Source organism: Streptomyces sp. NPDC056883, assembly GCF_042788835.1.
Lineage (GTDB): Bacteria > Actinomycetota > Actinomycetes > Streptomycetales > Streptomycetaceae > Streptomyces > Streptomyces stoeckheimensis.
Genome location: NZ_JBHUBS010000032.1, coordinates 1 through 55404, shown reverse-complemented (window position 1 = coordinate 55404; position 55404 = coordinate 1). Strand labels below are relative to the sequence as shown.

The 55404-nt window shown below is 71.7% G+C and carries 53 protein-coding genes and 1 pseudogene (1 of these 54 only partly in view); 29 read left to right on the top strand and 25 right to left on the bottom strand.

Annotated features, from left to right (window positions below; translation table 11 throughout):
- From ACFRU2_RS40405 to ACFRU2_RS40390, 4 genes are all read left to right on the top strand, one after another.
- Positions 1–986 carry the 3' portion of a branched-chain amino acid ABC transporter permease gene (locus ACFRU2_RS40405; RefSeq protein ID WP_382981318.1) on the top strand. It extends 151 nt beyond the left edge of the window, so the window shows 986 of its 1137 coding nt (coding positions 152–1137); its start codon lies beyond the left edge, outside the window; it ends in the stop codon at positions 984–986.
- On the top strand, positions 983–2248 hold the full coding sequence (locus ACFRU2_RS40400) for an ABC transporter substrate-binding protein (protein WP_382981317.1): 1266 nt from the start codon (positions 983–985) through the stop codon (positions 2246–2248). Before ACFRU2_RS40405 ends, ACFRU2_RS40400 begins: the two co-directional genes overlap by 4 nt.
- A 183-nt stretch (positions 2249–2431) precedes the next feature.
- The gene (locus tag ACFRU2_RS40395; protein WP_382981316.1) at positions 2432–3004 is read left to right on the top strand and encodes an RNA polymerase sigma factor; all 573 of its coding nucleotides are present in this window, start codon (positions 2432–2434) and stop codon (positions 3002–3004) included.
- On the top strand, positions 3001–3654 hold the full coding sequence (locus ACFRU2_RS40390) for a hypothetical protein (protein WP_382981315.1): 654 nt from the start codon (positions 3001–3003) through the stop codon (positions 3652–3654). Before ACFRU2_RS40395 ends, ACFRU2_RS40390 begins: the two co-directional genes overlap by 4 nt.
- 99 nt (positions 3655–3753) lie before the next feature.
- Here the strand turns inward: ACFRU2_RS40390 and ACFRU2_RS40385 are convergent, their stop codons facing one another.
- Both ACFRU2_RS40385 and ACFRU2_RS40380 read right to left on the bottom strand, forming a co-directional pair.
- Positions 3754–4542 carry a GNAT family N-acetyltransferase gene (locus ACFRU2_RS40385; RefSeq protein WP_382981314.1) on the bottom strand — a complete coding sequence of 263 codons (789 nt, stop codon included), beginning with the start codon at positions 4540–4542 and terminating at the stop codon, positions 3754–3756.
- A gap of 117 nt (positions 4543–4659) precedes the next feature.
- Positions 4660–4863 carry a cold-shock protein gene (locus ACFRU2_RS40380; protein ID WP_243336897.1) on the bottom strand — a complete coding sequence of 68 codons (204 nt, stop codon included), beginning with the start codon at positions 4861–4863 and terminating at the stop codon, positions 4660–4662.
- A 272-nt stretch (positions 4864–5135) separates the two neighbouring features.
- Between ACFRU2_RS40380 and ACFRU2_RS40375 the strand changes: the two genes are divergently transcribed.
- Both ACFRU2_RS40375 and ACFRU2_RS40370 read left to right on the top strand, forming a co-directional pair.
- The gene (locus ACFRU2_RS40375) at positions 5136–5528 is read left to right on the top strand and encodes a molybdopterin-binding protein (protein WP_382981313.1); all 393 of its coding nucleotides are present in this window, start codon (positions 5136–5138) and stop codon (positions 5526–5528) included.
- A 6-nt stretch (positions 5529–5534) separates the two neighbouring features.
- Entirely contained in the window at positions 5535–6323 is a 789-nt protein-coding gene (locus ACFRU2_RS40370) for a sulfite exporter TauE/SafE family protein (protein WP_382981312.1), read from the top strand.
- A 17-nt stretch (positions 6324–6340) separates the two neighbouring features.
- Here ACFRU2_RS40370 and ACFRU2_RS40365 read toward each other — a convergent pair whose 3' ends face one another.
- The gene (locus ACFRU2_RS40365) at positions 6341–6940 is read right to left on the bottom strand and encodes an HAAS signaling domain-containing protein (RefSeq protein ID WP_382981311.1); all 600 of its coding nucleotides are present in this window, start codon (positions 6938–6940) and stop codon (positions 6341–6343) included.
- A complete protein-coding gene (locus ACFRU2_RS40360) occupies positions 6937–7311 on the bottom strand; it encodes a PadR family transcriptional regulator (RefSeq protein WP_250747775.1) in 375 nt (124 codons plus the stop codon). The genes ACFRU2_RS40365 and ACFRU2_RS40360 overlap by 4 nt, the downstream gene beginning before the upstream one ends.
- Before the next feature lie 185 nt (positions 7312–7496).
- On the opposite strand from ACFRU2_RS40360, the gene ACFRU2_RS40355 reads away from it, so the two are divergent.
- The 6 genes from ACFRU2_RS40355 to ACFRU2_RS40330 all read left to right on the top strand — a co-directional run bounded on the left by ACFRU2_RS40355 (position 7497) and on the right by ACFRU2_RS40330 (position 14536).
- Positions 7497–8459: a helix-turn-helix domain-containing protein gene (locus tag ACFRU2_RS40355; protein WP_382981324.1), complete on the top strand. Its 963-nt coding sequence runs from the start codon at positions 7497–7499 to the stop codon at positions 8457–8459.
- A 19-nt stretch (positions 8460–8478) separates the two neighbouring features.
- A complete protein-coding gene (locus tag ACFRU2_RS40350; RefSeq protein ID WP_382981310.1) occupies positions 8479–9111 on the top strand; it encodes a class I SAM-dependent methyltransferase in 633 nt (210 codons plus the stop codon).
- A 298-nt stretch (positions 9112–9409) separates the two neighbouring features.
- A complete protein-coding gene (locus ACFRU2_RS40345) occupies positions 9410–11536 on the top strand; it encodes a glucose PTS transporter subunit IIA (protein WP_382981309.1) in 2127 nt (708 codons plus the stop codon).
- Between the two features lie 53 nt (positions 11537–11589).
- On the top strand, positions 11590–12441 hold the full coding sequence (locus tag ACFRU2_RS40340) for a PRD domain-containing protein (RefSeq protein ID WP_382981308.1): 852 nt from the start codon (positions 11590–11592) through the stop codon (positions 12439–12441).
- Between the two features lie 200 nt (positions 12442–12641).
- The gene (locus ACFRU2_RS40335) at positions 12642–12797 is read left to right on the top strand and encodes a hypothetical protein (protein WP_382981307.1); all 156 of its coding nucleotides are present in this window, start codon (positions 12642–12644) and stop codon (positions 12795–12797) included.
- 242 nt (positions 12798–13039) lie between these two features.
- On the top strand, positions 13040–14536 hold the full coding sequence (locus tag ACFRU2_RS40330) for a UDP-N-acetylmuramoyl-L-alanyl-D-glutamate--2,6-diaminopimelate ligase (RefSeq protein WP_382981323.1): 1497 nt from the start codon (positions 13040–13042) through the stop codon (positions 14534–14536).
- Positions 14537–14568: 32 nt separating this feature from the next.
- Here ACFRU2_RS40330 and ACFRU2_RS40325 read toward each other — a convergent pair whose 3' ends face one another.
- The gene (locus ACFRU2_RS40325; RefSeq protein WP_382981306.1) at positions 14569–15066 is read right to left on the bottom strand and encodes a hypothetical protein; all 498 of its coding nucleotides are present in this window, start codon (positions 15064–15066) and stop codon (positions 14569–14571) included.
- A 188-nt stretch (positions 15067–15254) separates the two neighbouring features.
- Here ACFRU2_RS40325 and ACFRU2_RS40320 point away from each other — a divergent pair.
- Both ACFRU2_RS40320 and ACFRU2_RS40315 read left to right on the top strand, forming a co-directional pair.
- Positions 15255–15806: pseudogene (locus ACFRU2_RS40320) on the top strand (carbohydrate binding domain-containing protein); the annotation flags it as partial.
- Positions 15807–15890: 84 nt separating this feature from the next.
- On the top strand, positions 15891–16964 hold the full coding sequence (locus tag ACFRU2_RS40315; protein WP_382981322.1) for a chitinase: 1074 nt from the start codon (positions 15891–15893) through the stop codon (positions 16962–16964).
- Positions 16965–17058: 94 nt separating this feature from the next.
- Here the strand turns inward: ACFRU2_RS40315 and ACFRU2_RS40310 are convergent, their stop codons facing one another.
- The 3 genes from ACFRU2_RS40310 to ACFRU2_RS40300 all read right to left on the bottom strand — a co-directional run bounded on the left by ACFRU2_RS40310 (position 17059) and on the right by ACFRU2_RS40300 (position 20420).
- Complete coding sequence (locus tag ACFRU2_RS40310; RefSeq protein WP_382981321.1) at positions 17059–18300, bottom strand: amidohydrolase family protein; 1242 nt, start codon at positions 18298–18300, stop codon at positions 17059–17061.
- 418 nt (positions 18301–18718) lie between these two features.
- Positions 18719–19120, bottom strand: a complete 402-nt coding sequence (locus ACFRU2_RS40305) for a hypothetical protein (protein ID WP_382981305.1) — start codon at positions 19118–19120, stop codon at positions 18719–18721.
- A gap of 37 nt (positions 19121–19157) precedes the next feature.
- Entirely contained in the window at positions 19158–20420 is a 1263-nt protein-coding gene (locus tag ACFRU2_RS40300) for an FAD-dependent oxidoreductase (protein ID WP_382981304.1), read from the bottom strand.
- A 253-nt stretch (positions 20421–20673) separates the two neighbouring features.
- On the opposite strand from ACFRU2_RS40300, the gene ACFRU2_RS40295 reads away from it, so the two are divergent.
- Complete coding sequence (locus ACFRU2_RS40295; RefSeq protein WP_382981303.1) at positions 20674–21000, top strand: hypothetical protein; 327 nt, start codon at positions 20674–20676, stop codon at positions 20998–21000.
- Positions 21001–21016: 16 nt separating this feature from the next.
- Here ACFRU2_RS40295 and ACFRU2_RS40290 read toward each other — a convergent pair whose 3' ends face one another.
- Positions 21017–21502 carry a hypothetical protein gene (locus ACFRU2_RS40290; RefSeq protein WP_382981302.1) on the bottom strand — a complete coding sequence of 162 codons (486 nt, stop codon included), beginning with the start codon at positions 21500–21502 and terminating at the stop codon, positions 21017–21019.
- A complete protein-coding gene (locus tag ACFRU2_RS40285) occupies positions 21499–21933 on the bottom strand; it encodes a MarR family winged helix-turn-helix transcriptional regulator (protein WP_382981301.1) in 435 nt (144 codons plus the stop codon). Before ACFRU2_RS40285 ends, ACFRU2_RS40290 begins: the two co-directional genes overlap by 4 nt.
- Positions 21934–22043: 110 nt before the next feature.
- Here ACFRU2_RS40285 and ACFRU2_RS40280 point away from each other — a divergent pair, with 110 nt between their 5' ends.
- The 3 genes from ACFRU2_RS40280 (at position 22044) to ACFRU2_RS40270 (ending at position 25061) form a co-directional block, all read left to right on the top strand.
- The gene (locus ACFRU2_RS40280; RefSeq protein WP_382981300.1) at positions 22044–22583 is read left to right on the top strand and encodes an ArsR/SmtB family transcription factor; all 540 of its coding nucleotides are present in this window, start codon (positions 22044–22046) and stop codon (positions 22581–22583) included.
- Positions 22580–23878 (top strand): MFS transporter, encoded by a 1299-nt coding sequence (locus ACFRU2_RS40275; protein WP_382981299.1) that lies wholly within the window; start codon positions 22580–22582, stop codon positions 23876–23878. The genes ACFRU2_RS40280 and ACFRU2_RS40275 overlap by 4 nt, the downstream gene beginning before the upstream one ends.
- A 115-nt stretch (positions 23879–23993) precedes the next feature.
- A complete protein-coding gene (locus tag ACFRU2_RS40270; protein WP_382981298.1) occupies positions 23994–25061 on the top strand; it encodes a hypothetical protein in 1068 nt (355 codons plus the stop codon).
- Here the strand turns inward: ACFRU2_RS40270 and ACFRU2_RS40265 are convergent.
- The gene (locus tag ACFRU2_RS40265) at positions 25030–26319 is read right to left on the bottom strand and encodes an MFS transporter (protein WP_382981297.1); all 1290 of its coding nucleotides are present in this window, start codon (positions 26317–26319) and stop codon (positions 25030–25032) included. The genes ACFRU2_RS40270 and ACFRU2_RS40265 overlap by 32 nt on opposite strands.
- Positions 26320–26389: 70 nt before the next feature.
- Between ACFRU2_RS40265 and ACFRU2_RS40260 the strand changes: the two genes are divergently transcribed.
- A complete protein-coding gene (locus ACFRU2_RS40260; protein ID WP_382981296.1) occupies positions 26390–27391 on the top strand; it encodes a GlxA family transcriptional regulator in 1002 nt (333 codons plus the stop codon).
- Here ACFRU2_RS40260 and ACFRU2_RS40255 read toward each other — a convergent pair.
- Entirely contained in the window at positions 27388–28077 is a 690-nt protein-coding gene (locus ACFRU2_RS40255; RefSeq protein ID WP_382981295.1) for a MarR family winged helix-turn-helix transcriptional regulator, read from the bottom strand. The two genes, ACFRU2_RS40260 and ACFRU2_RS40255, sit on opposite strands and share 4 nt — an antisense overlap.
- A gap of 132 nt (positions 28078–28209) precedes the next feature.
- Between ACFRU2_RS40255 and ACFRU2_RS40250 the strand changes: the two genes are divergently transcribed.
- The 4 genes from ACFRU2_RS40250 to ACFRU2_RS40235 all read left to right on the top strand — a co-directional run bounded on the left by ACFRU2_RS40250 (position 28210) and on the right by ACFRU2_RS40235 (position 30885).
- Positions 28210–28758, top strand: coding sequence for a carboxymuconolactone decarboxylase family protein (locus ACFRU2_RS40250; RefSeq protein ID WP_382981294.1), 549 nt, complete (start codon positions 28210–28212; stop codon positions 28756–28758).
- A 97-nt stretch (positions 28759–28855) separates the two neighbouring features.
- Positions 28856–29392, top strand: coding sequence for a TIGR00730 family Rossman fold protein (locus ACFRU2_RS40245; RefSeq protein ID WP_382981293.1), 537 nt, complete (start codon positions 28856–28858; stop codon positions 29390–29392).
- 98 nt (positions 29393–29490) lie between these two features.
- Positions 29491–29847: a MerR family transcriptional regulator gene (locus ACFRU2_RS40240; protein WP_382981292.1), complete on the top strand. Its 357-nt coding sequence runs from the start codon at positions 29491–29493 to the stop codon at positions 29845–29847.
- 36 nt (positions 29848–29883) lie between these two features.
- Entirely contained in the window at positions 29884–30885 is a 1002-nt protein-coding gene (locus ACFRU2_RS40235; RefSeq protein ID WP_382981291.1) for a zinc-binding dehydrogenase, read from the top strand.
- 25 nt (positions 30886–30910) lie between these two features.
- Here ACFRU2_RS40235 and ACFRU2_RS40230 read toward each other — a convergent pair whose 3' ends face one another.
- The 6 genes from ACFRU2_RS40230 to ACFRU2_RS40205 all read right to left on the bottom strand — a co-directional run bounded on the left by ACFRU2_RS40230 (position 30911) and on the right by ACFRU2_RS40205 (position 36770).
- Entirely contained in the window at positions 30911–31342 is a 432-nt protein-coding gene (locus ACFRU2_RS40230) for a VOC family protein (protein WP_382981290.1), read from the bottom strand.
- A 106-nt stretch (positions 31343–31448) separates the two neighbouring features.
- On the bottom strand, positions 31449–31775 hold the full coding sequence (locus tag ACFRU2_RS40225; protein WP_382981289.1) for a hypothetical protein: 327 nt from the start codon (positions 31773–31775) through the stop codon (positions 31449–31451).
- Between the two features lie 103 nt (positions 31776–31878).
- Positions 31879–33306: a GH1 family beta-glucosidase gene (locus tag ACFRU2_RS40220; RefSeq protein ID WP_382981288.1), complete on the bottom strand. Its 1428-nt coding sequence runs from the start codon at positions 33304–33306 to the stop codon at positions 31879–31881.
- A 90-nt stretch (positions 33307–33396) separates the two neighbouring features.
- Positions 33397–34317 carry a carbohydrate ABC transporter permease gene (locus ACFRU2_RS40215; protein WP_382981287.1) on the bottom strand — a complete coding sequence of 307 codons (921 nt, stop codon included), beginning with the start codon at positions 34315–34317 and terminating at the stop codon, positions 33397–33399.
- Positions 34314–35321 (bottom strand): carbohydrate ABC transporter permease, encoded by a 1008-nt coding sequence (locus ACFRU2_RS40210; RefSeq protein ID WP_382981286.1) that lies wholly within the window; start codon positions 35319–35321, stop codon positions 34314–34316. Before ACFRU2_RS40210 ends, ACFRU2_RS40215 begins: the two co-directional genes overlap by 4 nt.
- 144 nt (positions 35322–35465) lie before the next feature.
- Positions 35466–36770 (bottom strand): ABC transporter substrate-binding protein, encoded by a 1305-nt coding sequence (locus ACFRU2_RS40205; protein ID WP_382981285.1) that lies wholly within the window; start codon positions 36768–36770, stop codon positions 35466–35468.
- 243 nt (positions 36771–37013) lie between these two features.
- Between ACFRU2_RS40205 and ACFRU2_RS40200 the strand changes: the two genes are divergently transcribed.
- On the top strand, positions 37014–39800 hold the full coding sequence (locus ACFRU2_RS40200) for a glycosyl hydrolase (RefSeq protein WP_382981284.1): 2787 nt from the start codon (positions 37014–37016) through the stop codon (positions 39798–39800).
- 87 nt (positions 39801–39887) lie between these two features.
- On the opposite strand, the gene ACFRU2_RS40195 is transcribed toward ACFRU2_RS40200, so the two are convergent.
- Together ACFRU2_RS40195 and ACFRU2_RS40190 are read right to left on the bottom strand one after the other, a co-directional pair.
- On the bottom strand, positions 39888–40925 hold the full coding sequence (locus ACFRU2_RS40195) for a LacI family DNA-binding transcriptional regulator (protein ID WP_382981283.1): 1038 nt from the start codon (positions 40923–40925) through the stop codon (positions 39888–39890).
- Positions 40926–41049: 124 nt separating this feature from the next.
- Entirely contained in the window at positions 41050–41211 is a 162-nt protein-coding gene (locus ACFRU2_RS40190; protein ID WP_382981282.1) for a carbohydrate-binding protein, read from the bottom strand.
- Between the two features lie 221 nt (positions 41212–41432).
- Between ACFRU2_RS40190 and ACFRU2_RS40185 the strand changes: the two genes are divergently transcribed.
- Together ACFRU2_RS40185 and ACFRU2_RS40180 are read left to right on the top strand one after the other, a co-directional pair.
- On the top strand, positions 41433–42380 hold the full coding sequence (locus ACFRU2_RS40185) for a LysR family transcriptional regulator (protein WP_382981281.1): 948 nt from the start codon (positions 41433–41435) through the stop codon (positions 42378–42380).
- A 90-nt stretch (positions 42381–42470) separates the two neighbouring features.
- Positions 42471–43841: a carbohydrate-binding protein gene (locus tag ACFRU2_RS40180; protein ID WP_382981280.1), complete on the top strand. Its 1371-nt coding sequence runs from the start codon at positions 42471–42473 to the stop codon at positions 43839–43841.
- Between the two features lie 101 nt (positions 43842–43942).
- On the opposite strand, the gene ACFRU2_RS40175 is transcribed toward ACFRU2_RS40180, so the two are convergent.
- The gene (locus ACFRU2_RS40175; protein WP_382981279.1) at positions 43943–46339 is read right to left on the bottom strand and encodes a bifunctional serine/threonine-protein kinase/ABC transporter substrate-binding protein; all 2397 of its coding nucleotides are present in this window, start codon (positions 46337–46339) and stop codon (positions 43943–43945) included.
- A 249-nt stretch (positions 46340–46588) separates the two neighbouring features.
- On the opposite strand from ACFRU2_RS40175, the gene ACFRU2_RS40170 reads away from it, so the two are divergent.
- Entirely contained in the window at positions 46589–49231 is a 2643-nt protein-coding gene (locus ACFRU2_RS40170) for a SpoIIE family protein phosphatase (protein WP_382981278.1), read from the top strand.
- Positions 49232–49255: 24 nt separating this feature from the next.
- On the opposite strand, the gene ACFRU2_RS40165 is transcribed toward ACFRU2_RS40170, so the two are convergent.
- From ACFRU2_RS40165 to ACFRU2_RS40155, 3 genes are all read right to left on the bottom strand, one after another.
- Positions 49256–50095 (bottom strand): DUF1206 domain-containing protein, encoded by an 840-nt coding sequence (locus ACFRU2_RS40165; protein WP_382981277.1) that lies wholly within the window; start codon positions 50093–50095, stop codon positions 49256–49258.
- Positions 50096–50100: 5 nt separating this feature from the next.
- Positions 50101–50550, bottom strand: a complete 450-nt coding sequence (locus ACFRU2_RS40160) for an SRPBCC family protein (protein ID WP_382981276.1) — start codon at positions 50548–50550, stop codon at positions 50101–50103.
- Positions 50551–50680: 130 nt separating this feature from the next.
- Entirely contained in the window at positions 50681–52183 is a 1503-nt protein-coding gene (locus tag ACFRU2_RS40155) for an alpha/beta hydrolase family protein (RefSeq protein ID WP_382981275.1), read from the bottom strand.
- A 259-nt stretch (positions 52184–52442) separates the two neighbouring features.
- Here ACFRU2_RS40155 and ACFRU2_RS40150 point away from each other — a divergent pair, with 259 nt between their 5' ends.
- The gene (locus tag ACFRU2_RS40150; protein WP_382981274.1) at positions 52443–53597 is read left to right on the top strand and encodes a sensor histidine kinase; all 1155 of its coding nucleotides are present in this window, start codon (positions 52443–52445) and stop codon (positions 53595–53597) included.
- The gene (locus ACFRU2_RS40145; RefSeq protein ID WP_382981273.1) at positions 53594–54256 is read left to right on the top strand and encodes a response regulator; all 663 of its coding nucleotides are present in this window, start codon (positions 53594–53596) and stop codon (positions 54254–54256) included. The genes ACFRU2_RS40150 and ACFRU2_RS40145 overlap by 4 nt, the downstream gene beginning before the upstream one ends.
- A gap of 15 nt (positions 54257–54271) precedes the next feature.
- On the opposite strand, the gene ACFRU2_RS40140 is transcribed toward ACFRU2_RS40145, so the two are convergent.
- Entirely contained in the window at positions 54272–54928 is a 657-nt protein-coding gene (locus ACFRU2_RS40140) for a GNAT family N-acetyltransferase (protein ID WP_382981272.1), read from the bottom strand.
- Positions 54929–55404 lie beyond the last annotated feature (476 nt).

The window sequence follows — 55404 nt, the reverse complement described above, 5'->3', positions numbered from 1 at the left end:
TGCAGGCCGGGCTGTTCGCCATCGCCGCCGCCATCGGGGCCATCGGGCTCAACCTGCTCACCGGAGCCACCGGCCAGCTGTCGATGGGCCACGCCTTCTTCCTCGCCGTGGGCGCCTACGGGTACTGCGCGCTGGCCGGGGACGGAAGTACGGCGGGCAGCCACGAGCTGGTCGGACTCGGGCTGCCCAGCTGGCTCGCCGCGGTCCTGGCCGTCGCCCTCGCCGGGGCGGCGGGGGGCCTGTTCAGCCCCATCGCCGGCCGCCTGCGCGGCGCGTACCTCGGCATCGCCACGCTCGCGCTGATCTTCATCGGCCAGCACGTGCTGTTCAACGCCACCAGCGTCACCGGCGGGTTCAACGGGCGGGAGGTGGAGCCCCTGTCCCTCTTCGGCTTCACCTTCGACGACACCGAGACCGTCATCGCCGCCGTCCCCTTCCAGTCCGCCGAGAAGCTCTGGTACGTCGCCCTCGCTCTCCTCCTCGGCGGCGCCCTGTTCGCCCGCGGCGTCCTGCGGGGCCGGCCCGGCCGGGCCATGAACGCCCTGCGCGACCACAGCATCGCCGCCGGGGTGATGGGCGTGCCGGTCGCCCGGTACCGGGCCGCCGTCTTCGTCCTGTCGTCCATGTACGCGGGGCTCGCCGGTGTCCTGCTGGCCCTGGTCTTCCAGCGCACCGTGCCCGACTACTTCGGCATGGTGCTGTCCCTGGAGTACCTCGCCATGATCGTGATCGGCGGCCTCGGCACCGTCGCGGGAGCCGTCGTGGGCGCCGTCTTCGTCTCCCTCCTGCCCCAACTCCTCACCCGTTACAGCGACGCCCTGCCGCTGGTCTCCGCCCCCGGAACGGGCGGGGTCTCGCCGGGCGAGGCCTCCCGCTACCTGTACGGAGCGGCCGTCGTCGTGGCCGTCCTGTTCCTGCCCGGCGGTCTCACCGGCATCACCCGGATCGTCCGCACCCGCACCACACCCCCGAAGGAGCGAACGTGAACAGAAGAAGGCACGCCGCCGCGGCCCTGGCGGCCGCACTCGTCCTGACCGGAGCCGCCGGGTGCAGTGGCAAGGCCAAGCCCGCCGAGGGCGACAAGCCCGCCGCCTCGGGCGGGGTCAAAGCCGGAGACGGGGTGAGCGACAAGACGATCAAGCTCGGCGCGCTCACCGACATGACCGGCGTCTACGCCTCGCTCGGCAAGAGCGTCACCCAGGCCCAGCAGTTGTGGGTGAAGCAGACCAACGCGGCGGGCGGCATCTGCGGCCGCACCATCGAGCTGACGGTCCGCGACCACGGCTACGACCCGCAGAAGGCCCTCGCCGCCTACACCGAACTGGAGCCCTCGGTGCTGGGCTTCGCCCAGTTCATCGGCTCCCCGTTCGTCTCCGCCGTCAAGCAGCGGATCGACGGCCAGGACAAGGGGCTGGTCATCCCGCAGGCCTGGTCCGCCTCCCTGCTCGGCAGCCCCTACATCCGCACGGTGGGCGCGACCTACGACATCGAGACCATCAACGCGGTCGGCTACCTCCTCGACCAGAAGCGGATCGCCTCGGGCGACAAGATCGGGCACGTCTACTTCGAGGGCGACTACGGCGAGAACGCCCTGACCGGAGCCAAGGCCATCGCAGCGGAGGCCGGGCTGACCGTCGTCGAACAGAAGATCAAGCCGACCGACAACGACATGACGGCCCAGGTCGCCGCCCTCAAGCAGGCCGGGGTCAAGGCCGTGGTCATCAGCGCCGGCCCCCGTCAGGCGGCCTCGCTCGTCGGAGTCGCCGCGGCCGGCGGCTGGAACGTCCCGATCGTCGGCAACAACTCGGCCTTCTCCCCGCAGCTCCTCGCCACTCCGGCGGGCGCGGCCCTGCAGAAGGACTACTACGTCGCCTCCTCGGCCCTGCCGATCGGCTCGACCGAGGCGGGCCCGGCCGCGCTGGCCGCCGCGTACAAGGCGGAGTACCCGGACTCGGGCCTGGACAACGGGGTGGTGGCCGGGTTCACCGCCGGCACCCTGTTCGGGGAGGTGCTGAAGAAGGCCTGCGCCGACAAGGACCTGACCCGCGAGGGCATCCGGGCGGCCCTGCTGAGCCTGAAGTCCTACGACAACGGCTTCGGCATCACCCACGACTTCTCGGACCCGAAGGCCCCCTCCACCCGACAGAGCGTGATCATGAAGCCCGATGCGACGGTCCCGGGCGGCATGAAGGTGGTCAAGGAGGCCACCGCGGCACCCGCCGCGACGAAGTTCACGCCCGCTTCCTGAGCGGAGCGCAGGAACGGACGCCGCCGCCCCGACCCGCGTCGGGGCGGCGGCGTCCGTCTGCGTGGGTCCGGTCATCCGGTACCCCCGGCGGGCTCGACCACTCCCGATGAAACGCTTGAGGCGCCTTCGGCCAAGTACTGGATGAGGGAGCCATCCGGGATCCCTGCGCAAGGGAGGCACCGGGTGCTCAGCCCACGACACGAGACCGGACCGCCGGGTCTCACCACGCCCGAGGGATTCGGTGCGTTCTACGAGGAACACATCGACGCCGTCCTCGGATTCGTCACGCGCCGGGTCGCCGACCCGCACCTGGCGGCCGACCTGGCCGCGGACATCTTCCTCGCCGCCATGGGAGCCGCTGCCGGCTACCGGCCCGGCAGGAGGGCTCCGATCGTCTGGCTGTTCGCGATAGCCCGCACCATCCCGCCGGGCGCCCGCGGCCAGGCCCGCGACGGCGGAGCACCGGCGCGACTCAGCGGCCGGGGCCTCCTCGACGGCGAGGACCTTGCCGCGCTGGAGGAACGCATCGAATCCCAGCGGGCCTTCAGACAGCGGGCCGAGCGCCATGCCGTCCTGCCCGAGCCGCTGCGCGCGGCCCTCGATCTCGTGGTGGTCGACGAACTCACCCCGGCCGAGGCCGCGCAGGTCCTCGGCGTCACCCGGGCGACGTTCCGCGTCCGCCTGCACCGTGCCCGGCGCGCTCTGGGCGCCGTCCAGGGCTCTGTCACCGAAGCCCAGTTGGAGGTATCCCGATGAGCGACAGGCCCAGTGGTTTCGAGGAGCGCCTCAAGGCGGCGCTCATGGCACGTCTCCCGGACGTGCCGCCCGCACCCCCCACCCGATCCCGCGCCCGGCAGTACGGCATCCCGTTCGCCGTGGGCGCCGCGACGGCAGCGGTCGTCGCCGTGATGGCCCTGCCCGGCAGTACCCACGACGGCTCCCGGCCCGCCCAGGGTCCCGTCGGCTCGCCGAGCCCCTCGGCCACGGACGAGCCGGAGATCAAGCGGGACCCGGACGGCTCGCTCCGGTTCAACCTGCCCGAGAACCACCAGGTCCACGCGCTCGTGGAGCGGCTGAAGGCACTGGGAGTCGCAGTCGCTGTGGTCCAGTCGAAGCCACGGTCGCAGTGCTCCGAGGTGGGAGGCGGGTACCGCGGTCCTCAGGCCGATCCCGAGGCCGAGGTCATGCCGAGGGGCGGTGGCGGCGGCATGGACCTGAAGGTCAACGCGAAGACGGTCCCGCCGGGCTACACGCTCACGTTCGGGTGGTCGGACTACTACCCGCTGGGTCAGGGGGGGAGCAGCTTCGGCGTGATCGAGACGTCCAAGGTCCCGTCCTGCACGATCGACTTCTCCGAGGGACTGGAGGAACTACTGGCATCCCGCGCTGCCAGTCCGACCCCGTAACCCGCATCCACCGGCCAGGACCCCCCAGCACCGCATGCGGCCGCCCCCGGCCCCTCACAGGGCCGGGGCGGGCCTGTCCACCGTTCCCTACGGACTTCCCTACGGACGTGCGGTGAAGAGCGCTTCGGTGAACTCCGTGACCTCGCTGAAGCCGAGCCGGCGGTAGAGGCGGACGGCGGTGGCGTTGTCCGCACGGACGTTCAGGCCGATGTGGTCCACGGTCTCTCCCAGCCGTCGGCACAGCGCGGCGACACAGGCGCCGCCGGCGCCCTGGCCGCGCACCCGGGGATGCGTGGTGACGTTCCCGATCGCGGCGACCCGGTAGGCGGCCGAGTGCACGTGTACGCCCGCCACGGCGACCAGTTGTCCGGCCTGTCGGGCGCCGAGGTACTGGCCGGTGTCGAGCATGCGGTCGTCGAACCAGTTGCCCGGGTAGGCCTGTTCGAAGAGTTCAAGGAGTTCCGGGAGGTCGGCCCGGCTCAGTGGGGCGGGCTGCCAGGGTCCGGCGGGGTACCGCTCGGCCACGTCGGGCTCGGTCAGCGCCATGCGGAGCAGGGTGGAGTGAGACTGGGCGACGTACCCGGATTCCAGAACCTTCGCGGCGTTTCCGGTCAGATGGCCGAGAAAGCGCCGGGGCAGTACGGGGAGCAGCGCCTCGGCGAGCTCCTCCAGGGCGGCCGCTTGCCCGGGGCGGGTGAAGCCCAGCAGCGTCGGTACGTCGCCGACCGCGTAGAGCAGTGCCACCGGCCCGTCCGGCGAAGCGGTGTACCAGCTGGTGTGGGGCCAGGGCAGGTCGTCGAGGTCGCCGAGTTCCATCAGGTTCATGGCGGCATCGCGTACGAAGCGGGCGGCCAGGTCCGATCGGTCGTGAAGGCTGTGCAGGATCACCCGGACAGAGTACGGCGGTGCTCGGCCCGGTTCGACGGCGAGGTGGGGCGGGGCCGCCGGAGGCGGACGCAGCGACGCCCCGCACCGATACGGTGCGGGGCGTCGGGCTGCTACGGCTCAGAGGGGACGGATGTCCTCGGCCTGCGGGCCCTTCTGGCCCTGGGTGACCTGGAACTCGACCTTCTGGCCCTCCTGGAGCTCACGGAAGCCCTGGGCGTTGATGTTGGAGTAGTGGGCGAAGACGTCGGGGCCGCCGCCGTCCTGCTCGATGAAGCCGAAGCCCTTTTCCGAGTTGAACCACTTCACAGTTCCGGTGGCCATCTTCATGCTCCCTGTCGGGGACGAGGGTCCTCGCTGCTGAGGACCCTTGGGTGTGGGGTGCTTGCCCTGGTCCTCCGACGCTTGGTGAAGCGGTACTTCGGACACACGACTGCCGATCACGAGGCATGATCTACCCACTTGCACGAGGAGGGCAAACCGATGATCGTTTTGCCCTGGCATGGGCACATCGCCTCCGGCCGATCGAGCCCGCCGCCGTGCGGGTCCGAGGGTCGTCAACGGGCCCGCGATCTCATGCCCGTAGGGTGGTGCTCATGGAGTCGTACACGATGGGACAGGCCGCCGACCTGCTGGGTGTGAGCGTCGACACGGTGCGGCGGTGGGCCGACGCCGGCCGCTTCCCGACCCACCGGCAGGGCAGCCGGCGCATCGTGGAGGGTCCCGCCCTCGCCGGGTTCTGCGTGGAGGTCGCCCAAGAGGGCGCCGATGACGGGGACACCCCGTACACCTCGGCGCGCAACGCGTTCCCGGGGATCGTGACGGCCATCAAACTGGGTGACGTCTCCGCGCAGGTGGAGGTCCAGGCGGGCCCGCACCGGGTGGTGTCGCTGCTGACCCGGGAGGCCGTCGAGGATCTCAGTCTGGCGCCGGGCGTCACGGTCACCGCCCGGGTGAAGTCGACCAGCGTGCACATCGAACGCGGCTGAGCTCCCTTGGAATGGGGGACGGGCCTGGCCGGCCTGGCCACCGGTCTGCTGATCGCGGTGATCACCGCACCGGTCGGGGTGTCCGGCGCGGTGTTCCTGCTGCCGGTACAGCTGAGCGTGTTCGCGGTCCCGAGCCCGGCGGTCACGCCGACCAACCTGCTCTACAACGTCGTTGCCGGCCCCGGCGCGCTCCTGCGCCACCACCGCACCGGCACCCTGCACGGGCCGTTGGTGCGCCGGATGGTTCTCGGAACCCTGCCCGGCGTCGTCCTCGGAGCCGTCATCCGGGTGTTCGCGATCCCGGGACCGGCCGTCTTCAAGGCCTTGGTGGCCGGGTTCCTGCTCCCGCTCGGACTGTGGCTGACCGCCCGCACGCTCCTGCCGTCCCGGTGGCCCGGCCGGGCCCGCGAGGCGCTGTCGCCGCGGGCGGTGACCGCCCTGGCCCTGACCGTCGGCGTGGTCGGCGGGATCTACGGCATCGGCGGTGGCTCCCTCCTGGGCCCCGTCCTGGTCGGCCGCGGCATGCCCGTCGCCCAGGTCGCCCCGGCGGCCCTGGCCTCGACCTTCGCCACCTCCGTGGTCGGCGCCGCCACTTACACCCTGCTGGCCCTCTCCGGGCCCGGCAGCATCGCGCCGGACTGGTTCCTCGGCCTGGCCTGCGGCGTCGGCGGCCTGATCGGCGGGTACCTCGGCGCCCGCCTCCAGCCGCACCTCCCCGAGAAGGCCCTCAGGCTCCTCCTGGGCACCCTGGCCACTGCCGTAGGCGCCCTCTACGCCGCCCAGTCCCTCACCTGAGTCCCTCAGCGGACGGCTCAGGCGCGGCGGCCCCTCCAGAGCCATGCAGCCGTGCCGGCCAGCAGGGCGAGCGTCGCCAGGTTGGCCAGGTTGGCCGGGGTGTCGCCCGAGGGGACGGCGCTGGACCAGATCCAGACGCTGATGGCGAGGGTCGGCAGGACGGCGGTGAGCAGAACGCCGGTCGTCTTCTGGACCGTGCTCCAGTGCACTGACGTACAGAGGAGCACCGCGCCGATGACGCGGAACAAGGTGCTGCAGAACCCCGCGGCGGGGACGTGGGGGAAGACCGAGGCGACGAGGAAGGGGACCGTGAGCATCAGGAGCGGCACGAGCGGGTGCACCTTGCCGCGCCGGACGCGTGCGTCGGCCCCGCCGCGGGCCGGGGCGCCGACGACCCCGTCGCCCGCCTCGGCCAGTGCCGTCGCGGCGATCGCGCGAGGGTCCCCGAGTTCCGACAGGACCTCGCCGATCGTGACGTGGGGACGTTCGGCGCGGGTCACCTCGATGTGTTCGGCGAGGTCGGCGAGGAGTTCCCGGCGACGGTCGGCGGGCAGTGCGGAGGCCTCGCGCTCGACGGCGGAGAGGTAGTCGCGTGCGGGGTCGGCCGAGGTCTTCATGCGGGATCTCCGGTGGCGTGGTGCGGGGTGGCGAGGAAGTCGTCGACGGCGTTGCGGAAGCCGGGCCAGACACGGGTGAACTCGTCGAGCGCGGCGCGGCCGCTGTCGGTGAGCGCGTAGTAGCGACGGGGTGGTCCGGAGGCGGACTCCTGCCAGGTGGTGGTGACCAGGTCGTCGCGGCGCAGCCGGGAGAGCAGCGGGTAGACCGTGCCCTGGCTGGTGGCCAGGGTGCCGGAGTCCTCCAGGGCGTGCAGGAGCTCCACCCCGTACCGGGGGCGGTCCCGCATCAGGGCGAGTACGCAGTACTCCAGGACCCCCTTGCGCAGCTGGGCGGCCGCCCGGGCCTGCTTGGTCGAATCACCTGGTTCCATGCGATGCAAGATACCTGGTGAGACAACCGGCCGGGAAGGGGGCCCGGTGGCCCCCGGTGGCCCCCGGTGTCACGTTCGCCGGAATCGGGTGTCCGATACTTGATCGCGTGACGGGGGGAAGCACGGCTGCGGACCAACCGGTAGGGAACCGGTTCACTGCCAGGTCAAAGGGTGTGGGTGATCGCATGGGCTCGTCGGTGGTGTCGGAGACCGTCGTGGAGCGCGAGGACAGGTTCGATTGGTTTTGCGAGACGGTGTCCAGCGATGTGATGCCCGTCATGCTCAGCACCCGGCACACCGCCGACTTCCGGGCGAACATCACGGACCTGGATCTCGGCGTGGTGCGGTTGTCCGCGTTGAAGTGCTCGCCGGTGCTCTCGCGCCGCACTCCGGCCCATGTCCGGCGTGGCGACCCCGAGCACGTCCAGCTGGCGCTCGTCACCCAAGGTGCTTTCAAGATCTCCCAGCGGGGCAGCGAGTCGGTGGTCGCCGGGGGACTCGTGCTCACGGACACCTCGCGGCCGAGCGAAGGAGTCAGCGCCGGCGGTCAGGGCGAGGCGATCGTGCTGCAGATTCCCCGCCCCGCCCTGGGGCTGCGCCCGAACCGCGTGGACCGCCTCCTCGCGCAGAACCTGGCCGCGGACAGAGGGTCGGGGGCCGTCTTCGCCGACTTCCTGAAGACCCTGCTCACGCACGGCCCGCGCTGCCGCCCCGAGGAACTGCGCGGGATGGGGTCCATCGCCCTCGACCTGGCCACCGCCTGTCTCGCGCAGCAGCTCGGCGACCTGGGCGAGGCACCTGCCGAGGTGCGCGCGCAGGAGACCCTGCAGCGGATCCACCGCTTCATCGAGAACAACCTCGGCGACCCGGGCCTGACTCCGCAGCTGATCGCCGATCGGCACAACCTGTCCCTACGGGCCCTGCACGCCCTCTTCGCCGGCCAGGACCTGAGCATCGCGGCACGTATCCGCGCGAACCGGCTGGAGCGCGCCCACGCGGACCTCGCGCGCGGGGAACTGAGCGGACAGCCCGTTCAGGCCATCGCGGCGCGCTGGGGATTCTCCAGCGCCACCGCGTTCAGCCGGGCATTCCGTGAGACCTACGGAATCACCCCGACCGAACACCGGGCCTCGTCCCTGCACGCCTGAGGGTGTTAGCTTCCTGCCCATGGTGGATCATCAGACCGAGACCAGGACGGCCTACGACGGGGTCGTCGAGCTGTATGCGTCGATGTTCGCCGATCGGTTGGAGACGCACCCGTTCTCGCGGAACATGATCGGCACCTTCGCAGAGCTGGTGCGCGGAACGGGAAACCCGCGAGCGGCCGACGTGGGATGCGGCCCCGGACACCTGACGGCCATGCTGCACGATCTGGGACTGGACGCCTTCGGGCTCGACCTCTCCCCGGCCATGGTCGACCACGCCCGCCGGGCCCACCCGGCCCTGCGCTTCGACGAGGCGCGCATGGAGGCCCTGCCCGTCGAGGACGCAGCGCTGGGCGGCGTACTGGCCCACTACTCGATGATCCACACACCGCCCGGGGAACTGCCCGCACTGCTCGCCGAGCAGGTCCGCGTCCTGGCCCCGGGGGGCCTGCTCCTGGCCTCGTTCTTCGCGACCGACGGATCGGAGGATCCGGTCCGCTTCGACCACAAGGTGACGCCCGCCTACAGCTGGCCGGTGGACCGGTTCGCCGAGCTGCTGTCCGGAGCCGGCCTCGTCCCCTTCGCCCGGCTCGTCCACGACCCGGCTTCGGAACGCGGCTTCCTCGACGCCCATGTGCTGGCCCGCCGCCCCTAGGGGGTGTCTTGCCGATGTGACCAAAGACCCTGAAATGGTGCAACACGTCGGCGCCGTACTCCGCGCGCATTTCCCGGTGTTAAGATTTTGTTTGATCGATCTCGATCGCAGGATTGTTACTCCCCGAGGGCATCACCTTCGTCGCCACGCGACGTCAAGGCGGTGCGCCGCTTGAGGGGAGGCAAGGCCTGGGTAGCGCCGCGTGCGCGACCCGGGCCTTTTTTGTTGCCCGGATCCGGGCGTGAGAGATCGCGAACCGAAGCAGGATGGCAAGCGCCCCAGGATGCAAGGACGCATCATGAACACACCCGTAGCCGGACCCGGCACGCTCGCGGAGCAGATCCTCCGCGGCGTCGGCGGAGCCGAGAACATCGAGAGCCTCACGCACTGCGCGACGAGGCTGCGTTTCCAGCTCCACGACGGTGCGAAGGCCGACACGGCCGCGCTCGATGCCCTCGGCGGCGTCATGGCCACCGTGCCGCAGTCCGGTGACCGCCTCCAGATCGTGATCGGCGGAGCCGTCGCACGCGTCTACTCCGAGATCATGAACCTGCCGTCGATGGCAGGGGGCGGCACGGCCGGCCCGAAGTCCGACGCCGACGTCAAGGCCGCGATGCGGGCCAAGAGCCGCGGCCGCTACGCCTGGGTCGACAACTTCTTCGAGTACCTCTCCGACTCGTTCCGCCCGCTCATGGGCGTCCTGCTGGGCTCCTCGCTGATCATCGCGATCGCCTCCGTGCTCGACGCCCTGGGCGTGGTCGACTTCCGCGCCGCGGACAAGTCCGCCACCTGGGTCTTCGTCGACGCGATGTGGCGCTCGGTGCTCTACTTCCTGCCGGTCATGGTCGCGTACAACGCGGCCAAGAAACTGAAGATCGACCCGTGGGTGGGTGCCGCGGTGATGGCCGCGGTCATGACCCCGAACTTCACGGGCATGCTCAACCCGAAGTCCGGGATCCCCGGCATCACCTGCACCACCAACGGCACGCTCGGCACCCAGGAGTGCGTGGCGCACGTGTTCGGCCTGCCGATGCAGCTGAACGACTACGGCGGCCAGGTCTTCGTGCCGCTGCTGATGGTCGCCGTGCTCGCCCTGGTCTACAAGGGACTGCAGCGGATCTTCCCGGAGACCGTGCACCTGGTCTTCGTACCGTTCTTCAGCATGCTGATCATGATCCCGATCACCGCCTTCCTCATCGGTCCGATGGGCGTCTGGGCCGGCAACGGCCTCGGTTCCGGCCTGTCGTGGCTGAACGGCAACGCCCCGATCGTCTTCGCGATCATGATCCCGCTGCTGTACCCCTTCCTGGTGCCGCTGGGTCTGCACTGGCCGCTGAACGCGCTCATGCTGGTGAACATCAACACCCTCGGCTACGACTTCATCCAGGGCCCCATGGGCGCATGGAACTTCGCCTGCTTCGGCGCGACCGCCGGTGTGCTGCTGCTCTCGATCCGCCACCGCGAGAAGGAGATGCGCCAGACCTCCGTCGGCGCCCTGGCCGCAGGTCTGCTCGGCGGCATCTCCGAGCCCTCGCTGTACGGCATCCACCTGCGCTTCAAGCGGATCTACCCGCGCATGCTGGTCGGCTGTCTCGTGGGCGGCGTGATCGTCGGCGTCCTGGGCGGTGTGGACACCAAGGCCTTCGCCTTCACCTCCCTGCTGACCATCCCGGTCTTCTCCCCGATGGGCACCTACGCCATCGCGATCACGGCCTCCTTCTTCGTGTCGATGGCGCTCGTGTACTTCTCCGACTTCCGCACCCCGCAGGAGCGCGCCGAGGCCAACGCCGAGCGCGACGCCGCAGAGGCCGCTGCCCGCGGTGAGGCCGTGGCGGCCGACGACCGCGAGCTCGTCACCGTCGGTGCGACGGCGACCGCCGAGGGCGCCTCCGGTACTGCTTCCGCTTCCGCTTCCGCCTCCGGTTCTGCTTTTACTTCCACCCCGGCGGCCGGTGCTCCCGCCTCCTCCGCCGCACGGCCCGTCGAACTCGCCGCTCCGGTCGCGGGCCGCGTCGTCGACCTCGACGAAGTCGGCGACCCGGTCTTCGCCTCCCGTGCGCTCGGCGAAGGCGTGGGCATCGAGCCGGCCGACGGCCGCATCGTGGCCCCGGTCGACGGAGAGCTGATCATCGTCGCCGCCACCGGCCACGCCTTCGGCATCCGCACCGCCGACGGCGTCGAGGTGCTCATCCACGTCGGCATCGACACGGTGAAGATGAAGGGGGAGGGCTTCGACGTCCGTGCCGAGGCAGGCCGGCAGGTCTCCGTCGGCGACCTCCTCGCCGAGGTCGACCTCGACGCCGTCCGCGCGGCGGAGCACCCGACCGTCACCCTCATGACGGTCACCAACACCGCCGACCTCACCTCGGTCGAGCCGCACACCGGTCGGACCGGATCCGGGGAGGGAGTGGCGCACGGGTGGTAGACAATGCGGGATCATTGGTCAGAATCGGACCGCGAAAAGAAGGAGAGCAGGCGTTGAAGGCGCTGCGTGTCCTCAATAACAACGTGGTCCTCGCGCGCGACGACAAGGGGCAGGAGGTCATCCTCACCGGGCGCGGCATCGGCTTCAGCTCCCGCCAGGGGAAGCCGGTCGACCCGGCACTGATCGTGCGCGTCTTCGTACCGGCCGACGGCCGCGACCCCGACCACCTGAGCGAGGTCCTCGCCCTCATCGACGAGGAGGTCCTGCGGGCCGTCGTGATCGCCCTCGACGAATCCGGGATCGAGGGACGCGAGTCCACCCGGCCGACCCTGGCCATCGCCGTCGCCGACCACGTCGCGGGCGCGCTGGACCGGGCGGCGCGGGGCATCGTCATCGAGTACCCGCTGCGCGCGGAGGTCCAGGCGCTGTACGCCGCCGAGTTCGCGCAGGCGCAGCGTCTGCTGGAGGCGATCAACCAGCGCGTGGACCCGCGGTTGGATCCCTCCGAGGCGATCGCGCTCGCGCTGCACCTGGTCAATGCCGGATTCGCCACGGGCGACCTGTCCTTCACGTACACGATGACCGGGGTCATCCAGCAGATGCTCGCCGTCGTGCGGGAGCGGTACGGGCTGTCGGTCTCCCAGGAGTCCCTGAACGCGGCGCGTTTCATCACCCACGTGCGCTACCTCTTCGTGCGCATCCAGCAGCACCGGCAGCTGAAGGGGCACGAGTCGACGATCGGCGAGGGCATCCGGCGGCACTACCCGGAGGCGACCCATACCGCCCAGCAGCTGGCGGCGATCGTCGAGCTGCGGCTGGGGGAGCGCCTGAGCGAGGACGAGGTCTCCTACCTGGCACTCCACGTGGCCCGCATGACCCTGGAGTCGGACGGCGCCACCGCATAGGCCCGGGCCAGGTACGCGTACGCCCGCATGCCGGGGCGCGTGCGGAGTCATCGCACCTCGGCCGCCCCGGTGGGCGCCCGACGGCGACGATGCGATCCGCGGGGCAATTGCCCAGCCGCGGACGGCGGACCGGGGCGGACCTGCCCGCCCGGCGCGCGGACGCGGCGTACGGATCGGGTGGGCCCACGTACACTCGGCCCATGAGCCGCACACGACGTGTCATGGGGGAGTGCCTGCCGCAGGCCGGCCCCGACGCGCCCGCGGTCCCTGCGGGCCGGACGGGCATCAGCCTCCGGACCGCCGCCGACGGTCAGGCCCCCACGGTCGGCCGCGGCGTCCTGCACGGCCACGGCTAGCGCTTTCCCACCGCGCCCGGGCCCCTTTCCTCCCGCCGCACCATCCTCGGTGACGGCCCCTGCCCCGGCAGCCCGCGCCCGGGCCCGATCACCGTGTCCGATCACCGTGTCCGGTCCGGCCCCGTCGTCTCGGGGGCGACGCATCGCCCTCCCGCAGTACCACCGCGGTCCCGACGCTCCGTCGGCACTGCCACCAGGTTAGGGCCGTGCGCCGGGCCGTAGCCGCCTCCGAAGGGACCACCGTGAAGTTGAGCGGGTTGCTGACCGGCCATGAACACCACGTCATCCAGGGCGACATCGAGTCCACGGCGATCACCGCGGGAACCACCTTCGACGTCGACCGGGTCGTGCCGGGCTCGCTCTTCATCGCCGTATCCGGCCACCGCGGAGGCGGCCCCGCAGCCATCGCTGCGGCGCTCGCGCGCGGGGCGGTCGCGGTGCTCGTCGACGAAGCGGGAGCCGCCGCCGCACCCCGCGGGCAGGAGCTGCTGCCGGCGGTGTGCGTCGTACGGGTCCGCGACACCCGCAAGGCGGCGGCCGTCGTCTCCTCCCGCTACTTCGGCGAGCCGGGCCGGCACATGGACGTGGTGGCGGTCACCGGGACCAACGGGAAGACCTCCATCTCCTACATGGTCGAGTCGCTCCTCAAGATCTCCGAGGGCGCCTCGGTGGGCGTGATCGGGACGGCGGGCAGCCGGATCGGCGACGAGATGATCCCCATGCCGCCCACGGTGCTGACCACACCGGAATCACCGGACCTGCAGTACCTGCTGGGCCGCATGCGGGACCGGGGCACCGGCAGCGTGGTGCTGGAGGCAACCTCGATGGCCCTGCAGACGTACCGGGTGGACAGGACCTTCGTCGACGTCGGCGTCTTCACCAACCTGACGCAGGACCACCTGGACGACCACGGCACGATGGCCCACTACACGGACGCCAAGATGCGGCTGTTCCAGGGGCTGTGCCGGCACGCGGTCGTCAATGTGGACGACGCGGTGGGAGCCGGGATCCGGGCGATGATGCCCGGCGCCGTGACGACGTACGCCCTCGACGAGGACGCCGACTTCCGGGCCACGGACCTGATCGCGGATGCTTCGGGCACGCGGTTCACGCTGCACCACGCCGGCCGGGAGTACCCGGCGTCGATCCCGGTCCCGGGCCGGTTCTCCGTGTCCAACGCACTGGCGGCCGTGGCGGCCTGCCGGGTGCTGGGTCACGACCTGGACGGACTCGTCGCCGCACTCGCCCAGATGCCGCCCGTACCGGGCCGGTTCGAGCGCTTCGTCACCCCCGCCGGCACCTCGGTGATCGTCGACTACGCGCACTCGCCCGACTCCCTCGACAAGGTCCTGACCGCCATCAGGGGCTTCGCCCGGGGCCGCGTCATCACGGTCTTCGGCTGCGGCGGAGACCGTGACACCACCAAGCGCGCCGAGATGGGCCGCATCGCCGGCGCCCACTCCGACCTCTGTGTCCTGACCTCGGACAACCCCCGCACGGAGAACCCCGAGACGATCCTGGACCAGATCGCATCCGGGATCGGAAGCACCGGCACACCGTACGAGCGCTCCGCCGACCGGCGCCGGGCCATCGCCTTCGCGCTGTCCGAGGCGCAGCCCGAAGACGTCGTCCTGATCGCGGGCAAGGGCAGCGAACCGCACCAGATCGTGGGCGAAGTCCTGCTCCCGTTCAGCGACATGGCGACCGTGCGCGACCTCGCCTCCCGCCTGCTCCCCTGAGCCCGTACGCCGGACGGCGGCGCGACGGCCTCCTAGTCGGGGATCCCGGGCATGCCCCAACGGGCGCTCCTGTCACCGACGTCGGCTTGCGGACACGTCCTCCGCCAGGTGGTGAGCGCCGGGGGAAGGCCGGGACGGCCGAAGAAGAGCCGCCTTCCCCGCACGTGCAGCCGAAGTCTCGCCGAGCCGTCGACGTTGTCGTGGATGACGAGCACCCGGGTCACCTGGCGGGGGTCGTGGTCCGTGATCCGTCCTCCGGCACGGCGGAGGCGGAGCCTTGCGCTGCCGGCTGCCCCGCCGGGGACGATCCGCACCTCGACCAGGCGCCGCCGGTCCCAGGCCCCGTAAGCGATCTCCACGAGCACGTAGGCCACGGCTGCCAAGGCCGCCCACCGGCCGTCGGATTCGGCCCACATCACTAGGCCGAAGAAGCCGAGGCAGCATGCCGCCACCGCCATGCGCCGCAGCAGGGGAACAGCGCGCATGCCCTTGTCCGCCGCGTCCCAGAGCACGTCCTCGCCGGCTGCCATCCCGTCATCATGGGCCCCGGCCATCCCTCTTGAGAAGCCCCGCCCGATCCTCCTATTGGTCCAGACCTATTGACCGGCCGTGTCGTTGCTCCTACGATCCGGTCGGCACAGCCCCACCTGTCCCCACCTCACCCGGAGCCGGGCGTCACGCCCCCACGCGTCGGTCATGTCCATGACGCTCGGCCTGAATGGAGCACACCATGTTCCGTCGGAGATCACGTACTCCGCGCCCGCCGGCCGACTTCGGCCCTCGTGCGGATCGGACCGGCCGCACCAGGCGCGGAGCGACCGTTCTGAACCGCTCCCTCGCCGGAGTGAGCGCCGCCGCCGTCATCGGCGCCGGCATCGCCGCGGCGGGTGCCGTCACGGCCGGCGCCGCGACGAACGAGGCCGTCGCCACCAACCTGGTGGTCAACTCCGGATTCGAGAACGGCCTCTCCGCCTGGACCTGCTCCGGAGGCTCCGGGGTGGCCGTCGGCACTCCGGTCCGTTCGGGGGCCTCCGCGCTCAAGGCCACACCGTCCGGCCAGGACAACGCCCAGTGCACCCAGACCATCAGCGTGCAGCCCAACTCCCAGTACACGCTGAGTGCTTACGTCCAGGGCAGCTACGTCTACCTGGGCGCCACCGGCACCGGCCTCACCGGAACCACGTCGACCTGGACGCCGAGCAGCCCGTCCTACGGCCAGCTCAGCGTCGCCTTCGGCACGGGGCCGAGCACCACCTCGGTGACCGTCTACCTGCACGGTTGGTACGGGCAGCCCGCGTACCACGCGGACGACGTGTCGCTCGTCGGCCCCGGCGGCAGCAGCCCCACCCCGACCGTGCCGCCGACCACGACGCCTCCCACCACCGCGCCGCCCACCACCGCGCCCCCGACGACCACTCCGCCGACCACGGCGCCCCCGACCACGACGCCTCCGACCACCGCCCCGCCCGGCGAGACCTGCCCCACGAAGCCCAAGCCGGCCGGCAAGGTCCAGCAGGGCTACTGGGAGAACTGGGACGGCGCCTCGAACGGCGTCCACCCGGGCATGGGCTGGGTCCCCATCACGGACAGCCGGATAGCCGCGCACGGCTACAACGTCATCAACGCCGCGTTCCCGGTGATCCTCTCGGACGGCACCGTCCAGTGGCAGGACGGCATGGACACCGGCGTCAAGGTCGCGACCCCGGCCGAGATGTGCCAGGCCAAGGCGGCCGGAGCGACGATCCTGATGTCGATCGGCGGCGCCACCGCGGGCATCGACCTGAGTTCCAGCACCGTCGCCGACAAGTTCGTGGCGACCGTCGTGCCGATCCTCAAGAAGTACAACTTCGACGGCATCGACATCGACATCGAGACCGGCCTGTCCGGAAGCGGCAACATCAACACGCTGTCCGCGTCCCAGGCCAACCTGATCCGCATCATCGACGGCGTGCTGGCCCAGATGCCCGCGGGCTTCGGCCTGACGATGGCCCCCGAAACCGCCTACGTCACGGGCGGCAGCGTCACCTACGGGTCGATCTGGGGCTCCTACCTGCCGATCATCAAGAAGTACGCCGACAACGGCCGGCTGTGGTGGCTCAACATGCAGTACTACAACGGCAGCATGTACGGGTGCTCCGGTGACTCCTACCAGGCAGGCACCGTCCAGGGCTTCACCGCCCAGACCACCTGCCTGAACAACGGCCTGACCATCCAGGGCACCACCATCAAGGTGCCGTACGACAAGCAGGTCCCCGGCCTGCCGGCCCAGACCGGCGCGGGCGGCGGCTACATGACGCCGAGCCTGGTCGGCCAGTCGTGGAACGCCTTCGGCGGTTCGCTGAAGGGGCTCATGACCTGGTCGATCAACTGGGACGGCTCGAAGGGCTGGACCTTCGGCGACAACGTCAAGTCCCTCCAGGGCCGTTGATCGCACCCCGCTGACCCTCAGGGGGATGCGGACATGAACGGGCAGGGCCCCGGGGGCGCGTTGAGCGCCCCCGGGGGTCTTGCTCCGGTGTGGTTCAGGAGGCGGTGCGCAGCCGGGCGGCCGCGGATTCCGCTTCCCGGACCACGCGGTCGGTGTCGACGTCGACGAGGCGGCCGTTGAGCTTGAGGGGACGGCCGTCCACGAAGACCGCGCGGACGTTCTCCGGGCGGCCGTTGAAGACGATCTGGTTGATCCAGTCGAATCGCGGCGCGAAGTTGAGGGCGGCCGGGTCGATCACGATGACGTCGGCGCGTTTGCCGGGGCTCAGGGAGCCCACCGTGTCGGCCATGCCGATCGCTTCGGCGCCGCCGAGCGTGGCGAGGCGCAGGACGTCGTGCACCTGGGGGAACACCGAGGACTCCAGTGCGCGTGCCCGCTGGAGACCGATGGCCGCTTTCATGAGGCCGAAGAAGTCCGAGGTGTCGTTGGTCCCGCCGTCCTGGCCCAGCCCGGCCTTGACGCCGCGCCGGCCGAGGTCCGGCAGCCGCATGATCCCCGAGGCGAGGCGCATGTTGCTGAGCGGACAGTGTGCGACCCGCACGTCGTGCGCGGCGACCGCGGCGATCTCGTCGTCGGTGAGGTGTATCGCGTGGTTCATGAGGAGCTGCGGACCCAGAGCGCCGATGTCCGTGAGGGTGCCGACCGGGTCGTCCGCGCGCTGCTCGGAGCGCTCGAGGACATGACTGTTGAGCATGACTCCGAGATCTCGGGCGATCTCCCAATGCAGCCGGTTGAGGCCCCGGATGGCCCGTGCGGCATGGGTGGCGACCTGGGCCGAGGCGAGGGGGAGCGGGTCGAGGAGCTCCTTCTTCGTCCGGGCGATCAGTGCGGCTTCCCGCTCGGCCTGGAACATGGCGTAGGCGAAGCGCACACCCGTGTCGGCCAGGGCCCGCACGTACTGGACCGTCGTGTCGTACGGGAGGGCGTCCACCCAGTCCACGAGCGTGGTCACGCCGGACTGCACGGAGTCGAGGGCGCCGAGGCGGACGAAGCGGTACATGTCCGAGGGCGTGATCCGGGAGAACGTCGCCCGGTTGCAGTCGGCCAGCCATCCGAAGAGGTCTCGGTCCGCGCAGCCGCCCCGCATCGACGACTGCCACAGGTGGGTGTGCACGTCGACGAATCCCGGCATCACCAGCTGGCCGGTGGCATCGATCACCTGGGTGCCGGGCGGGACGGGCAACCGTCTGCCCACGGCCGCGATGGCGCCGCCCCGCATGTGGACGTCCGCGTGCTCGACCGTCCCCAGAGGGCCGTCGCCGAGCGCGGGGTCCATGGTGAGCACGAGTGCGGCGTTCCTGAGGACGACGGCTTGCCCCGAGGGCGTTCCGCCGTGCGGCCGGCTCCTCCCGGCGCCCACCAGGAGCGGGGCGGCCGCGGCCATTCCGAGGCCGCCCAGGACGCCGCGACGGCTGGGCGCCCCTAACGTGGGCGTGGGCGTGGGCGAGGGCGAGCGGAGTTCGGGTAAGGGGGGCGGGACGGGTTCGGGACACTCGCTGAGCGGGTTCATGGCGTGTGGCCTCCCAACGAACGAGGGTGGGATCGCCCTTCCCCCGCGCTGACGGTCGGTCAGGTGAAGGCGGGGAGGGTAGGTGAATCGTCCATCGGGCCGAGGTCTTTCCGATAGAGGTGCGTCAACATTCTGTAGAAGTTTTATCCGTGGCGCCGCCTCCGCCCAGGAAAACGTGCTGCTCCTACGGCCCTTCGTCGTAGGTCCCCGCCTCGATCTCGAGGGCGAGTTCCTGGAGGACCTCGATCGCGGACACGTCCGTACGCCCGCCGTCGTGAGCGATCGCGAGGCTGGTGAACGCCAGGCTGAATCCGGAGACCATCGTGTGCAGCGCCGGACCGAGGGCCTCGGCCACCGCCGTGGCGACCTGCTGCGGAGAGGCGTCGGCCGGCACGCTGATCGACGGCAGCATCTCGTTCAGGAGGGTCGAGGCCACTTTGGCCGTTGCCCCGTCGGCGTCCCCGTGACCGTCTGTGCCGTCTCCGCCGTCTCCGTTCGTGTCCCGTTCGGATTCGACGGCCCGGCGGATGTCCTGGGCTTCGGTGAGGATGCCGATCACTCGCTTGAGGACCTCAGTGCGTTCCATCCTGTGGAGCGTAGCCCCGCACGCGAACCTGCGCGGCTCATCTGGGCTGCCGCTCCACGGAGCCGGCGCCGCGCAAGGATTCCACGGGCGGCCGCTCCCGCAGCGCCCCGTAGCCGATGAAGTAGGCCGGCACCCGGTTCAGCCATCGGGAGTCGGTGACGAGCTCCGTCAGCCGCTTCGCCACCTGCGGGTGGCCGAACGCGGTCCGCCCGGCCAGCAGGGGTTCGATGACCCGGGCGTGGGCCAGGCGTTGCAGGCTCTGGGTGGTCACCGTCGTGGGCATGCGGCGGCGTTGTACCCGGCGTACGTCGTGCAGCCCCACCGTCCCCGCGCGCAGCGGTCCCACGAGATGGCGGGCCGCCGCCACCGCGTCCTGTACGGCGAGGTTGATGCCGATGCCGAAGACCGGCGACATCGCATGGGCGGCGTCGCCGATGCACAGCAGCCCCGGCCGGTGCCAGCGGCGCAGCCGCTCCAGCCGTACGTCGAGCAGCTTGACCTCGTCCCAGGAGGGGACCGAGTGCGCCCGGTCGGCCAGCCACGGGACGGCCTGCGTGAACTGGGCCATGAACCGGTCCAGGCCCTCCGCGCGGCGCTCGGCATCGGTCCCCTTGGGGATGAGTCCCGCGCACTGCCAGTAGTCACCGCGGTCGATGAGCGCGCTGAAGAACCGCTCGCCCAGGCCCCCCACGAGCCCGCTGGGATCGCTCTCGTGGCGCGGCAGCCGGAACCACCAGGCGTCCATCGGGCACGGGAAACCCTCCAGGCCGAGCTCCGGCAGCTCCCTGGCGAAGGATCCGCGGCCGTCGCAGGCCACGGTCAGCGTGGCCCTGAGCTCACCGGCGACGCCGTCCGCGGTGCGGTACCGCACGCCGGCGACCCGGCCGTGCTCCATCAAGAAGGACGTCGCCTCGGTGTTCATGCGCAGCCGGAAGGAGGGTTCCTTGCGCGCCTCGTCGGCGAGCAGATCGAGCAGGTCCCACTGCGGCACCATCGCGATGTAGTTGTACTTCCCGGGCAGCGCCCCGATGTTCCCGACCGTGACCAGGGAGCGGTCGGGCCCGATGGGCAGCTGCACCGAGGTCACCCGCCGCTGCGGCAGCCGGGCGAACCGCTCGGCGAGGCCGATGTCGTCCAGCAGGGACAGGGTGGACGGGTGCACGGTGTCGCCGCGGAAATCGCGCAGGAAGTCGCCGTGCTTCTCGAGCACGGTGACCTCCACCCCGGCCCGGGCGAGCAACAGGGCGAGCACCATCCCGGCGGGCCCGCCGCCCACCACACAGCAGGTCGTACGCTCCACGGCAACCCTTCCCTTCACCGGCATCGGCCGACCCGACGACGTAGACACCCCACCAGCTTGCTCGTCACTGCCCCGCGCGGGGCGGCGACGCGCGGTGTCCTGGGAGCAGACCCCTTGCCGGGGCGGCCGGCCTCCCCGACGATGCTGCATGGCCCCTTCTGCCCGCGTTCTGCCGGGCCCTTGACGGGTCATCGAACAAAAGGGGGATGAAGTGACGAACGATCACACTCCGAAGAAGCGTTCCCGTGCGGCGATGTCCACACTGGTACCGCTCCTCGTGCTCGCCGGGCTGCTGCTGGGCCCGGCGGCGACCGCCACGGCGGCCGCGCCGGCCGCCCGGCAGGCTCCCGCGGCTGTGGCCCTCCAGCAGAGCCCCCTCTCGGCCGGCGCCGGCACGGTGACCGTGCTTCGCGCACCGACCTCGTCCAGGGTTCAGGCCACCACCGGCAACAAGAAGAAAAAGAAGAGCAAGAAGAAGGGCGGGATCTTCAAGACCCTCATCATCGTCCTGCTCCTGGTGGTCGTGGTGCTCGCGATCTTCCTCGTCGTACGCATGCTCCTGCGCCGCAGGTCCGCCTAGGAGGGCCCGGAGAAGGTCAGGCCTCCGCCCCGGCAGACGAGGGGGCGGAGCGCTCCGCGACGTGCGGCGGTTGGGCCGTGGTCCAGGGGAACGGGGCGCGGTCGGGTTCCGTCCAGCCCGTTCTGGCGTGCCGGCCGGCCAGGGTGGCGGGGTGGTAGAAGCGGGTGAGCAGCCGCTTGTCGAGGAGCGCCGGGTGGCGGGCGGCGAACTCGTCGAAGTCGTCCTCGTCGCCCTCGGCGGCGTGGTGGCCGACGAGTTCGACCCAGGCCCGGCTGACGGTGGCGTTGTACTTCTGCGGTGCGCCCGCGTAGCGGGCCGTGCGCCGGATGCCGTCGCTGACGAGGTCGACGGCCGCGGTGGTGCCGTGGGAGCGGACGGCGAGCCAGGTCAGATGGACGTGTTCGCGGTGGCCGAAGCCGGATGCCGTGGCCATGACCTCGCGCATCACCTCGTCGAAGGCGGGGTCGTGTCCGGTGGCTGCCTGCGGGGCGTGGGTGTTCATGAGCGGACCTCCGTGAGGGCTTGCAGGCCGGCCCGCAGACCGGCGATCTCGTCGGCGCTCAGCCGGCTGAGCGCGCGGTGTTCGAGGTCGGTGACGGCCTCGACGATCGCCGCCGCGGTCGTGCGCCCGGTCTCGGTGAGCGCGATGAGAACCACCCGGCGGTCGCCCTGGCGCGGTCCGCGGGTGATGAGACCGCGCCGGGCCAGGCGGTCCAGGACGCTGGTGAGCGTGGTGGGACGGGAGCCGACCGCCGCGCCCAGCTCCGACACGGTCCGGGCGTGACCGTCGGCGAGGTTCGCGAGCGCATTGATCTCGGACGGTGTCAGGTCCAGACCCGCGAGCTCCGCCACGAGGACCTGGAGCGTGGAGTGGGTGGCCCGCTGGAGCGCGAGCAGGGCGGACCATCCAGATGAAACGGAATCGGACTTCATACGTCTGAACTCTACGATTTCGTTGTACCTGCCGCAAGGGCCCACCCCTCTACCGACTTCGGGGTGCAAAGCCCTTGCTCAATGGTCAAGAGTTGTTGACCATTGGGGGCATGCCTGCGGATGAGGTTCCCGAGACGTTTCACGTCACCACCGACGAACAGCTGCGCGCCGTCTCCAACCTGGCACGCCACCGGATCATGTCCGTGCTCCGCTTCGAGCCGGCGACGATCACGCAGATCGCCACGCGGGTGGGACTGGCGAAGGGGAGTTCCAGCTATCACGTGCGGCTCCTGGAGCGGGCCGGCCTGGTGAAGGTGGTACGGACGCGGAAGGTGCGGGGGGTCACCGAGCGGTACTACGCGATGGCCGCGCGGTCGATCGTGCTCCCGGACCCCGGCGAGGGAGGTCCGGACCTTCTGATGCGGCACGCGGTCGCGGACCTCGAGGCGGCGCCGCGCGAGGCCGGGCGGCACGTGGGGATGGCGCACCTGCGGCTCACCGAGGAGCAGTTCGCGGAACTGGGGGCGCGCTTGGAGGCGCTGGCGGACGAGTACCGGGAGCTGTCAGACCCGTCGCTGCCGGACGTGTCGCTCGTCTTCGCACTGTTCCGGCCGACATCGCAGGTGCAAGCGGAAGGGGATGACAAGTGACCTCGGAGGTAAAGAAGCTGCCGGCCGGGTTCGGGCGGCTGTGGACCGCGCAGACCGTGTCCTCGCTCGGCGACGGAGTCACGCACGCCGCGCTGCCGCTGCTCGCGCTGACCTTGACACGGGATCCGATGGCGCTCGCCGTCGTCACGGCCGCCGGGACGCTGCCGTGGCTGCTGTTCGGGATCCTCGGCGGTGCACTGGTGGACCGCTGGGACCGCCGGCGCACGATGTGGGTCGCGGACGCGGCGCGCGCGGTGCTGCTCGCGATACCGGCGGCAGCGGCCGTGTTCGACGTACTGAGCATTCCGCTGCTCGCGGCCGTCGCCTTCCTGCTCGGCGTCGGCGGACTCTTCTTCGACACGGCCGCCACGGCCTATCTGCCGGATCTGCTCGGCCGCGACCCCGCACTCCTCGAGCGCGCCAACTCCCGCCTGCGCGGAGCCCAGACCGCCGCGTCGGGCTTCGCCGGGCCGCCCGCAGGCAGCGCGATGCTCGCGCTCGGGAGGGCGGTTCCGCTGCTCGCCGACGCGGTGTCGTTCGCGCTCTCCGCGCTGCTCGTACGCTCACTGCCCGCCGGGCCCCGGCCCGTACCGGCGAAGGACCGCGAATCGCTGCTCCGGCAGGCGCGGGCCGGAGCCTCGTACGTTTTTCGGGACCGGTTGCTGCTCGGACTCGCACTCCGTCCGGCGGTCGGGAACATCGCCTTCGTCGCCGTCGAAACCGTGCTCGCCCTCTTCGCGCACGACCGTCTCGGCATCGACACCTTCGGCTTCGGCCTGCTCCTCACGGCGGAGGCCACCGGCGGCCTGCTCGGCGCGGCCATCGCTTCCTTCCTCGGCCGGCGACTCGGCACCGGCACCGCACTGACCTGCACGGCCGCGGTCGAGGGACTGGCCGTTCTGGGGCTCGCCACGGCCCAGAATCCGTACGTGGCCGGTTGCGCGCTCGCGGTCTGCGGGGCCGGCATGGGCGCCACGATGGTGCTCGCGCCCTCCCTGCGGCAGGCGATCGTCCCGGCCCACCTGATGGGCCGGGTCGCCTCGACGTCCCGCATGCTCGCCATGTGCGCCGCCCCGTTCGGCGCGTTCTTCGGCGGCTGGCTGGCCACCGCGTACGACGTGCGCACGCCGCTCTACGCCGCGTCCGGCCTCCTCCTCGCCATGACCGCCGTCACGGCGACCATGACCAGCAACCGCCGGGTCGAGGCGGCACTGCGCGGTGCTGCCGAGACGGGCAGTGCAGGTGACCCGGAATCCGAGGACCCCGTCCGGGCGGGTGCACCCGGATCTTCGTGACGGTTCTGCGGAGTCGTGGTCGGCAAGATCGGCAGGATCTTGGGCGCCATGCGCACACGGCGGTTAGCCTCCCAAGGGATCGGCAGGAGGCCGGCCTCGGGGGGAGGGGTGGATCGTGGCCGACGGGCAGGGCTGGGAGCGGCGCAACGAGCACGCGTACGGGATGGTGGCGTGGCGGCGGGCCGTGATGACCTGCGGGGCGCTGGTGGTGTGGTCCACCGGTTACGACAACCGGGCGGAGCCGGGCCCGAGGGGACCGCGTCCGGGCCGGCCCGACGCGCCCGGCGCCGCGGAGTTCAACTCCGTGTGGATGCGCGTCGTCGCGCTGCTGGCGCTCGCGGCGAGCCGCGCCGCCCGCGAGGCGGACGTCCTGGTCGACGACGTCGAACTGCCCACCCTGATCGGCTGGGTCGACGGCGCCCACACGGCCCGCCTCCACCAGGGGCCGCTGGAGACCGGAGGGGCGCGGGAGCGCACGGAGGCGGGCTGGCTCGAGCTCGTCGGGGACGAGAGGCGTCAGCGCCTGGCCCGCCAAGTCCTCGCCGACCACGTCGCGGCGCACATGGCCTGCGAACAGGAGCCGGAGGACACCGGCGAAGGGACCGAGCCGCCCCCGCTGACGATCGGAGACCGGGCCCGCGCCGTGCGGGCCGCCGGGATCCCGGACCTCGAGCCGGATTGGGCGGGCCCCGTGTCCCGTGCCCGGGCCCGGCTCGAGCAGCTCGAGCCGGCCCTGCGCGGCGGACTCTGGACCCCCACCCGCGGACACCGCAGGTTCGCGGAGATCCTGCACCGCACGTTGGTCGCCGAGCCGGACTTTCCGAGCCTGCCCGAGGGGTTTCCCGGGCCGGCCTGGGTGCAGCGGGTGCTGCGGATGCCCCACATCAGCTCCACCTACCTCGCCGTCACCGAGCTGCCCGAGTTCGTGGCGTACGGCCCGCTGGGGGACGCCGGAGACCTGCTGGGCAACGCCGTCGGCTCCGTGGCGACCGACGCCCTACGGACGACGGAGAGCATGGCGGTCGACCTCGAGAAGCTGTGGGCGGCCCGCCCCGCGGATCAGCCGGTGGCGCTGTGGGAGCGAGCACACCTGCCCGCACCGGTCCGCACACAGGTCCTGGCCGTCGAGAAGGTGGTGGACGAGCTGTCCGTCATCCTGTCCGAGGTCTGCCGCCGTCCGTGAGGGTGACGCGGCGCAGGGTGCGGATGGCCGGGATCGAGACCAGCGCCACGCAGCCCGCCAGGCAGGTGCCCGCGGAGACCAGGAGCAGCGTTTCAGGAGAGGCCAGTTCGGTGGCCGGGCCCGCCAGGATCTGGCCGAGCGCGATGCCGGACACCGAGCCGGCCAGCTCGTAGGCGGTGACCCGGTTGAGAACCTCCGGTGGCGTGTGGGTCTGGACGCTCGTGGCCCACATCACCGACCAGAACGCCCAGGCGCCGCCGCCGATGACGTGGCCGGCCAGGAGTACGGGCAGTCCGGCGCCCAAGGCCACGCAGAGCGGCAGCACGGTGAACAGCACCATGGCCACCGCCCCGGCCGCCAGTGGCCGGGCCGGGCGCAGCCGGAGTGCCAGCATGCCGCCGAACACCGTTCCGACACCGAGGGAGGAGACGGCCAGGCCGTAGGCGTTCGGGCCGAGCCGGGCTCCGATCAGCGCCGAGCTCAGCGGCACCAGCGGCCCGAAGAGCAGGACGCCGTAGGCCACCCAGATCAGGATCACCGCCCACATCCAGGTGCGCGAGCGGAACTCGTGCCAGCCCTGGCGCAGGTCGCGGCGGAGCGAACTCTTCTTGGTTCCCGTGGCCGTGCCTGCCGGAGCGAAGCGGATGAGCCCCAAGCACAGGGCGCTGAGCACGAAGGTGCCCGCGTCGATCGCGTACACGGTCCCGGCACCGGTCAGCACGATCAGCAGCCCCGCCAGCGCCGGGCCGAGCAGTTGGGCGAGTGCGTCGGCCACCTTGAGCGTGGCGTTGGCCCGCTGCGGTTCCCGTGCGACGAGCGGGACCATGCCGTTCACGCCCGGCTGGAACATCGCGACGGCCGCTCCGGCCACCGCCGCCATGGTCACCAGCAGCCAGAACGGCGGCGCCCCGACGAAGAACGCGGCAGCCAGCACGCCCTGGGTGAGCACCCGGACGAGGTCCGCGCCGACCATCATCCGGCGCGCGCCCACCCGGTCGGCGAACACCCCGCCGAACAGGACCAGGAGGACGAACGTGCCGGTCCAGGTGCCCAGCACCAAGCCGACTCCGGAGATCCCGTACAGCGGGCCGACCGCGAGCGCGGCGGCCACCGGCATCATCGCGTCTCCGACCAGGGAGACCGCACGGGCGGTGAAGTAGAGCGTGAACCGCCGGTCCCACAAGGGAGGTTTGACGGCGGGCGGATCGGTCCGGACAACGGGGTGGACGGCCTGGTTCGGTGTCTGCGCGGTGGTCACAGCACGATGCTGGACTAGACCAATCGGCCGCTCCAGTGTCCTGACCGACACGATGGGGTACTTTCGCGCCATGACACCGCGTACGCCGCCGAACTCCCCGGTGCTCCACCGGGTCGTGGCCGTGCTCCAGCCCCTCCAGTCGACCTTCCCGCTGGCCTGTGCGAACGAGGTGTTCGCCGACCACAGCCCGGCCATCCCCTCCCGCTACGCGTTCGAGGTCTGCACCGAGCACCCCGGACCGGTACGCACCCAGGCCGGATACGACCTCCTGGTCACGACGGGCCTGGACGCCCTGGAGCGCGCGGACACCGTACTGATCCCCGGCTGGCACCAGCCCGTCGGCACCGAGGTGTCGACGACGCTGATCGCGGCGGTCCGCCGGGCGCACGCCCGCGGCGCGCGCGTCGTCGGCATCTGCTCGGGCGCCTTCGTGCTCGCTGCCGCCGGACTGCTCGACGACCGGCGGGCCGCCACCCACTGGGCCCAAGCCCGCGAACTGGCCGCCCGGTTCCCCAGGGTCCGGGTCGACCCCGCCGTCCTGTACGTGGACCACGGCGACGTCGCGACCAGCGCCGGATCGGCGGCCGGGGTGGACCTCTGCCTGCACCTGGTGCGCACCGACCAAGGCGCCGCGTACGCCATGCGCATCGCCCGCCAGATGGTGATGCCCCCGCACCGCGAGGGCTGCCAGCTGCAGTACGCCGAACTCCCCACGTCCGGACCGGTCGCGGACTCGCTGGCCCCGCTGCTGGAATGGCTGACCGGACGGCTGGACCAGCCGGTCAGCGTCGCGGAGATGGCGGTCCACGCCCAGGTGTCGGCCCGCACGCTGACCCGGCGCTTCACCGAGCAGCTGGGGATCAGCCCCGGACGCTGGCTGCTGGACCGGCGGATCGCCGCCACCCGGGCCCTGCTGGAGGAGACCGACCTGCCGGTGGAAACCATCGCGCACCGGGTCGGCCTCTCCTCGGCCGTCAACCTGCGCCGACGCTTCCACGAGGCCCTGCGCACCACACCCGCCGCCTACCGACGGGCCTTCCGGGCGGAAGGGTCCGGCAGCCGCATGCCCTAGGGGACCTGGGCCGGCTGGTGTTCGGCGCAGTCCACGCGCAGGTCCGGGTCGCCGATGGGGGCGTCCAGCAGGGCGCAGTGGTGCGGGCGCCGGGAATCGTCGTGCTCGTCACGCCGGAAGAAACGGCAGGTGGTGCAGGTCCGGGCGACGGACAGGACGCCGGTGTCGGCGAGGTGGCCGACCAGATCGAGGATCAGGCGCAGGGCGCCCCCCTTGTCCTCGGTGGGCAGGGTCGCCAGGTGGGTGGTGACGGGGTCGGGCCAGTGGGCGAGGGCGGCGGCCGCGGCGAGGCCCGCCTCGGTCGGTGCCATGACATGGCCGCGCTTGTCGCCGGCGACGGGTTGCTTCTCGACGAGGCCCTTGCGGCGCAACGCCGACAGCGCCTCGCTGACGGTGGCGGCGGAGAGGTCGAACTCGGCGGCGAGCGTGCCGACTCGGCGCCGCTCGGGAGGCTCGACCCCGAGGCGTAGGAGGAGTTGGACCTGGATGGGGCTGAGCCCGTGCGCGGTGGCCTGGGTCCAGATCAGCGTGCGCAGCGCGTGGCCCGCCCGTTCGAGCGCCGAGGCGAGGCGCCGGTCCAGGTCGGACGGGTCTCCGGGCCTGCCGGGCAGCTCCTGCGCCGCCAGATCGGGCGGCAGCTGCGGCGCCGCCGGACCTTCGGTGTCGGCTGGGTCGGCGGTCGGCACGGACAGCACCTCCTGAGAGTTCCTTTGGACTCCTGACGATACCCCTTGTGCGGCGTGCGGGGGCGAAGCTATGTTCAAGGAGTTCGTAGGAGTCCTAACGATCCTCTGGAAACACCGGAACTGGAGACACCCATGCCTTCTCGTCTGACCACCGTCGATCCCGCCCACGCCGAGCCCGCGGCCAAGGGCCTGCTGGACAAGGTGGAGCGTGCGCTCGGCGTGACGCCGAACATGATGCGGGCGATGGCGGCCTCGCCGGCCGTCCTGGACGGCTACCTGTCCTTCGGGGGCGCCCTGTCCAAGGGGCTGCTGCCCGGCTCGCTCCGGGAGCAGATCGCCCTGGTCGCGGCGGCCGAGAACGCGTGCGACTACTGCTACGCGGCCCACCACGTCCTCGGTGCCCGCGCAGGCGTCTCCGCCGAGGACCTCGCCGTCGGCGGCCACGCACACGCCTCGGACCCCAAGGCCGCGGCCGCCCTGCTGTTCGCCCGATCCGTGCTGCGCACCAAGGGCTTCGTCTCCGACGCCGACCTCGAGGCCGTGCGCGCCGCGGGTTACGGTGACGGGGAGATCGGCGAGATCATCGGGGCCGTCGCCCTGAACATCTTCACGAACTACTTCAACTCGGTGGCCCGCACCGAAGTCGATTTCCCGGCCGTCGACCTGCCGGTCACGGCCTGAGTCCATCCTCCGGACCGGACCGGGCCCAGTCGGCCCGGTCCGGTCCGCTCACCGCCCCGTGCCCGAGAGCCGGCACCTCGCCTCGTACTGTCGGGGCATGAACATTTGCGTCTTCCTCTCGGCCGCCGAACTCGACGAGCGCTACACGCTCCCGGCCCGGGAGTTCGCCGAGCTCCTCGGCAGGGGCGGTCACACGCTGGTGTGGGGCGGTTCCGAGAGCGGCCTGATGAAGGTGGTTGCGGACGGAGTCCAGGCGGCGGGCGGGCGACTCGTCGGCGTCTCGGTCGACTTCCTCGCGGCGAAGGCCCGTAAGAACGCCGACGAAATGGTGATCGCGCGCGACCTCGCCGAACGCAAGGCGCTGCTCTTGGCCAAGGCCGACGCGGTCGCCATCCTGGTCGGCGGGACCGGGACGCTGGACGAGGCGACCGAGATCCTCGAGCTCAAGAAGCACGGGAAGACCACGAAGCCGGTGGTGATCCTCAACACGGCGGGGTTCTACAACGGCCTCAAGGAGCAGTTCCGGCGCATGGAGGAAGAGGGCTTCCTCCCCGTGCCCCTGACCGACCTGGTGTTCTTCGCCGAAGGGGCCGACGCGGCGCTCGCCCACCTCGAGGGGAACGCCGGCGCGTAGCCGTCAGGCCGGGGGCCCGGACGATGCCGGTCCGGCGGTAGTCCGGCGGTACCGGAACACCGGTGCCCCGCCGGTGCGTTGGCCCTCCCATGGACGCTTTGAAGATCAGCGAAGCCGCGAAGGCCAGCGGGGCCAGCGCCCGAGCCCTCAGGCACTACGAGGAGGAGGGGCTGATCACCCCGGAACGCTGCGCGAACGGGTACCGGCTGTACTCCGCCGACGTACTGGACCGTGTCCGCGTGATCCGTTTCCTGGTGGAGTCCGGCCTGCCCGTGCGGCTCATCAAGGAAGTCCTGCCCTACGTCACCCCCTCCACCAGCCCCAACCGGGTCTGTGCCGAGTTCCTCGCCGAGGTGGAGGGCTACCGGGACCGGCTCGCCGAACGGGTCGCCTCCCTGGTCGCCCAGCAGTCGGCCTTGGACGCCTTCCTGGGCGCTGCGCGGAGCGGGGCTTGACCTTCCCGCTTACGGGAGGCTTTTACGGTCCCCCACATGACCACGAACACACCCTTGGCGCAGGCTCTCGTACAGCAGTCCCTGAAGGGTCCGAAGGACCTGATCCTGACCCTCGACCTTCCCCTCCCGGTCGCCGGCCACGGCACCTACCTGATCCGCGTGGGCGCGGCGGGGGTCAACTTCGCCGATGTCATGCAGTCCCACGGCACGTACGAGGGCGGCCCGGCCGCGCCGTACACGGCGGGCATCGAAGCCGCCGGTGAGATCGTCGCCGTGGGCCCCGGGGTCGACGATCCGCTGCCGGTGGGCACGCACGTCGTCGGCATGGGCTACGGCGCCTTCGCCCAGTACACGACCCTGCCGGCGGCGGGCGCCCTGCCCGTCCCCGACGGCTGGAGCGACGCCGAATCCCTCGGCCTGGTGCTGAACTGGGCGACCGCCCTGGCCGCCCTGAAGCCGCTGGGCAACGTCGAGCGGGGCGAGACCGTACTGATCCACGCGGCGGCGGGCGGGGTCGGCCAGGCCGCCGTCCGGCTCGCCCGCCACTACGGGGCCCGTGTCATCGCGACCGCCTCCCCCTCGAAGCACGGGACCGTCCTCGCGCTCGGGGCCGACCACGTCCTCGACTCCGACCATCCCGACCTCGCGAAGGAAGTTCTCGCGCTGGCCCCCGAGGGCGTCGACATCGCCCTGGAATCGGTCGGCCAGGCCACCTTCCGCGACACCCTCGCCGTCACCCGTCCCGTGACCGGCTCCGTCGTCGTCTTCGGCGCCGCCTCGGGGCACACCGACATCTCCACCCGCGACCTGCTGTTCACCCACCGGGTCCAGATCAAGGGCCTCCACATCGGGGCGATGGCCACCGAGGCACCGCAGGTGTACGCCGGCCTCCTCACGGAGCTGCACTCCCTGATCGGCGAGGGCGTCTACGCGCCGGGCACCCCGGAAGTCCACCCCCTGGCGGACGGCCCGGACGTGCTCCGGCACCTCGAATCCCGCAAGACCACCGGCAAACTGGCCCTCGACCCCTGGGCCTGACAGCGAGAGGAGGCCTTCGGAGCCGTCAGCGTTCCGACAGCTCCGAGGGCGCTTCCTGGACCACCCAGCCGTTGCCGTCCGGGTCGGTGAAGGTCAGGAAGGAGTTCCAGGTGTCGCCCTTGCCGTCCTCCCAGCCCTTCTCGCCGACGTGCCGCACCGGCGACACCTCCACACCGCGCTCCGTCAGCTCCTTTCGTGCGGCCTCGATATCGGTGACGCACAACTGCACGCCTTGCAGCGTGCCCGGAGCCATCTGGCGCGCACCGGGCGCCGGGGGCATCCCGTGCTCCAGCGCGATCGAACAGCGTGAGCCGGGCGGGGTCAGCTGGATGATGCGGATCCCGGGTGCGACCTCGGTGTCGAGATCGACCGTGAAGCCGACCTTGTCCGCGTAGAACTCCTTCGACCGGTCCATGTCGGTGACGGGGACCAGCACCACTTCGAGCGTCCAGTTCATGAAGGTTCTCCTCGGAACACGAATGCAGCAGAGCAGGTCCACCGTCGCCCACAGGGTGCCGGTGTGCGAGCCGAAACGCGGCATGCCGACAAAGAAGTCGGCGGTGTCAGGGCGACTGCCGACCGTCCCCGCGGGCGAGGCGAAGGGCGAGTTCCTGAAGGATCGCGTCGGTTCCGGGCTCCGCGCCGGTTTCGTCGTACGCGTAGGCGACGGCCGCGAAGGCGGCGATGAACCCGTTGACCAGGGCGCTCAGCGGCTCGGAGAGCTGATCGAGCACGGCGCCGCCGACTTCTTCGGGGTCCGCGCCCGCCGGCACCAGGAAGTGAGTGGGGGTCACTTCGGCGAGCAGGTCGGAGGCGAGGCCTTCGCCGACGTCCGCGCGCAGGGCGGTGAGCGCGGCGATGGCTTTGAGTTTGATCTCGTATTCGTGCACGGCCCGAGCGTACGACGCGGGCAGCTGCCCGACGGCCCCGTCCGACGGCCCTGCCCGGCGGCCCCGGGATGTTCCCCGGGCCGTCGGGTGGGAGAGAACCCGCTCAGTCCCGCGCCAGCCCGCCCCGCGCGATCACCTCCGCGTACCAGCGCGCGCTGTCCTTCACCGTCCGGCGCTGGGACGCGAAGTCCACGTGGACGATGCCGAAGCGCTTGCTGTAGCCGTACGCCCACTCGAAGTTGTCCAGCAGGCTCCACAGGAAGTAGCCGCGTACGTCCACGCCGTCCTCGATCGCCCGGTGCACGGCCGTCAGATGTGCGTCGAGGTACGCCACCCGCTCCGGGTCGTGGACCTGCCCCTCCGGGTCGGCGTAGTCGTCGTACGCCGCCCCGTTCTCCGTCACCAGGAGCGGCAGGTGCGGGAGTTCGTCGCGCAGCCGGGTCAGCAGCTCGTACAGGCCGTTCGCGTCCACCGGCCAGTCCATCGCCGTGCGCGGGCCCGCCGCCGGGGTGAACGCCACATGCTTCTCGGCGCCCGCCCAGGGGGCGGGGGAGGGGGAGGAGCCCGCCGAAACCACGCTGGGGGAGTAGTAGTTGATGCCCAGCGAGTCGATCGGGGTGGACGTGATCTCCAGGTCGCCGTCCCGGACGAACGACCAGTCCGTCACCCCCGCCGTGTCCGCCACCAGGTCCTGCGGCAGCCGCCCGTGGAAGACCGGGTCCATGAAGATCCGGTTCGCCACCGTGTCGATCCGGCGCACCGCGTCCCGGTCCGCCGCCGTGTCCGTCAGCGGGCGCAGGGCGTGGAGGTTCAGGGTCAGGGAGATCTCGGCGGTGGCCGGGAGGCGGTCGCGCAGGACGCGGGCCGCGCCGCCGTGCGCCAGGTTGAAGTGGTGGGCCGCGCGCAGCGCGGCGAGGTCACTGGTGCGGCCGGGGGCGTGGACCCCGTTGCCGTACCCGAGGAACGCCCCGCACCAGGGCTCGTTCAACGTCGTCCAGGTGGGCACCCGGTCGCCCAGCGCCCGGGCCACCAGGCCCGCGTACTCCGCGAACCGGTGTGCGGTGTCCCGCTCCGGCCAGCCGCCCGCGTCCTCCAGCTCCTGCGGGAGGTCCCAGTGGTAGAGGGTCGCGACCGGCCTGATGCCGTTCGCCAGCAGCTCGTCGACCAGGCGGCGGTAGAAGTCCAGGCCCCGCTCCACGGCCGGCCCCCGCCCCGTCGGCTGGACCCGGGGCCAGGAGACGGAGAAGCGGTAGTCCGTGACGCCGAGCTCCTTCATCAGCTTCACGTCGTCCGGCATCCGGTGCAGGTGGTCGGCGGCGATGTCACCGGTGTCACCGTTGCGGACCTTGCCGGGCGTACGGCTGAAGGTGTCCCAGATGGACGGCGTCCGGCCGCCCTCGGTGGCCGCCCCCTCGATCTGGTAGGCGGCGGTGGCCGTGCCCCAACGGAATCCGGTGGGGAAGCGGAGCCCCGTCCCGGTCTCGGGGCGGGTGCCCGTGGAGGTCGCCGGGCGGGCATCGACAGCGGTCATGAGACGGACACTCCAGGAGGTAGGAGGAGGGGGGATCACATGGGGCTGGTGGGGCCGATCTCTCGCCGGTCGCCGCGAGGCGGCAACGCGTCAGCCCTTCACCGCTCCCTGCATGATGCCGCCGACGATCTGCCGGCCCAGCAGGCCGAAGACGAGCAGCACCGGCAGGGTGCCGAGCAGCGTGCCGGCCATGATGACCGACTGGTCGTTGACGTAGCCGCCGCCGAGCTGCCGCAGCGCGACCTGCACGGTCGGCTCCTGTGAGGACAGCGCGATGACCGGCCAGAAGAAGTCGTTCCAGGCGGTCATGAACGTGAGCATCCCGAGCACCGCCATCCCCGGCCGCGCGATCGGGATCACGATCGACCAGAAGATGCGGGCCGTGGAGGCCCCGTCCACGCGGGCCGCCTCGATCAGCTCGTCCGGCAGCGACTGGATCAGGTACTGGCGCATGAAGAACACCCCGAACGCCGACACCAGACCCGGCAGGATCACCGCCTGGAGCTGGTTCACCCAGTGGAGTTCGGCGATCAGCATGAACAGCGGAATCACGCCGAGCTGCGGCGGGATCATCATCGTCCCGATCGTCAAGGCCAGCAGGGCGCCCCGGCCCCGGAACCTCAGCTTGGCGAAGGCGAAGCCGGCCAGGGTGCAGGAGAGCACCGTGCCCACGGTGATGGAGCCGGAGACGATCAGCGAGTTCAGGAGCGCCTTGCCGATGTCGGCCTCTTCGAGGACGGCTTCGAAGTTCTTGATCAGGTTCGGGCCGGGCAGCAGGCTCGGCGGCACCTGCGCCAGGTCCGCCTGGGACCGGCTGGCCGCGACGATCGTCCAGTAGAAGGGGAACGCCGAGATCAGCAGCGCGATTCCGAGGATGAGGTAGCTGATCCAGCCGCCCGTCATCGTCCTCCCGGCCCCGTCGCCCTTGCGGAGCCAGGAGCGCTTGCCGGGCTGCTCCCGCGGAGGGCGGCGCTTCTCGGGCGCGGTCGGCGGTGGGGCGAGCGCGGTCATCGGCCGGCCTCCTTGCGTGCTCGGCGGCGCGCGATCAGGGCGTTGACCCCGACCAGCACCACGATCAGGACGAACATCACCCAGGCGATGGCCGCGGCCCGCCCCAGGTGGAAGAAGCCCCAGCCCTGCTCGTACATGTACAGGCCGAGGGTCTGGTACTGGTGTGAGATTCCGCCGGACATCGACCCCTCGAACAGCAGTGGCTCACCGAAGAGCTGGGTCGCACCGATCGTCGAAACGATCACCGTGAAGACGATGGTCGGCCGCAGACCGGGAAGGGTCACGTGGAGGAACTGGCGCCAGCGCGACGCCCCGTCGATCTCCGCGGCCTCGTACAGCTCGTGCGGGATCGACTGCATGCCCGCCAGGTAGATCAGCGCGTTGTAGCCGGTCCAGCGCCAGATCACGATCGACGATACGGCGATCTGCGAGGCGACCGTGCCCGTCTGCCAGTCCACCGGGTCGAAGCCGACGAGCCCGATCACGTAGTTGATCAGCCCGAAGTCGCGGCCGAAGAGCTGTGCGAAGACGAGCGTGGCGGCGGCGACGGACGTCGCGTAGGGGAGCAGGACCGCGGTCCTGATGAAGGTCCGGCCGCGCAGCTTGTAGTTGAGCAAGTGGGCCAGGCCCAGAGCCATCGCGAGCTGCGGCACTGTGGACAGCACGCCGATGGTGAAGGTGTTGCGCAGCGAGATCCAGAAGTAGTCGTCGGCGAAGAGCGCGGTGTAGTTGGCGATGCCCCGCCATTCCATCTCGCCGCTCGTCTGGAGCTCGACGCGGTAGAGGGAGACGAACGCCGTGTAGAGGAGCGGGAAGAGACCGAAGGCGAGGAACAGGGTGAAGAAGGGGGCGACGTAGGCGTACGGGGAGGCCTTGCGCCAGCTGCGCCGGAGAGCGGCCGCCGGGCCGACGTCCGGGTCGGTCCCGGGTCCGGTTCGGGTTCCGGGTCCGGGTCCGGCGCCGGCCGGGCGGGGACCGGCCTTCGCGGTGGAAGTGGGGGACACGATGCGGCCCTTCGGGATCGTGGAGGGAGGGGTGCCGGGAGCGGGAGCGAGAACGGGAGGGCGACGGGTGTGCAGGAGGGCGCCGGGGGTGCGGGTGCGGCCGGTCCACGGCCGCCACCGTCAGTGGCCGCCCCGCGGCCGGTGTCAGCCGGTCACGTTCGCCACGCCCTTCTTCGCCGTCTCCCACGCCGTGTCCGACGAGACTCCCTTGCGCTCGACCTCGCCCAGCGCGTTCGTCAGCTGCTGCATGACGTTCTGGTCGTGTACGCCCAGGACCTGGACCGGGGACTCCTTGGCCGCGTCACCGAAGATCCGGCCGATCGGGGCGCCCGAGAAGTACGGGTCCTTGGCGTCCGCGATCTTCGCGATCGCGCCCGTCGAGGACGGGAAGTTGCCCTGCTTCTGGAACACCTTCGCCTGCTGCTCGGGTGCGGTGAGCCACTCGATCAGTTTGTACGCCTCCTCCTTGTGCTTGGCCGCACGGGGGATCGAGAGGTACGAGCCGCCCCAGTTGCCCGCGCCGCCGGGCAGCTTGGCGATGTCCCACTTGCCCTGGCCCGCGGCACCGGCCTGGGCCTTGACGTAGCCGAGCATCCAGGCCGGGCACGGGATGGTGGCGAACGAACCGGCGGCGAAGGCCTGGTTCCACTGCGGCGACCACTGGTCGAGCTTGGCGCTCAGGCCGGCCTCGGCCGCCTTCACGGAGGTGTCCCAGGCCGTTCTGACCGCCGGGTTCTTCTCGTAGATCATCTCGCCGGAGGCGTTGTAGTACCGCTCCTTCTCCTGGCCGATCATGATCCCGTAGAGGGATCCGATGCTGTCCAGCCAGGCGCTCTGGGCGGGTGCCTTCTTCTTGTACTCCTTGCCCAACTCCAGGTAGCCCTCCCACGTGGACCACTTCTTCGCGAGCTCCTCGCGGTCGGTGGGGAGACCGGCCTGCTGGAAGAGGTCCGTGCGGTAGCACATGGCCTCGGGGCCCACGTCCGTGCCGAGACCCAGGATCTTGCCGTCCTTCGTGGTCGCCGCCGACCACTTGGCCTCGGCGAACTGGCCCTTGAGCTTGTCGGCCCCGAACGCCTTCAGGTCATGGAACTTGTCGGACTGCTGCTGGGTGACCGAGGCGATCCGGCCCACCTCGACGCCCTGCACGTCCGCGAGACCGCCGCCGCCCGCGAGCCGGGTCTGGAGCGACTTCCAGTAGTCCGCCTCGTCCTGGGTGTCGCTCTGCTTGACCGTCACGTTGGGGTGGAGCTGCTGGTACTCCTCGTAGAGCCCGGCCTCCTTGAACCCGAAGGATCCGAAGAGGTCGACCGTGAGGGTGACCTTTCCGCCCGCGCCGTCGGAGGCGTCCGGAGAGGAGCCGGACCCACAGGCGGCGAGGAGGGCCCCGGCGAGGACGACCGCGCCGAGGCGGGCTGTGGCTCTCTTGGCGGCTCGGGCGATGGGCATGGGAAGCCTCCCTTGACTTCGGGATGAACCGAGCGCTTTGAGAGCGCTCTCAGTGCGTGCGTCTGGAGCGTCTCCCACTGCCCGCTCCCCGTCAATACTCGAACGCATAACAGCTTGGCGTTACCCCCAACTGCCCGCTTCGCTGGCTCTCTTGACACTTAGGTTTCAGGAGATTTACGTTCCATGGCACTTGAGAGCGCTCTCGAACGCGCTCTTCCCCCCACGTGATCGAGGTGCTGTTTCGTGCGAACCTCACTCTCCAGACCTGCCGCGGCGACGTTCCTGGCCATCGCCCTGGCCGCCGTCGGCCTGGGCCCCGCCGCCTTCCCCGCGGCGGCCGCCACCATCCCCGCGGGTTCCGGCAGTTACACCGACACCCGACCCGCCGGCACGTCCGGACCCACGACGAACACCGGCGCCCCCGTCACCCCCAAACTCACCGCCGCCGCCCGGGACAAGCCGGTTCCGACCAACGACTGGTGGACCTCGCTCGCCTACCAGCGCTACGGCGACAACCCGTACTCCACGCCCATGTACGGCCACCCCCTCACGTACCAGGCCAAGGCCTCCGGCCTGGAGGTCGGCTACCCGACCACGCCCGCGATCGTCGGTGACGGACGGCAGTACGAGTACGCCCACAAGGCCGATCTCACCGTCGGCCTCACCGGCCTGAACTCTCCCGACACCAAGGCCGACGCCTGGTCGGACTGGACGGTCACCCCGTACTGGGCGGACGGCTCCCGCACCTTCCGGGCCACCATCGGCCACGGCATGCCGTTCGTGTACGCCAAGGGCTCCGGCGGCGACGCCCGCATCACGACCGCCTCCACGCCCACGGTCTTCGCGGACAACGGCAACGTCCTCGGCATCACGGTCGCGGGCCACCACTACGCCCTGTTCGCCCCGACCGGCGCCGACTGGAACGTGTCCGGCACCACGATCACCGCCGGACTCGCGGGCAAGGACTACTTCTCGCTCGCCGTCCTGCCCTCCACGGACGCGCTCGCGACCTACCGCAAGTACGCCTTCAGCTTCGTCACCGGCTCCCAGGTGGCCTGGCAGAGCACCGGCGGCGCCGTCCGGGCGACCTACACCCTGACCACCGAGGCCAAGGAGGGCACCGAACGCGGCACGCTCCAGGCCCTCTACCGCCACCAGTGGCTGCACACCACCGACGTGCTGACCCCGTACACGTACGTCTCACCGCGCGGCACCATGAAGGTGCGCGAGTCCGCCTCCTTCACCACCAGCCAGAAGAACAACGGCGTGCTGCCCGCCCTGCCCGCCTCCAGCGGCGTCGACCGGGCCCGGCTGACCGGCTATCTCAACGAGGTCGCCAACGCGGCCGACCCGTTCTCCGGTGCCGCCGACACCTACTGGACCGGCAAGGCGCTCGGCCGGCTCGCCCAACTGGTGCCCGTGGCCGACCAGATCGGCCAGACCGCGACGCGCGACAAGCTCCTCGGCCTGATGAAGGGCCGGCTCCAGGAGTGGTTCACGGCCGGCGGGGCGAGCGAGTTCAGCTACGACAAGGACTGGAAGACCCTCACGGGATACCCGGCGTCCTACGGCAGCGACACCGAACTCAACGACCATCACTTCCACTACAGCTACTACGTCTACGCGGCGGCGATCATCGCCCAGTACGACCAGGCCTGGGCGGCCGACTCGGCCTGGGGCACGATGATCAAGCACCTGATCCGCGACACGGCCAACCCGAGCCGCACCGACTCGGCCTACCCCTTCCTGCGCGGCTTCGACGTGTACGCGGGCCACAGCTGGGCCTCCGGCCACCAGGGCTTCGCGGCGGGCAACAACCAGGAGTCCTCCTCGGAGTCCGTCAACCTCAGCGCCGGTCTCGTGCTCTGGGGCGCGGCGACCGGCGACACCTCGCTCCGCGACCTCGGCAGCTACCTGCTGACGACGGAGTCCGAGGCGATCACCCAGTACTGGTTCGACGCGAACGAGCAGGTCTTCCCGGCCTCGTACAAGTACGGCACGGTCGGCATGGTCTGGGGCAGCGGCGCCGCGTACTCCACCTGGTGGACCGCCAATCCGGAGGAGATCCACGGGATCAACGTCCTTCCCGTGACCGGAGGTTCGCTCCACGTGGCCCGTGAGAAGGCCGCCATCACGCGGAACATCGCCGAGATGGAGCGCGAGAACGGCGGCCCGGCCCAGGAGTGGCGCGACCTGCTCTGGGAGTTCGAGGCGCTGACCGATCCGGCTTCCGCGAAGGCCAAGTGGGACGCCGCGAACGGCAATTACACCCCCGAACAGGGTGATTCCAAGGCGCACGCCTACCACTGGATCACCACCCTCGCCACCGTGGGCGCGCCGGACATGACGGTCAGTGGGGACCTGCCCACCTCCGCCGTCTTCACCAAGAACGGAACCCGTACCTACACCGCGCACAACCACGGCTCCACCCCGCGCACGGTGACCTTCTCCGACGGCAAGACCCTTTCCGTACCGGCCCGTTCGACGGCCACCGGCACCGGCGCCGGCGGCGGAGACCCGGACCCGGACCCGGAGGAGCCGGGCCCGTCCACCGGCAACACCTTCCGCCTCAAGACCGGCGGCGTCCTCACCACCGCCACCACCGATCCGGCCGGCACGGACACCCTCGCCTCGGCCGACGGCGTCAACCGGGACGGCACCCCGTACCGGCCGAACGTCTACGAGGTGAAGCAGGTCAACGGCAAGCTCGCCGCCGGAGCCGCCACCACGTTCCGCCTCCGGGTGGACGCCGGCACCACGGTCGGGCTCGCCCCGCAGGTCCGCGTGAGCTACGACCTGACCGGTGACGGCACCTTCGACCGCACCGAAACCTTCCGCTACTTCGCGACCGACCCGGTCGCGGGCTGGGAGGAGTACACGCAGGCGGTCGGCGCGCAGGCCGTCACCGGCAGCCTGGGCGAACTCAAGAACGGCACCGTCCGCCTGGAAATCTGGAACGCGTTGGGCAGCAGCACGTCGCAGGTGCAGACGGGCACGGACGCGGCGGTGCTGAGGATCCCCTACGCGTAGTCCACTGCCAGGCGTAGGGACGCGATCGGTGCGGCGGGTTTCCGGCTCCTCGGGGGCGGAGACCCGCCGTACGCGTACGCCGGAGGCTCAGGCCGAGGCCCGCCGGACCAGCATGGTCGGGGTGATCACCGAGTCCGGTGCCGTGCCGTTCCCCGTACGGTCGAGGCTGCGCAGCAGCAGCTTCGCCATCAACCGCCCCTGGCCCTCGATGTCCTGGCTGACGGTGGTCAGCGGCGGGTCGGTCTCCTTGGCCACCGGGTCCATGTCGTCGAACCCGACGACCGCCACCTGCCCGGGCACCGCGATCCCGCGATCCCGCAGGACCCGTAGCGCCCCCGAGGCCATCAGGTCGTTCGCGACGAACACCGCGTCCAGGTCGGGTCGCCGGTCCAGCAGCTCCGCCATCGCCCGCGCCCCGCTCTCCACGGTGAAGGCGCCCTCGGCGACGAGCGTCGGATCCATGTCCAGCAGTACGTCCCGGTAGCCGTCCAGGCGGTCCATCGCCGAGGTCTGGTCGGGCGGCCCGCCGATGTGCGCGATCCTCTCCCGCCCGAGGTCCCGCAGGTACTGCACGGCGACCCGGGCTCCGCCCCGGTTGTCGGCGTCGACGTACGGAACGGCCCGTTCGCCGGGGTCGGTGGTCCAGCCGGGCCGGCCCCCGAACACGGTCGGAATCCCCGCTCGGCGCGTGATCGCGGGCAGCGGGTCGTCGGTGTGCAGCGAGAAGGCGAGCGCACCGTCCACGTGCCCGCCGGACAGGTACCGGGTGATCCGGTCGAAGTCCCCCGGCCCCTCCACCAGCAGCAGCACGAGCTGGGTGTCGTGGGCGGTCAGCTCCTTGCTGATGCCCCGGATCTGCTGGGAGAAGAAGGGGTCCGAGAAGATCCGCACCTCCGGCTCCGCGATGACGACGGCCACCGCGCCGGTGCGCCGCGTCACCAGCGTCCGGGCCGCGTGGTTGGGGACGTAGCCGAGCTCGTCGACCGCCCGGAGCACCTTGTCGACCAGCGGTTTACGGACCCCGTCGCCCCCGTTCACGACCCGCGAGGCGGTGGCCCGGGAGACCCCCGCTCGCGCCGCGACGGCTTCCAGGGTGGGTCGGTACCCGGGGGACTGCTCGGGCAAGGCGGTCGCTCCTCGTCGACGGGGGCGGCGAGGCGCAGGGCGGGTGCTGACCTGTGCCGTCGCCGGATCGTCTACAGCCTAGCGCCGGGACGGGCGGGAGACTGAGAGCGCTTCCAATCGCGGCTCAACCGGCGTAGCGCTGCCACATCTTGACGCTCGTCGCCGGGTTGTTCGCGGAGTTGGACTTGTGCGTCACCAGGCACCGGTACTGCTTGCCGAGATGAACGACACGGTCGTTCTCCGCATACTGCCGGTTGACCTTCCAGTCCGAGAATCCCGCTGCCATGTGACGCCGCCTTTCATCGAGCCGACTCACTGCCGACGCGCATGAAGCATCGCACCCTTCTGAACAGGGCAAATACCTGATCCTTTCGGCAGGTCCGCAGGAGTGCGCGGGAACACCGGAGCGGCGGCGCCGGACCCGGTGCCATGACGCACGGGCTTTCGTCGATTCCGGATGCGGCAGACCCGTAGCGCACGCCCACAGGTCTGGACCAAGCTCAGGGCATGGATCTGGAGTTGAGGCACCTCAAGATCGTCAGAGCCGTCGCCGACGCCGGCAGCCTGACCCGTGCGGCCACCGTGCTGGGGCTCACTCAGCCCGCTCTGAGCACCCAGCTCAAGCGGATCGAGCGAGCGCTCGACGGACCGCTCTTCGTTCGGGGGCGGGAAGGCGTACGGGCCACCGCGCTCGGGGAGCTGGTGCTGGAACGGGCCCGCGTGGTGCTGCCGGCCGTGTGCGAGCTTCAGGAGGAGGCGGTGCGCTTCGCCCGGCAGGGCACCGCCGGCTACCGGCTCGGGGGGACGCACGGGCCGCTGCTGGGCGGGCTCGTGGACCGGATCGTCCGGCAGGAGCCCGGTGTGCCGGTGACCACGTACACCTCGTGGTCGGAAGGGGAGGTCGCCGGTGGCGTGGCCGCCGGCCGGCTGGACTTCGCCCTGGTCGGGGTGTGCGGCGAGAGCACCCCGCCGGGACCGGGGCGGCTCGCGTGGAGGGAGGTGGCACGGGACCCGGTACACGTGATGCTGGCCGAGGACCACCCGCTGGCACAGCGGCCGTGGATCGAGCTGGCGGAACTGGCCGCCGAGGCCTGGACCGACGTACCGGGCGACGGGTGCTTCGGGGACTGCTTCGCGGCGGCGTGCGTGCGCGCCGGGTTCACCCCGGCGTGCGTGTACGAGACGGACACCGCTTCGTGCGTGCACCTCGTCCAGGTCGGGCGGGCCGTGGGGCTGTGCCGGGCGACCTTCCCCGTGACCCCCGGGCTGGTGACCCGGCCGCTCGCCGGGAGCCCGCTGGTGTGGCGGCACCTGCTCGGCTGGCATCCGGCGGCGCGGGCGGCCGCCCGCGCGGCGGCGGTGCTGCAGCACGCCCGGGACGCGCACACGGAGGCGCTGGCCCGATCGTCCGCAGCCGCGGTCGCCACGGCGCAGGTGCCGGCCGCACGGCCATAACACCGGGGGAGGGGCCGACCGGCATCTCCCGCGGAAGCATGCGGATTCCTACGGTGTCGCTGACCCCCCACCGAACCGAGGAGATCCCCCATGCTCAAGCGACACGCCCGCGCGGCGTGTACCGCCCTGGCCGCCGCCGGGCTGCTGCTGGCCGCCACCGGCGCCGTTGCCACCGCCGCCCCCGCGGACTCCGCCGACACCACGCGCCCGCAGAAGTCGGCCTCCGCCACCCTGCGCACCGCCGACGCCCCTCCCGAACTGCTCGCCGCCATGCAGCGCGACCTCGGCCTGACCCCCACACAGGCCAAGTCCCGCCTGGCCCACGAGGCCGAAGCGGGAGCCGCCGCCGCCCGGCTCCAGGCCCGGCTCGGCGCCGCCTTCGCCGGAGCCTGGCTGGACGGTGCCGACGCGGGGACCCTGACCGTGGCCACCACCCGGGCCTCCGACGCGGCATCGATACGGGCCACCGGGGCCCGGGCGAAGCTCGTCAGCCGCTCCCTGGCCGACCTGGACACCGCGAAGGCCGCGCTGGACCGGGCCGCCACCGCGGGGACCCCGGTCCGCTACGTCGACCCGCGCGGCAACACCCTGGTCGTCGAGGAGACCCGGCCCGGGGCCGCGAGTGCCCTGCTGGCGGCCACCGGGACCGACGCGGCACTGGTCACGGTGGTCCGTACCGCCGAGGCCCCGCGCCCGCTGTACGACCTGCGCGGCGGGGACGCGTACTACATGAACGGCAGCGGCCGCTGCTCGGTCGGCTTCCCGATCACCAAGGGAACGGTGAACGGATTCGCCACCGCCGGCCACTGCGGACGGGCCGGGACCGCCACCAGCGGCTTCAACCAGGTCGCCCAGGGCTCCTTCCAGGCCTCCGTCTTCCCCGGCAACGACATGGCCTGGGTGGCGGCGAACGCCAACTGGTCCTCCACCCCCTACGTCAAGGGCAGCGGCGGGGCGAACGTGCAGGTCACGGGCTCGGTGCTGCAACCCGTCGGGGCCTCGGTGTGCCGCTCCGGATCGACCACCGGCTGGCACTGCGGGACCGTCCAGCAGCACAACACCAGCGTCACCTACCCCGAGGGCACCATCTCCGGCGTCACCCGTACGACGGTCTGCGCCGAGCCCGGTGACTCCGGCGGCTCCTACATCTCCGGCAGCCAGGCCCAGGGCGTCACCTCCGGCGGCTCCGGCAACTGCTCCAGCGGGGGAACCACCTTCTTCCAGCCGCTGAACCCGATCCTGTCCGCCTACGGACTGACGCTCAGGGTCACCGGAACCGACCCGGGCCCGGGTCCCGGCCCGGGCGACCCCGAGCCCGGCGGCACCTGGAAGGCCGGCTCCGTCTACGCGGCCGGCGCCACGGTCACCTACGGCGGCGCGAGCTACCGGTGCATCCAAGGCCACCAGGCCCAGACGGGCTGGGAGCCGCCCGTGGTCCCGGCGCTCTGGCAGCGGCTGTAGCTCGAGCTCGCTCGTGAGGACAGGAGGCGCCGTGGCTGCCAAGGGGGGAGTCACGGCGTCTCCGGCCGGATCACCGGATCACCTGATCAGCGGATCGCCGATCAGGGTGTACCGGGGCCGCTCTTCACGGTCGTCCAGCTGCCGCCCTTCACCGCGTACACCGTCAGCCGGCGGTTGACCGTGTCGCCGTACTCGTCGAAGGCCACTCGACCGGTGACGCCGTCGAACGCCAGCCCCGACACGGCCTGCGGCATCTTCGCCCGGGCGTCGGCGGGGAGGGTTCCGCCGTGGGCCTCCACCACGGCCTTCACCGCCTCGATGAGGGCCCAGGTCGCGTCGTACGCGTAGGGGCCGTACGAACCGGCCGCCTCCGGGTAACCCGCCTCCTGGTACTGCTTGAGGAAGTCCCTTCCCTTGGCCAGGTCCTCGGCAGGAATGCCGATGCCCGTGGCGAGGTCCCCCTCGGCCTTCGTGTTCGTCGTGAGGAACTGCTGGTCGAAGATGCCGTCCCCACCCATCAGCGGGATGGTCAGGCCCGCCCGCTTGAGCTGCTCGGAGAGCGGCCCGGCGGTGTCGTAGTAGCCGCCGAAGTACACGGCATCGGCGCCGGAGGCCCGGATCTGGGCGGCCAGGTAGGAGAAGTCCTCCTGCGCGGGATCGACCCGGTCCGTACCCACGACGGTTCCGCCGAGCTTCGTGAACGCGGCACTGAACCCGGAAGTGAGGCCGCTGCCGTAGGCGCTGTTGTCGTCGATCAGGTAGAGCTTCCGCTTCCCGGCCTCGTCGTGGAGGTACCGGGCGGCGAACGGCCCCTGGTCGACGTCCGTGGCGACGGTTCGGAAGTAGGTCGGGTACGGGCGGGACTTGGAGCCCTTGGCCCAGTGGGGGCCCAGGGTGAGCACGGGGTCGGTGTTGGACGGTGACACGTTGACGAGGTTCGCCCGCCCGAGCGGTTCCGCCATGGTCTTGGCGACCGTGGAGGTGAGCGGCCCGACCAGGCCGAGCACCTTCGCGTCGTCGATGAACCGAGCGGCGTTCGGCCCGCCCTTGGCGGGAGCGGCCTCGTCGTCCAAAGCCTTGATCTCGAAGTTCACGCCGGGTACGTGACCCGTGCGGTTGGACGTCCTGGCCGCCAGGTCGGCGGAGTTCTTCATGCCCACCCCCATGGCCGACAGGCCGCCGCTGAGCGGTGCGTCCACCCCGATGACCACCGTGACGGGGGAGGCCGCGGAACCGCCGCCGGGGGTCCCGCCGCCGGGCGGGTCGTCACGGGTCAGCTTCCATGTCAGGACGGAGCCTGCCGCGAGCGTGACCATGGCGACTCCCAGCACGGCGGAGCGCCGTGTGAGGGCGCGCCGACGGGCGGACGCACCCTCGTCCCGCCCCCGGTGGTGCGGCCGGCCGAGCGAGATCAGATCCTCGGCCGGGGGAACGGCCACGGGCGGGGCGGTCGGCCGCTCCGGTACGGGCAGGCGGAGGGTACCGGGCGCGTGCGCCGGTTCCTCGGGAGCGGGCGCCGGTTCCTCGGCCGTGGGCGTGGGCAGGGGAGACGAGGACGGCAGCTCGGTTTCCCGCTCGGTCGGGGCCGGAGCGCGCTCCGGCCCCGCATCCGGGAGAGGTGCCGGTACGGACTCGCGCGGGACGGTCTCCGCGCTCGCGTCCGCCCGGGACCGGGAGGACCGCAGCGCCGATGCCAGCAGATCGGCGGCCTCGGCGGCGCCGACGCGCTGCGCCGGGTCCTTCGTCAGGAGCGCGTCCAGTACGGGCGCCAGCAGGCCGGCGTGCGTCGGCGGCCGGTGCGGGCGGGTGAAGACGGCCACGGCAAGGGCGTGGAGTCCGTCGGCCTCGAACGGCGGGCGTCCCTCGACGGCGTGGTAGAGGGTGGCGCCGAGCGCCCACAGGTCGTTGGCGGGGGTCGGGCGCTTGCCCTCCAACTGCTCCGGGGGCATGTAGTGCGGGGTGCCGATGACGGTCCCGCTCCGGCTGAGGTTGGTCGTGGCGTCCGCCAGGTGGGCGATGCCGAAGTCGGTGAGGACGACGCGGTCCTTGGTCAGGAGCACGTTGTCCGGCTTGATGTCGCGGTGGATGATCCGTGCGTCGTGCGCCGCGGTGAGCGCGCCGAGCAAGGCGGCCCCTATCTCCGCCACGCGCTGCACGGGCAGCTGGCCCTGCTCGCGGATGGCGGCGGCCAGGGACTGCCCCCGGACGAACTCCATGACGATGACGGGGGCGCCGTGGTGCTCGACGACGTCGTGGATGGTGATGATCCCGGGATGGCTGAGAGTGACCGCCGCGCGGGCCTCGCCGGTGAAACGCCTGAGGAGCGTCGTGCGGTCGCCGTCGTCCAGCCCCGCCGGGAAGAGGATCTCCTTGACGGCGACCTCGCGGCCGAAGAGCTGCTGGTCGACGCCGCGCCAGACCCGCCCCATACCCCCCTGGCCGATGCATTCGACCAGCTGGTACCGGCCGGCGATGAGTTCGGAATTCTGCTCGGTCACGCGCACACTCTAGGACCTGTTGGACCGGTCGGGTGACGCAACGATGGCCTGATCCGGCGCCCCGGGCCGAGGGGGTCGGCGGCCATGAGCGCGGCCCGCGTGTGAACGCCGGAACGTCATGCTGCATGCCGGGGCGCCACGGACGCCCAGAGGTGCTACAACTGGGTGCGTGACCCTTCCTTGCCACCCGTGCCTGGTGTGTCGGTGCGGTCACTCCTAGGCAACAGACTGCGAAGCGTCGCCGGACAGGTGTTCGTCCTTCAGGTGGCGATCGTGGTGTTGCTCGCTGCCGGCGCCCTGCTGTCCCTGCTGCTCCAGTCGCGGCACGACAGTGACCGGGAGGCACGCAACCGGTCGGTCGCCGTCGCGCAGACCGTCGCCCACTCCCTGGGCCTGCAGGCCGCGCTGAAGACGAAGGACCCGTCCGCCATCCTGCAACCCCTCGCCGAGACGACGCGCAAGGCCTCCGGCGTGGACTTCGTCGTGGTGATGGACACCAACGGCATCCGGTACAGCCATCCCCAGCCGGACCGCATCGGGAAACGGTTCGTCGGCACGATCGAGCCCTCGCTCGCCGGACAGGTCCACACCGAGAGCGTGCAGGGTCCGCTCGGCAAGGAGATCCAGGCCGTGGTGCCGGTCACCGCTGCCGACGGCCGGGTCGTCGCACTGGTCTCCGCGGGCCTGACCGTGAAGAACGTGACCGGTGTCGTCGACCGTCAGCTCCCGGTCATCCTCCTGGCCATCGCGACCGGCCTGGCCCTGGCCACCGCCGGCTCGGCGCTGATCAGCCGACGGCTGCGCCGGCAGACCCACGGGCTCGGCACGGAGGAAATGACCCGCATGTACGAGCACCACGACGCGGTGCTCCACGCCGTCCGCGAAGGGGTGCTGATCACGGACGGCGACGGGCGGCTACGCCTGGCCAACGACGAGGCCAAGCGGCTTCTCGACCTGCCGGAAGACGCCGAGGGACGCAGCGTCGGCGCGGTGCCCGGGCTGAACCGCCGGATGGCGGACCTCCTGCTGTCGGGCCGCGTGGCCACCGACGAGGTACTCGAAACGGGCGACCGGCTGCTCGTGGTCAACCAGCGGCCCACCCACCCCGGAGGCCGCCAGGAGGGGGCCGTGGTCACCATCCGGGACTCCACCGAGATGCAGGTCCTGACGAGCCGGGCGGACACGGCCCGCAGACGGCTCAAGCTGCTGTACGACGCGGGAGGCGAGGTCGGAACGAGCCTCGACGTGGTGCGGACGGCCGAGGAACTCGCCGCCGTCGCCGTGCCCCGGTTCGCGGACTACGTCACGGTCGACCTGGCCGACTCGGTGCTCGACGGCGACGAACCCGGCGCCGGTGCCGACATGCGGCGCACGGCCGTCAGCGGCATCCGCTCCGACCACCCCCTCTACCCCCGCGGGTGGCTGATCGCCTTCCTTCCCTCCACCCCTCAGGCACGCGGCTACGGCACCGGCGAAGCGGAGCTCGTGCCCGACCTGGCCGACGCGCATGGCTGGCACGCCCAGGACCCGCCGCGAGCCCGGGCCATCGTCGACTACGGAATCCACTCGCTCATCGTGGCCCCGCTCAGGGCACGGGGCGTCGTACTCGGCGTGGTCAACTTCTGGCGGTCGCAGAAGCCGGAGCCCTTCGACGAGGACGAGCTGTCCCTGGCCGAGGAACTCGTCGCCCGGGCGGCGGTCAGCATGGACAACGCCCGCCGCTACACCCGTGAACACGCCCTCGCCGAGACCCTCCAGCGCAGCCTGCTGCCGCGCGCCCTGCCCGAGCAGAGCGCCGTGGACGTGGCGCACTTCTACCTGCCCGCCCAGTCCGGCGTGGGCGGCGACTGGTTCGACGTGATCCCCCTGCCGGGCAGCCGGGTCGCGCTGGTCGTCGGAGACGTCGTCGGGCACGGACTGCACGCCGCGGCCACCATGGGGCGGCTCCGCACGGCGGTGCACAACTTCTCCACCCTCGACCTGCCGCCCGACGAGATCCTCGCCCGCCTGGACGACCTCGTGCAGCGCATCGACCGCGACGGGGCGGCCGACGACCTGGACGGCGGCGTACTGGGCGCGACCTGCCTGTACGCCGTCTACGACCCGGTGTCCCAGCACTGCACCATGGCCCGGGCAGGGCACCTGCCACCCCTCGTGGTCGCGCCCGACGGCACGACGGACATCGTGGACCTGCCGGCCGGGCCCCCGCTGGGGCTGGGCGGCATGCCGTTCGAAACCGCGGAGCTGTACCTGGAGGAAGGCAGCCAGCTCGTCCTGTACACGGACGGACTGATCGAGGAGCGGGCCCGGGACATCGGCGAGGGGCTGGAGCTGCTCCGCGCGGCGCTGAGCCATCCGGACCGGGGCCCCGCGGAGAGCTGCCGGGCCGTACTCGATCTCCTCCTGCCGGCCCGTCCGGCCGACGACGTGGCGCTGCTCATCGCACGGACGCGGACCCTCGGCGCGGACCGGGTCGCGGAGTGGGACATGCCGTTCCAGCCGGATGCGGTGGCCGCCATGCGGAGCGTCGCGGTGAAGCAGCTCGAGGAATGGGGCCTGTCGGAGATCGCCTTCGCCACCGAGCTGATCCTCAGCGAACTGGCCACGAACGCCCTGCGGTACGGCAGCGCGCCGGTCCGGGTACGGCTGCTGCACGCCCGCACCCTGACCTGCGAAGTGTGGGACGGCAGCAATTCGGCCCCGCACCCGCGCTACGCCGCCACCACGGACGAGGGAGGGCGCGGCCTGTTCCTGGTGGCGCAGCTCAGCGAGCAGTGGGGCACCCGCTACACGCCCGACGGCAAGGTCATCTGGGCGGAACAGTCCCTCCACGGCACTCCGGGTGCCGGCGAACCGTCCCCCGCGGCCTTCCTCGACCTGGAACCCCTCTGATCCGTCCCGCCTCCCGACCCGGGATCAGACCTTGCGCCACCGGGCCATCGCCCAGGAGAACAGTCCGAAGAGCACCAGCCCCACGGCGACCGCCAGCAGCAGCCACGGACCCGCCGGGGTGGTGGTGAACGACCGCAGCGTGTCGTCCACCCCCTTCGCCTGCGCGGGCTCGAAGCGCAGAGCGGCGTACACGAGGAAGCCTCCGGCCGCGATGCCCACCGCTCCCCGGGCCAGACCGCCGGTCACTCCGAGGAAGTCGACGGCCTTGCGCCACCGGTCGGAGACACCTCCCATGGACAGGTGCTTGCGGAAGGAGCAGCGTGCGGCCTGCACCGCGATGACCACGCCCGCGACGGCGATGCCGCCTCCCGCCGCGGCCACCAGCCATTGGCCGGCGGGCAGCTCCAGGGCCTTCGCCGTCGCATCGCGCGACTGTTCGTCCCCGGAGCGCCCGCCGCCCGCGGAGAAGGTCAGTACGGAGAAGGCCACCGCGCTGTAGAACACGCACCGGCCTGCCGAGGCCAGCCGTTTCACGGGCTTGTCGCCGTCCGGTCCGGCCGCCCCGAACAGCGCCTCCGTCAGACGCCACAGCGCCATGCACACGATTCCGAGGCCCACGGCCCAGACGAGGACACCGCCGAAGGGCTTGTCCGAGAGCTCCTGGAGGGCGCCCTGCCGGTCGGCCTCCTCACCACCGTCTCCCAGGGCGATGCGCACGGCCAGGATCCCGGTCAGTACGTACAGCACCCCGCGTGCCACCAGCCCGCACCGCGCCGTGATCTCCCGGCCCCGGCCGCCCTGCGAGGCGGTACCGGCTCCCCGGGACGCGGCGTCGGCGCCCCCGCGCGCCGTTCGGATTCCCATCGCGGTCAGATCTCGCCGCGCCAGCCGCCGGTCGCGACCCCGCGCGATTCGATGAACAGCTTGAACCGCTTCAGATCACCCGCGACCTGCCGCTTGACGAAGCCGAGCTTGTCGGCGGCCGTCTCCGCCAGGCCGTCGGGGACCCAGTTCATGTGCAGGACGACCTTCGTGGTGGTCGCGTCGACCGGCTGGAAGGTGACGAGCCCGGCCTGGCGGGCCTCCCCGTCGACCGTGATCCACGCGACGCGCCGGTCCCGGAGCTGCTCGGTGATCTGCGCGTCGAACTCACGCTGCACCCCGTTCACGTTCGTCACCCAGTGGGTGAGCGTGTCCGTGCGCTGGACGATCCGCTCGACCCCCTCCATGAAGACGGGAAAGTCCTCGAACTGCGTCCACTGGTCGTAAGCCGTGCGTACGGGGACGTTGACCTCGACGTACTCCTCGACGTGCGACATGCGCACCCCTTCCGTGTCGTCAGCAGCCCGCACCCGCGGGTGCGGGTCGTCCGTCAGGACGTCTCGAGGCGCGGCTACCCGAGCTCGACGGACCCATGCGCGGACCGGCCGACCCAACGCGCCGAGGCGTTCACGGGGTTGGCGTCGTAGTTCCCCGAGCCCCCGATGCCGAGACCGTGCCGTAGGCCCGGAGGGCGTCGGCCGGGTCGCCGGGGCGGTCTCGCAGACTGGCGTCCAGAAAGGCGAGGGTGGCCGCGGCGACGACGCGCGGGCTCTCCGTGCGGCCCAGGGTGCCGACGATCGAGGGCACGGGCGGCAGGTAGAGCGGGCCGTCCATGAAGGTGAGGTGCCCGGCTCCGGGGACGGCGAGCCGGTAGCTCGTCGCGGTGTTCTGTTCGAGGGCCTCGGTGAGCCGGGGCAGGTAGCGCGGGTCGGTGCCGGCGGTGATCTCCTGGGTGAGCGCGAGCGCCGGCTGCTCGAGGGCGGGCGCGGTGGGGCCGTGGGGGTAGCCGTCCAGGTCGACGACGGCGTCGAACCGGCGGTCCTGCCGGGCCGCCTGCAGGGCGGCGGCTCCGCCGAGGGAGTGGCCGGCCGCCGCGGAGCGGCCGGTGTCCAGGCGTCCGGTCAGCGGGTCGGCGGTCTCACCGCGGTCCAGTCGCTCCAGTCGGGTGAGGACGAAGCCGAGGTCGGCGGCCCGGACGGCGGTCCAGCCGGCGGCCAGCTCCTCGTCCCTGTCGCGGTCCCCGGAGGAGGCGGTGGTGGCTCGGATCGTGCGGCCGTCGACGAGGACGACGACGGCGGAGTCGTACGGGTGGTCGAGGGCGGCGACCAGGTAGCCGTGACTGGCCAGCTCTTCGGCCCAGGCGGTGTTCTGGGACCGCACCCCGCCCGATCCCGGGGAGAAGAGGACGACCGGGAACCGCCCACCTCCGTCAGCCACCGGGGCGTCGACGACCGCGCGGCTCCGGGCCCTCGGGACGCCGTCGACCAGGAATCCGGGCAGGCCGACCCCGCCGGCGAGGGCCTCGGAGACGGTCCGCGCCTCGCTCTCCGTACGCCCCAGGTACTGGGCCCGAGGGACGCCCGCAGGGCTCTTCTGCGCCGGGTACCAGAGCTGGACCACGACCGTGCGTCGGTCGTCCGGATCGGGGGTGAAGCTCTCGGGGCGCAGCGGGTCGGTCCACTGCACCACCCGGGTGCCGACCGCGAAGGCACCCGTCGGCTCGGGGAAGACGGGCACGGGGAAGGCCCAGGCGGCCACCGGGCCGGTGGCGATCAGGCCGGCGCAGGCCAGCGATCCCGGCAGGGCCAGCCACCAGCGGGTCCGCCACGCCGGTCGGCCGGTTCCGGGCCGCAGCAGGGGCGGGAGGGCGAACGCCGAGGCGACGGCGGCGCCGGCCAGGACCGGCAGCATCTGCCAGCGGATCCCCACGATGCCCAGCACGATCGCCGACGGTACGAGGACCGCCCCCGCCGCGACGGTGACGGGCCGACGGGCGGCCGGAGGGAGCCAGCGCGCCGCCGGCAGCACGACGGCGCACAGCAGGACGAGGACTTCCGGAAGGGACAGGAACAGCCCCGGGATGGTTTCGGTCACCCGGCCATGCTCGGCGCCCGGTCCGCGCCGCCGCATCGGCCCCGGGTAGCCGCCGACTGCGACCGGGATGGCAACCGGGGGCGGGCCGCGGTGCGACCGGGGTGGCAACCGGGCACCCCGGACCGGCGGCCGGACTGCGACCGTGGGAGGTGGCGGGTCTCCTCCTGTGGTCGTACCCCGGCACATTGCGCTCCGACGCCGGGCTCATGTGCGGCGCGGACCCGCGGCCTAGGCTGCGGCTGTACGCGGTGGCTGCCTAGGCCGGGCCGCCACGACGACCGATCGGCGGAGAGGTGTGACGGTGCGCCACCGGGACCGGGTACCGCCCCTGGTGTGGGACGCGGTACTGCCGGCGCTGCTCCTGCTCAACGTCGTGACCACGTACCCGGCCCGGGAGCTGCCGGTGGCGGCGGCGCTCACCGCCGCCCTGGCGCTGCCCCTCGTATGGCGGCGCCGGGCCCCGCTCGCGGTGTTCGCCGTCGTGGTGGCCGCGGCCTTCGTCCAGTGGCTGGCGGACCTCCAACTGCCCGGGGCCATCGCCCTGCTGGTGGCCCTGTACACGGTGGCCGCACACACGGGCCGGCGCGGCACGCTGCTCGCCGCCGCCGTCGTGGAGGGCGGGGCCGTGCTGGCCTGCCTGCGCTGGGCATCGAACGGCGCGTTCCTCACCCCGTTCGTCGCGCTCTCCGCGACGGTGGTAGCCGCCGCCGTCCTCGGGGTGAACGTGCGGACCGGCCGGGCCTACCTCGCCGCAGTGCAGGAGCGGGCCGAACGGCTGGCGCTGCACCAGGAGCAGCAGGCGCTGCTGGCCGTCACCGAGGAGCGGGCCCGGATCACCCGCGAGATGCACGACATCGTCACCCACAACCTGTCGGTCATGGTCGCGCTCACCGACGCCGCCGTCTACGCGCAGCACAGGTCCCCGGACCGGGCCACCGCCGCGATGCTGCAGATCTCCGAAACGGGCCGGCAGGCCCTCACCGACATGCGGCGCTCGTTGGGCGTCCTGCGGGCCGACGAGCCCGAGGCCGAGCGCCACCCGCTGCCCGGCATCGCCCAACTGGAGGCGCTCGCCGACCAGATGGCCGCCGCCGGGCTGCCGACCGGCCTGGAGGTCCGCGGCGGCCACGCCCACGTACCGGCCACCGCGCAACTCACCGTCTACCGCCTGGTGCAGGAAGCCTTGACCAACACCCTCAAGCACACCCCCGCCGGCACTCGCGCGACGGTCCTGGTCGCGTGCTCGGCCGGGAGCATCGGCGTAGAAGTCACCGACAGCGGCCCCCGACCGGCGCTTCCCGCCCCAGAGCGGCCCGGCTACGGCATCCCCGGTATGCGCGAGCGCGCGGCCGCCTACGGGGGGACGCTGCGGGCCGGACCGCTTCCGAGCGGCGGCTGGGGTGTGCGGACCCGGCTCCTGCTGGGCAGCAGCGGGACGGGCGCCGTATGACGATCCGCATCGTGATCGCCGACGACGAGGCACTGCTTCGGATGGCCTTCGGCACGGTCCTGGAGGCCCAGCCCGACATGGTGCCGGTCGGCGAGGCCGCGGACGGCGCCGAGGCCGTCCGCCTCTCCCGGGAGCTGCGGCCCGACGTCGTACTGATGGACGTACGGATGCCAGGGACGGACGGGATCGAGGCGACCCGGCAGGTCGTCGAGGTCTCCCCGGGGAGCAAGGTGCTGATCCTGACCACCTTCGACCTGGACGCGTACGCCTTCGCCGCGCTCGGCGCCGGGGCCTCGGGCTTCCTGCTGAAGAACACCCGGCCCGAGGAACTGCTCACCGCGATCCGCAACGTCGCGGCGGGCGACGCGGTGCTCTCCCCGCGGATCACCCGGCGCCTGCTGGAGAACTTCCGTCCACACCTGGCCTACGGGGACACCGCCGTCCACGACGAGCGGCTGGACCGGCTCAGCGCCCGGGAGCGCGAGGTGCTCATCGAGGTCGGTCGCGGCCTGTCCAACGCCGAGATCGCGGCCGCCCTGCACCTCGCGGAGGCGACCGTGAAGTCCCATCTGGGACGGATCCTGCTCAAGCTGGAGCTCCGCGACCGGATCCAGGCCGTGGTCTTCGCCCACGAGAACCGCCTGGTCTCCCCGGCCTGACGCCGGTGGAGGGGCTTACGGGGATGGGGCTGTGGGCGAGGGCTCGCGCCACATGGGCCAGAGGACGGGTCCGTCCTGCGGGAGACGGAGCTCGGAGACGACGCGGAAGCCCAGCCGTTCGTAGAAGGGGACGTTGGCTGCCTTGCTCGACTCCAGGTAGGCGGGTTGCCCGAGCCTGTCGCAGTCGGCCAGCTGCTGGCGCAACAGTGCCGACCCGACGCCCGTCCCCTGGAGCCCTGTGTCCGTCCCCACGGACGGCAGGTACCAGTGCGGAATCTCCGGATGGGAAGCGTGCATGAGGTTCTGGACCTCACCGGCCCGCGACATCCCTCGGAGACCGAAGACGCGCACGTAGGCGGGGAGCGCCACCAGCTCTCGTACGGCAGAGCCCTTCCAGCGCCCCGGCCCCGACCACAGCGCGGCCGCCAGCAACCGCCCGTCACGGGTCGCGGCGACCCGGACACCGCCCGCGCGAGGTCGCTGCTGGCGCTGGGCGAGCTCGAAGTAGCGGGCGATCCGGCGTTCCCGGTCGGCCGAGGCGGGGACCATCCACGCCATGACCGGGTCATCGGAGAAGGCACGGGCCAGCAGGGCGGCGACCGCCCCGGACTCGGAGGGCCGGGCGAACCGGATGCCGTACCCGGCGATGGGCGGTGTCGTGCGGGTGCTCATGGGTCCACGCTAGGCAGCGGTCCCGGTCCTCTGCGGCCGCGCACGAAGGACACGCCGTAGGAACCACCCGGCGACGCCGCTGCCACTGGGCTGTGGGTACGACCGGGAACACAGGGTGAGATTCGGGGCTCCCGGCGGTGACCCGCCCCACAGGACCTTGGTCACATACGAGGCGGGATAGTAGTCCTTAAACGGCCCTTACCCACCCCCTCACGCCAGCCCCGACCTGCATCGATACCCACCTGCCCTCTGGGGGGTCGTTGCGCCCCGGCTGCGAGGAGCACTAGTAAGAGGGGTCGTTGCCAGGCGGGCTCTACCCCCGTAGAACTGGATGAGTCGCAAGGCGGTCGGAGATCCCCCGGGCTCACCCCCGGAACCCGCGGTTCTCCTGCTTCCGCCGACGATCCCCTCTCCTTCGCGTGAGTGGCTCACGCATGCCTCTGGCATGCCTGCGACTGCCCTTGTTCCCTTCGGAA

Coding starts and splice junctions, on each gene's coding strand:
- ACFRU2_RS40215 (WP_382981287.1), bottom strand. CDS start 34,317: ATGACCGCGCTCGCCCCACCGCCGACCGCGCCCGAGAAGCGCCGCCCT.
- ACFRU2_RS40325 (WP_382981306.1), bottom strand. CDS start 15,066: ATGGCAGCCGGCGAGGACGTGCTCTGGGACGCGGCGGACAAGGGCATG.
- ACFRU2_RS40390 (WP_382981315.1), top strand. CDS start 3,001: ATGAGCGACAGGCCCAGTGGTTTCGAGGAGCGCCTCAAGGCGGCGCTC.
- ACFRU2_RS40155 (WP_382981275.1), bottom strand. CDS start 52,183: ATGCGGCGGCGCGGACCGGGCGCCGAGCATGGCCGGGTGACCGAAACC.
- ACFRU2_RS40250 (WP_382981294.1), top strand. CDS start 28,210: ATGCCTTCTCGTCTGACCACCGTCGATCCCGCCCACGCCGAGCCCGCG.
- ACFRU2_RS40140 (WP_382981272.1), bottom strand. CDS start 54,928: ATGAGCACCCGCACGACACCGCCCATCGCCGGGTACGGCATCCGGTTC.
- ACFRU2_RS40295 (WP_382981303.1), top strand. CDS start 20,674: ATGTCCACACTGGTACCGCTCCTCGTGCTCGCCGGGCTGCTGCTGGGC.
- ACFRU2_RS40245 (WP_382981293.1), top strand. CDS start 28,856: ATGAACATTTGCGTCTTCCTCTCGGCCGCCGAACTCGACGAGCGCTAC.
- ACFRU2_RS40360 (WP_250747775.1), bottom strand. CDS start 7,311: ATGGAACCAGGTGATTCGACCAAGCAGGCCCGGGCGGCCGCCCAGCTG.
- ACFRU2_RS40235 (WP_382981291.1), top strand. CDS start 29,884: ATGACCACGAACACACCCTTGGCGCAGGCTCTCGTACAGCAGTCCCTG.
- ACFRU2_RS40355 (WP_382981324.1), top strand. CDS start 7,497: ATGGGCTCGTCGGTGGTGTCGGAGACCGTCGTGGAGCGCGAGGACAGG.
- ACFRU2_RS40180 (WP_382981280.1), top strand. CDS start 42,471: ATGCTCAAGCGACACGCCCGCGCGGCGTGTACCGCCCTGGCCGCCGCC.
- ACFRU2_RS40205 (WP_382981285.1), bottom strand. CDS start 36,770: ATGCCCATCGCCCGAGCCGCCAAGAGAGCCACAGCCCGCCTCGGCGCG.
- ACFRU2_RS40165 (WP_382981277.1), bottom strand. CDS start 50,095: ATGGGAATCCGAACGGCGCGCGGGGGCGCCGACGCCGCGTCCCGGGGA.
- ACFRU2_RS40185 (WP_382981281.1), top strand. CDS start 41,433: ATGGATCTGGAGTTGAGGCACCTCAAGATCGTCAGAGCCGTCGCCGAC.
- ACFRU2_RS40260 (WP_382981296.1), top strand. CDS start 26,390: ATGACACCGCGTACGCCGCCGAACTCCCCGGTGCTCCACCGGGTCGTG.
- ACFRU2_RS40305 (WP_382981305.1), bottom strand. CDS start 19,120: ATGGAACGCACTGAGGTCCTCAAGCGAGTGATCGGCATCCTCACCGAA.
- ACFRU2_RS40230 (WP_382981290.1), bottom strand. CDS start 31,342: ATGAACTGGACGCTCGAAGTGGTGCTGGTCCCCGTCACCGACATGGAC.
- ACFRU2_RS40285 (WP_382981301.1), bottom strand. CDS start 21,933: ATGAAGTCCGATTCCGTTTCATCTGGATGGTCCGCCCTGCTCGCGCTC.
- ACFRU2_RS40190 (WP_382981282.1), bottom strand. CDS start 41,211: ATGGCAGCGGGATTCTCGGACTGGAAGGTCAACCGGCAGTATGCGGAG.
- ACFRU2_RS40365 (WP_382981311.1), bottom strand. CDS start 6,940: ATGAAGACCTCGGCCGACCCCGCACGCGACTACCTCTCCGCCGTCGAG.
- ACFRU2_RS40375 (WP_382981313.1), top strand. CDS start 5,136: ATGGAGTCGTACACGATGGGACAGGCCGCCGACCTGCTGGGTGTGAGC.
- ACFRU2_RS40345 (WP_382981309.1), top strand. CDS start 9,410: ATGAACACACCCGTAGCCGGACCCGGCACGCTCGCGGAGCAGATCCTC.
- ACFRU2_RS40160 (WP_382981276.1), bottom strand. CDS start 50,550: ATGTCGCACGTCGAGGAGTACGTCGAGGTCAACGTCCCCGTACGCACG.
- ACFRU2_RS40145 (WP_382981273.1), top strand. CDS start 53,594: ATGACGATCCGCATCGTGATCGCCGACGACGAGGCACTGCTTCGGATG.
- ACFRU2_RS40280 (WP_382981300.1), top strand. CDS start 22,044: ATGCCTGCGGATGAGGTTCCCGAGACGTTTCACGTCACCACCGACGAA.
- ACFRU2_RS40220 (WP_382981288.1), bottom strand. CDS start 33,306: ATGACCGCTGTCGATGCCCGCCCGGCGACCTCCACGGGCACCCGCCCC.
- ACFRU2_RS40380 (WP_243336897.1), bottom strand. CDS start 4,863: ATGGCCACCGGAACTGTGAAGTGGTTCAACTCGGAAAAGGGCTTCGGC.
- ACFRU2_RS40350 (WP_382981310.1), top strand. CDS start 8,479: ATGGTGGATCATCAGACCGAGACCAGGACGGCCTACGACGGGGTCGTC.
- ACFRU2_RS40310 (WP_382981321.1), bottom strand. CDS start 18,300: ATGGACCCCGCGCTCGGCGACGGCCCTCTGGGGACGGTCGAGCACGCG.
- ACFRU2_RS40290 (WP_382981302.1), bottom strand. CDS start 21,502: ATGAACACCCACGCCCCGCAGGCAGCCACCGGACACGACCCCGCCTTC.
- ACFRU2_RS40335 (WP_382981307.1), top strand. CDS start 12,642: ATGAGCCGCACACGACGTGTCATGGGGGAGTGCCTGCCGCAGGCCGGC.